This window comes from Clostridium chrysemydis, assembly GCF_015234215.1.
In the GTDB taxonomy this organism is placed as follows: Bacteria; Bacillota; Clostridia; order Clostridiales; family Clostridiaceae; genus Clostridium; species Clostridium chrysemydis.
The window spans coordinates 173,015-230,685 of record NZ_JADEKP010000002.1; the positions used below are offsets into that span (position 1 = coordinate 173,015).

The 57,671-nt window shown below is 29.6% G+C and carries 54 protein-coding genes, 1 pseudogene and 1 riboswitch (2 of these 56 running past the window's edge); of the genes and pseudogenes, 41 read left to right on the forward strand and 14 right to left on the reverse strand.

The window, feature by feature from the left end; all coding sequences use genetic code 11:
• From INR60_RS08745 to INR60_RS08760, 4 genes and pseudogenes are all read left to right on the forward strand, one after another.
• A protein-coding gene (locus tag INR60_RS08745; protein WP_194191138.1) for a prephenate dehydrogenase crosses the window boundary here: on the forward strand, nucleotides 1-387 show its 3' portion. It extends 456 nt beyond the left edge of the window; 387 of the gene's 843 nt are visible here — the last part of the coding sequence; its start codon lies beyond the left edge, outside the window; the stop codon is at nucleotides 385-387.
• A 137-nt stretch (nucleotides 388-524) separates the two neighbouring features.
• Nucleotides 525-3,266 carry a sigma-54-dependent transcriptional regulator gene (locus INR60_RS08750; RefSeq protein ID WP_194191139.1) on the forward strand — a complete coding sequence of 914 codons (2,742 nt, stop codon included), beginning with the start codon at nucleotides 525-527 and terminating at the stop codon, nucleotides 3,264-3,266.
• Nucleotides 3,267-3,507: 241 nt separating this feature from the next.
• A pseudogene (locus INR60_RS08755) lies at nucleotides 3,508-3,813 on the forward strand (PTS lactose/cellobiose transporter subunit IIA).
• A gap of 365 nt (nucleotides 3,814-4,178) precedes the next feature.
• Nucleotides 4,179-5,456 (forward strand): PTS sugar transporter subunit IIC, encoded by a 1,278-nt coding sequence (locus INR60_RS08760; protein ID WP_194191140.1) that lies wholly within the window; start codon nucleotides 4,179-4,181, stop codon nucleotides 5,454-5,456.
• 64 nt (nucleotides 5,457-5,520) lie between these two features.
• On the opposite strand, the gene INR60_RS08765 is transcribed toward INR60_RS08760, so the two are convergent.
• Nucleotides 5,521-6,072 (reverse strand): class IV adenylate cyclase, encoded by a 552-nt coding sequence (locus INR60_RS08765; RefSeq protein WP_194191141.1) that lies wholly within the window; start codon nucleotides 6,070-6,072, stop codon nucleotides 5,521-5,523.
• Between the two features lie 206 nt (nucleotides 6,073-6,278).
• Here INR60_RS08765 and INR60_RS08770 point away from each other — a divergent pair, with 206 nt between their 5' ends.
• The 5 genes from INR60_RS08770 (at nucleotide 6,279) to INR60_RS08790 (ending at nucleotide 11,744) form a co-directional block, all read left to right on the forward strand.
• A complete protein-coding gene (locus tag INR60_RS08770) occupies nucleotides 6,279-7,880 on the forward strand; it encodes a Na/Pi cotransporter family protein (RefSeq protein WP_194191142.1) in 1,602 nt (533 codons plus the stop codon).
• A 212-nt stretch (nucleotides 7,881-8,092) separates the two neighbouring features.
• Nucleotides 8,093-8,674, forward strand: a complete 582-nt coding sequence (locus INR60_RS08775) for a peroxiredoxin family protein (RefSeq protein ID WP_194191143.1) — start codon at nucleotides 8,093-8,095, stop codon at nucleotides 8,672-8,674.
• A 73-nt stretch (nucleotides 8,675-8,747) separates the two neighbouring features.
• Nucleotides 8,748-9,782, forward strand: coding sequence for a nucleoid-associated protein (locus tag INR60_RS08780; protein WP_194191144.1), 1,035 nt, complete (start codon nucleotides 8,748-8,750; stop codon nucleotides 9,780-9,782).
• A 478-nt stretch (nucleotides 9,783-10,260) separates the two neighbouring features.
• Nucleotides 10,261-11,133: a polysaccharide deacetylase family protein gene (locus INR60_RS08785; RefSeq protein ID WP_194191145.1), complete on the forward strand. Its 873-nt coding sequence runs from the start codon at nucleotides 10,261-10,263 to the stop codon at nucleotides 11,131-11,133.
• A gap of 5 nt (nucleotides 11,134-11,138) precedes the next feature.
• The gene (locus INR60_RS08790; RefSeq protein WP_194191146.1) at nucleotides 11,139-11,744 is read left to right on the forward strand and encodes a class I SAM-dependent methyltransferase; all 606 of its coding nucleotides are present in this window, start codon (nucleotides 11,139-11,141) and stop codon (nucleotides 11,742-11,744) included.
• A gap of 48 nt (nucleotides 11,745-11,792) precedes the next feature.
• Here INR60_RS08790 and argF read toward each other — a convergent pair whose 3' ends face one another.
• The 7 genes from argF to INR60_RS08825 form a co-directional block, all read right to left on the reverse strand.
• The gene (gene argF / locus INR60_RS08795) at nucleotides 11,793-12,713 is read right to left on the reverse strand and encodes an ornithine carbamoyltransferase (protein ID WP_194191147.1); all 921 of its coding nucleotides are present in this window, start codon (nucleotides 12,711-12,713) and stop codon (nucleotides 11,793-11,795) included.
• A gap of 116 nt (nucleotides 12,714-12,829) precedes the next feature.
• Entirely contained in the window at nucleotides 12,830-13,987 is a 1,158-nt protein-coding gene (locus INR60_RS08800) for an acetylornithine/succinylornithine family transaminase (RefSeq protein ID WP_194191148.1), read from the reverse strand.
• 15 nt (nucleotides 13,988-14,002) lie between these two features.
• Nucleotides 14,003-14,851 carry an acetylglutamate kinase gene (gene argB / locus INR60_RS08805; protein ID WP_194191149.1) on the reverse strand — a complete coding sequence of 283 codons (849 nt, stop codon included), beginning with the start codon at nucleotides 14,849-14,851 and terminating at the stop codon, nucleotides 14,003-14,005.
• Nucleotides 14,852-14,854: 3 nt separating this feature from the next.
• Nucleotides 14,855-16,069 carry a bifunctional glutamate N-acetyltransferase/amino-acid acetyltransferase ArgJ gene (argJ, locus tag INR60_RS08810; protein WP_194191150.1) on the reverse strand — a complete coding sequence of 405 codons (1,215 nt, stop codon included), beginning with the start codon at nucleotides 16,067-16,069 and terminating at the stop codon, nucleotides 14,855-14,857.
• Between the two features lie 24 nt (nucleotides 16,070-16,093).
• Nucleotides 16,094-17,131 (reverse strand): N-acetyl-gamma-glutamyl-phosphate reductase, encoded by a 1,038-nt coding sequence (gene argC / locus INR60_RS08815; RefSeq protein WP_194191151.1) that lies wholly within the window; start codon nucleotides 17,129-17,131, stop codon nucleotides 16,094-16,096.
• Between the two features lie 18 nt (nucleotides 17,132-17,149).
• Nucleotides 17,150-18,538 (reverse strand): argininosuccinate lyase, encoded by a 1,389-nt coding sequence (gene argH / locus INR60_RS08820; RefSeq protein WP_194191152.1) that lies wholly within the window; start codon nucleotides 18,536-18,538, stop codon nucleotides 17,150-17,152.
• A gap of 13 nt (nucleotides 18,539-18,551) precedes the next feature.
• Nucleotides 18,552-19,766 carry an argininosuccinate synthase gene (locus INR60_RS08825; protein ID WP_194191153.1) on the reverse strand — a complete coding sequence of 405 codons (1,215 nt, stop codon included), beginning with the start codon at nucleotides 19,764-19,766 and terminating at the stop codon, nucleotides 18,552-18,554.
• A 232-nt stretch (nucleotides 19,767-19,998) separates the two neighbouring features.
• Between INR60_RS08825 and INR60_RS08830 the strand changes: the two genes are divergently transcribed.
• Nucleotides 19,999-20,316: a DUF1540 domain-containing protein gene (locus tag INR60_RS08830; RefSeq protein WP_194191154.1), complete on the forward strand. Its 318-nt coding sequence runs from the start codon at nucleotides 19,999-20,001 to the stop codon at nucleotides 20,314-20,316.
• Nucleotides 20,317-20,352: 36 nt separating this feature from the next.
• Here INR60_RS08830 and INR60_RS08835 read toward each other — a convergent pair whose 3' ends face one another.
• Both INR60_RS08835 and INR60_RS08840 read right to left on the reverse strand, forming a co-directional pair.
• Entirely contained in the window at nucleotides 20,353-20,733 is a 381-nt protein-coding gene (locus INR60_RS08835; protein WP_194191155.1) for a DUF4363 family protein, read from the reverse strand.
• A complete protein-coding gene (locus tag INR60_RS08840) occupies nucleotides 20,730-21,542 on the reverse strand; it encodes a YetF domain-containing protein (protein WP_194191156.1) in 813 nt (270 codons plus the stop codon). Before INR60_RS08840 ends, INR60_RS08835 begins: the two co-directional genes overlap by 4 nt.
• Before the next feature lie 109 nt (nucleotides 21,543-21,651).
• On the opposite strand from INR60_RS08840, the gene INR60_RS08845 reads away from it, so the two are divergent.
• Entirely contained in the window at nucleotides 21,652-23,310 is a 1,659-nt protein-coding gene (locus INR60_RS08845) for a nucleoside kinase (RefSeq protein WP_194191157.1), read from the forward strand.
• A gap of 24 nt (nucleotides 23,311-23,334) precedes the next feature.
• On the forward strand, nucleotides 23,335-23,844 hold the full coding sequence (locus tag INR60_RS08850) for a GNAT family N-acetyltransferase (protein WP_194191158.1): 510 nt from the start codon (nucleotides 23,335-23,337) through the stop codon (nucleotides 23,842-23,844).
• A gap of 75 nt (nucleotides 23,845-23,919) precedes the next feature.
• Here INR60_RS08850 and INR60_RS08855 read toward each other — a convergent pair whose 3' ends face one another.
• Complete coding sequence (locus INR60_RS08855; protein ID WP_194191159.1) at nucleotides 23,920-24,408, reverse strand: DUF986 family protein; 489 nt, start codon at nucleotides 24,406-24,408, stop codon at nucleotides 23,920-23,922.
• 23 nt (nucleotides 24,409-24,431) lie between these two features.
• On the reverse strand, nucleotides 24,432-24,929 hold the full coding sequence (locus INR60_RS08860; RefSeq protein WP_194191160.1) for a hypothetical protein: 498 nt from the start codon (nucleotides 24,927-24,929) through the stop codon (nucleotides 24,432-24,434).
• Nucleotides 24,930-25,098: 169 nt separating this feature from the next.
• On the opposite strand from INR60_RS08860, the gene INR60_RS08865 reads away from it, so the two are divergent.
• The 7 genes from INR60_RS08865 (at nucleotide 25,099) to thiE (ending at nucleotide 30,193) form a co-directional block, all read left to right on the forward strand.
• On the forward strand, nucleotides 25,099-25,434 hold the full coding sequence (locus INR60_RS08865; protein WP_194191161.1) for a hypothetical protein: 336 nt from the start codon (nucleotides 25,099-25,101) through the stop codon (nucleotides 25,432-25,434).
• A gap of 150 nt (nucleotides 25,435-25,584) precedes the next feature.
• Nucleotides 25,585-26,265, forward strand: a complete 681-nt coding sequence (gene sdaAB, locus INR60_RS08870) for an L-serine ammonia-lyase, iron-sulfur-dependent subunit beta (protein ID WP_194191162.1) — start codon at nucleotides 25,585-25,587, stop codon at nucleotides 26,263-26,265.
• 2 nt (nucleotides 26,266-26,267) lie between these two features.
• Nucleotides 26,268-27,146 carry an L-serine ammonia-lyase, iron-sulfur-dependent, subunit alpha gene (sdaAA, locus tag INR60_RS08875; protein ID WP_194191163.1) on the forward strand — a complete coding sequence of 293 codons (879 nt, stop codon included), beginning with the start codon at nucleotides 26,268-26,270 and terminating at the stop codon, nucleotides 27,144-27,146.
• 58 nt (nucleotides 27,147-27,204) lie between these two features.
• Nucleotides 27,205-27,307: riboswitch (TPP riboswitch) on the forward strand.
• Between the two features lie 117 nt (nucleotides 27,308-27,424).
• Nucleotides 27,425-27,922, forward strand: coding sequence for an energy coupling factor transporter S component ThiW (gene thiW / locus INR60_RS08880; protein WP_194191388.1), 498 nt, complete (start codon nucleotides 27,425-27,427; stop codon nucleotides 27,920-27,922).
• 23 nt (nucleotides 27,923-27,945) lie between these two features.
• Entirely contained in the window at nucleotides 27,946-28,749 is an 804-nt protein-coding gene (thiD, locus tag INR60_RS08885) for a bifunctional hydroxymethylpyrimidine kinase/phosphomethylpyrimidine kinase (RefSeq protein ID WP_194191164.1), read from the forward strand.
• 15 nt (nucleotides 28,750-28,764) lie between these two features.
• On the forward strand, nucleotides 28,765-29,589 hold the full coding sequence (gene thiM, locus INR60_RS08890) for a hydroxyethylthiazole kinase (RefSeq protein ID WP_194191165.1): 825 nt from the start codon (nucleotides 28,765-28,767) through the stop codon (nucleotides 29,587-29,589).
• Entirely contained in the window at nucleotides 29,576-30,193 is a 618-nt protein-coding gene (gene thiE / locus INR60_RS08895) for a thiamine phosphate synthase (RefSeq protein WP_194191166.1), read from the forward strand. The genes thiM and thiE overlap by 14 nt, the downstream gene beginning before the upstream one ends.
• 418 nt (nucleotides 30,194-30,611) lie before the next feature.
• On the opposite strand, the gene INR60_RS08900 is transcribed toward thiE, so the two are convergent.
• Nucleotides 30,612-31,484, reverse strand: a complete 873-nt coding sequence (locus INR60_RS08900) for a DMT family transporter (RefSeq protein ID WP_194191167.1) — start codon at nucleotides 31,482-31,484, stop codon at nucleotides 30,612-30,614.
• 175 nt (nucleotides 31,485-31,659) lie between these two features.
• Here INR60_RS08900 and INR60_RS08905 point away from each other — a divergent pair, with 175 nt between their 5' ends.
• The 22 genes from INR60_RS08905 (at nucleotide 31,660) to secG (ending at nucleotide 56,935) form a co-directional block, all read left to right on the forward strand.
• Nucleotides 31,660-32,571 (forward strand): D-alanine--D-alanine ligase, encoded by a 912-nt coding sequence (locus INR60_RS08905; protein ID WP_194191168.1) that lies wholly within the window; start codon nucleotides 31,660-31,662, stop codon nucleotides 32,569-32,571.
• A gap of 195 nt (nucleotides 32,572-32,766) precedes the next feature.
• The gene (locus INR60_RS08910) at nucleotides 32,767-33,468 is read left to right on the forward strand and encodes a response regulator (RefSeq protein ID WP_194191169.1); all 702 of its coding nucleotides are present in this window, start codon (nucleotides 32,767-32,769) and stop codon (nucleotides 33,466-33,468) included.
• Complete coding sequence (locus INR60_RS08915) at nucleotides 33,458-35,086, forward strand: sensor histidine kinase (protein ID WP_194191170.1); 1,629 nt, start codon at nucleotides 33,458-33,460, stop codon at nucleotides 35,084-35,086. The genes INR60_RS08910 and INR60_RS08915 overlap by 11 nt, the downstream gene beginning before the upstream one ends.
• 60 nt (nucleotides 35,087-35,146) lie before the next feature.
• Nucleotides 35,147-36,091: a glycoside hydrolase family 25 protein gene (locus INR60_RS08920; RefSeq protein ID WP_194191171.1), complete on the forward strand. Its 945-nt coding sequence runs from the start codon at nucleotides 35,147-35,149 to the stop codon at nucleotides 36,089-36,091.
• Nucleotides 36,092-36,317: 226 nt separating this feature from the next.
• Nucleotides 36,318-37,799: a VanW family protein gene (locus tag INR60_RS17625; protein WP_194191172.1), complete on the forward strand. Its 1,482-nt coding sequence runs from the start codon at nucleotides 36,318-36,320 to the stop codon at nucleotides 37,797-37,799.
• Between the two features lie 162 nt (nucleotides 37,800-37,961).
• The gene (locus INR60_RS08930) at nucleotides 37,962-38,804 is read left to right on the forward strand and encodes a Cof-type HAD-IIB family hydrolase (protein WP_194191173.1); all 843 of its coding nucleotides are present in this window, start codon (nucleotides 37,962-37,964) and stop codon (nucleotides 38,802-38,804) included.
• Nucleotides 38,805-38,930: 126 nt separating this feature from the next.
• Entirely contained in the window at nucleotides 38,931-39,392 is a 462-nt protein-coding gene (locus tag INR60_RS08935) for a tRNA (cytidine(34)-2'-O)-methyltransferase (protein WP_194191174.1), read from the forward strand.
• 19 nt (nucleotides 39,393-39,411) lie between these two features.
• Nucleotides 39,412-40,251, forward strand: coding sequence for a fatty acid kinase binding subunit FakB (gene fakB, locus INR60_RS08940; protein ID WP_194191175.1), 840 nt, complete (start codon nucleotides 39,412-39,414; stop codon nucleotides 40,249-40,251).
• An 82-nt stretch (nucleotides 40,252-40,333) separates the two neighbouring features.
• A complete protein-coding gene (locus INR60_RS08945) occupies nucleotides 40,334-41,398 on the forward strand; it encodes a BMP family lipoprotein (protein ID WP_194191176.1) in 1,065 nt (354 codons plus the stop codon).
• 74 nt (nucleotides 41,399-41,472) lie between these two features.
• Nucleotides 41,473-42,849, forward strand: coding sequence for an RNA polymerase factor sigma-54 (rpoN, locus tag INR60_RS08950; RefSeq protein WP_194191177.1), 1,377 nt, complete (start codon nucleotides 41,473-41,475; stop codon nucleotides 42,847-42,849).
• A gap of 274 nt (nucleotides 42,850-43,123) precedes the next feature.
• A complete protein-coding gene (locus tag INR60_RS08955) occupies nucleotides 43,124-44,161 on the forward strand; it encodes a sugar-binding transcriptional regulator (protein WP_194191178.1) in 1,038 nt (345 codons plus the stop codon).
• Nucleotides 44,162-44,216: 55 nt separating this feature from the next.
• Nucleotides 44,217-45,218, forward strand: coding sequence for a type I glyceraldehyde-3-phosphate dehydrogenase (gap, locus tag INR60_RS08960; RefSeq protein WP_194191179.1), 1,002 nt, complete (start codon nucleotides 44,217-44,219; stop codon nucleotides 45,216-45,218).
• Nucleotides 45,219-45,329: 111 nt separating this feature from the next.
• Entirely contained in the window at nucleotides 45,330-46,520 is a 1,191-nt protein-coding gene (locus tag INR60_RS08965) for a phosphoglycerate kinase (RefSeq protein WP_194191180.1), read from the forward strand.
• 100 nt (nucleotides 46,521-46,620) lie between these two features.
• Complete coding sequence (gene tpiA, locus INR60_RS08970; RefSeq protein WP_194191181.1) at nucleotides 46,621-47,367, forward strand: triose-phosphate isomerase; 747 nt, start codon at nucleotides 46,621-46,623, stop codon at nucleotides 47,365-47,367.
• A 189-nt stretch (nucleotides 47,368-47,556) separates the two neighbouring features.
• Nucleotides 47,557-49,089 carry a 2,3-bisphosphoglycerate-independent phosphoglycerate mutase gene (gene gpmI, locus INR60_RS08975; RefSeq protein WP_194191182.1) on the forward strand — a complete coding sequence of 511 codons (1,533 nt, stop codon included), beginning with the start codon at nucleotides 47,557-47,559 and terminating at the stop codon, nucleotides 49,087-49,089.
• 145 nt (nucleotides 49,090-49,234) lie between these two features.
• A complete protein-coding gene (locus tag INR60_RS08980) occupies nucleotides 49,235-49,903 on the forward strand; it encodes an ABC transporter ATP-binding protein (RefSeq protein ID WP_194191183.1) in 669 nt (222 codons plus the stop codon).
• A 3-nt stretch (nucleotides 49,904-49,906) separates the two neighbouring features.
• On the forward strand, nucleotides 49,907-52,354 hold the full coding sequence (locus INR60_RS17355) for an FtsX-like permease family protein (protein ID WP_194191184.1): 2,448 nt from the start codon (nucleotides 49,907-49,909) through the stop codon (nucleotides 52,352-52,354).
• Nucleotides 52,355-52,440: 86 nt separating this feature from the next.
• On the forward strand, nucleotides 52,441-53,106 hold the full coding sequence (locus INR60_RS08990) for a response regulator transcription factor (RefSeq protein ID WP_194191185.1): 666 nt from the start codon (nucleotides 52,441-52,443) through the stop codon (nucleotides 53,104-53,106).
• A 7-nt stretch (nucleotides 53,107-53,113) separates the two neighbouring features.
• The gene (locus tag INR60_RS08995; protein ID WP_194191186.1) at nucleotides 53,114-54,364 is read left to right on the forward strand and encodes a sensor histidine kinase; all 1,251 of its coding nucleotides are present in this window, start codon (nucleotides 53,114-53,116) and stop codon (nucleotides 54,362-54,364) included.
• Nucleotides 54,365-54,415: 51 nt separating this feature from the next.
• Nucleotides 54,416-55,015 (forward strand): protein kinase, encoded by a 600-nt coding sequence (locus INR60_RS09000; protein WP_194191187.1) that lies wholly within the window; start codon nucleotides 54,416-54,418, stop codon nucleotides 55,013-55,015.
• A 240-nt stretch (nucleotides 55,016-55,255) separates the two neighbouring features.
• Nucleotides 55,256-56,551: a phosphopyruvate hydratase gene (gene eno, locus INR60_RS09005; RefSeq protein WP_194191188.1), complete on the forward strand. Its 1,296-nt coding sequence runs from the start codon at nucleotides 55,256-55,258 to the stop codon at nucleotides 56,549-56,551.
• Between the two features lie 153 nt (nucleotides 56,552-56,704).
• A complete protein-coding gene (secG, locus tag INR60_RS09010; RefSeq protein WP_194191189.1) occupies nucleotides 56,705-56,935 on the forward strand; it encodes a preprotein translocase subunit SecG in 231 nt (76 codons plus the stop codon).
• A gap of 400 nt (nucleotides 56,936-57,335) precedes the next feature.
• Here secG and INR60_RS09015 read toward each other — a convergent pair whose 3' ends face one another.
• Nucleotides 57,336-57,671 carry the 3' portion of an IS1/IS1595 family N-terminal zinc-binding domain-containing protein gene (locus INR60_RS09015; protein ID WP_194191190.1) on the reverse strand. The gene runs 480 nt beyond the window's last position, so only the last 336 of its 816 coding nucleotides appear in the window; its start codon lies beyond the right edge, outside the window — the gene reads right to left on this strand; its stop codon occupies nucleotides 57,336-57,338.

Below are 57,671 nucleotides of genomic sequence, written 5' to 3' on the forward strand. Positions count from 1 at the left end.
ATAACTTTAATCCAAAATATTGCATATGAATTAGGATTTAAAAGAGTAAAAAGAATAAGTAGTAAAAAACATGACGAAGTTATTGCATTTACAAGTCAACTTCCTCACGCAATTGCAGTAGCACTTATTAATAGTGATATTGAAGGAAGAGATACAGGTGCATTTATCGGTGATAGTTACAGAGATTTAACTAGAATTGCTAATATTAACGAAGAGCTTTGGAGCGAACTTTTTATTGGAAACAAAAGCAACTTACTAGAGTGTATGGATAAATTCGATGAAGAGTTTAAAAAAGTTAGATTAGCTATAGAAAAATCAAATGAAGAATCATTAAAAGATATGTTTAAAAAATCTACTTATAGGAGAGAAAATTTAGATAATTTATAGTCTTATTTTATAATGTGGATCTTTAAAGAGGGTGTGGAAAGGATTTTCTATGCTCTTTTATTAACAAATTTTTTAGTGGGGTTTTTGAAAACCTTTAATAGGTTTAGTGTAAATTATGCACACATGGAGGGATACGGATGAGAAGAATTAACGAAGTTTTAGAAGTTCTTATAGAATTAGAAAAAAAAGGTGAAAAAGGAATATCAGCTAAAGTTTTAAGCGAGAAGATGAGTTTAGATAGAGCTACTGTAAGTAGGTATTTAAATAACTTATACAAAGAAGGCGCTGTTTCAAAGATAGAAGGAAGGCCAGTCTTGTATGTAGTTAAAGGAGAAGAAAGCTCTAAAAAAGATATAGTGGAAGGCTCTAAAGATAAAGAAAAATTAAATAATAGCTTAGATAGGCTTGTAGGTGCAGATGCTTCACTTGGAGTGCCTATCCAGCAAGCAAAGGCAGCTGTTTTATATCCACCAACAGGACTTCATACTTTAATCTTAGGAGAAACTGGGGTAGGTAAATCTATGTTTGCAGAAGCTATGTATGATTTTGCAAAAGAATCTAAGGTTTTAGATGCAAATTCTCCTTTCGTAAGGTTTAACTGCGCCGATTATGCAGATAACCCTCAGCTTGTAATTGCACAGATTTTTGGAGTTAAAAGAGGAGCTTACACAGGTGCTGATAAAGATAGGGATGGTCTTTTAAAGCAAGCTGATTCAGGTATATTATTTTTAGATGAAATCCACAGACTATCGCCGCAAGGGCAAGAAATGCTTTTTACATTTATAGATAAGGGGCAGTTTAGGCCACTTGGTGATACAGAAAATTTAATTAAGGTAGATGTTCAGATAATTGCTGCAACAACAGAAGATCCAAAATCATATCTTCTAAAAACTTTTACTAGAAGAATACCTATGACTATAACGCTTCCTCCGTTAAGGGAAAGAAGCCTTGGCGAAAGGTATAAACTTTTAGAAGAGTTTATAAAAGCAGAATCTAAAAGATTAGGTGAGAGCATTTACTTTAATAGAAATGCTCTTATTTCATTTTTATTATATGAATGCTCAAACAATATAGGACAATTAAAAAGTGATATACAATTAGCTTGTGCAAAGGCGTTTTTAAATTATAAATCAAACAATAAAAGTATTATAATAGTAGAACAATCTGACCTTCAAGGTGCTGTTAAAAGAGGGATAATGAAATTAAAAGAACATAGAAACGAAATAGATAAGTTATTCCAAAACCTTGATGAGGTAATAAAATTCTCTTATAAAGATAAGGGAGAAAAAGAAATAGAAAAAGATAATGAAAGCGTGTATTCAGGAAACGAGCAGGATTTATTTTATTCGGTAATTGAAAACAAATTAGAAAAACTTAAAAATAAAGGCTTAAAAGAAGATGAAATAAAAGAAATTTTAAATGTTGATATAGAAGATTATTTTAGAAAATATATGAGTAGCCTAGATGGAAGCTTTAGAAAAGAAGAAATAAGTAAAATAGTCAGCAGCAAAGTTGTAGATATAGCAGAAAAAGCTGTAAACTATGCAGCTAAAAAGCTTCATAGAGAATATGACGATAAAATTTATTTTGGATTAGCACTTCACCTTCAAGGAAGTATAGAAAGGCTTTTAAACGGAGATAAAATATATCACCCTAAGCTTAATTCTATTAGAAGTGAATATAAAGATGAGTTTATGGTAGCTATGGAAGTATCTAAAATGATAGAAGATGCTTACGGGGTAGAGGTTCCTTTAGATGAAATAGGATATATAACTATGTTTTTAAAAGATACTTCAAAAGAACTTGAAAAAGAAAGAGAAAATAGAGTTGGAGTTTTAGTTATAATGCACGGTGAGTCAACAGCTAGCAGTATGGTTAAAGTTTCAAACAAACTTATAGGTGAAGAATACGTTGAAGCTTTAGATATGCCTTTATCTATGAAAGCTGAAGATATGCTTAAAAGAGTTAGAGAAAAAGTTAAAGAATTAGATAAAGGAAAAGGAGTAATAATTCTAGCTGATATGGGGTCTTTAGTTAATTTTGGCGATATAATTAAAGAAGATACTGGTATAAATATTAAAACAGTAGATATGGTTACAACTTTAACTGTTATAGAAGCTGGAAGAAAAGCTCTTATAGGAAGAGATATAGATTCAATTTATAGGGCTTGTAAAAACTTAAATACATTTGGTTTAAAGATAGAAAGAGAAACTAAAGAGAAAAAAGGCTTAGCTATAATTACAACTTGCTTTACAGGAGAAGGTTCTGCTGAAAAGATAAAGAAAGTAATTGAAGAAAATATTATAGCTGGAGATAAGGTAAAAGTAATACCAGTTGATATAATAGATAGTGAAAAGTTTCATAAAAATATAGAAGAACTTAAAAAGGAATACAACATTATTGCAATAGTTGGTACTGTTAATATGAATGTTTATGATATACCATTTATAACTTTCCCAGAACTTTTAGGTGGAAATGGGTTAGAAGTTATCAATTCTACTATAGTTGAAGAGGTTAACTATAATAAGGTAACTGAATCTTTAAAAAGTCAAATAAAAGAATTAGATTCTTATAAACTAAGTGAAGATATAAAAAATGCTATTAAAAATATAGAAGATAATTTAGATATAAAAATTGAAAAGAACGCAAAGCTTGGAGTCTTTATGCATTTATGTTTCTTAGTAGATAAATTACACAAAAAAGGGAAAGAAACTCCTTTTGTAGGGTTAAATGAATATAGAAACGAGCATAATAAAGATTTTATTTTAATAAAAAATAGTTTGAAGATTTTAGATGATACTTATAAAATAAACATTGGAGATAACGAAATTGCATACATCGTAAAGATGGTTTTAAATAATAGTGATTCAAAAGAATAAAATAAAAACTTCGCATAGATTAAAATGCGAAGTTTTTTATTTTAAAATTATTTAATTTATCTCTCTCTCTGAAAATAAATTAACATAGTGTGTACACGTTTTACACACAGGAATTCAGTAGTTTCTATAAAAAATCCCCTAAAATAGAGGGTTTTTCTATGTAGTGTGTAGGATGAAAGTTGGCATGAGAATTGCTTTAATATAATTGCATACAAATTTAAAATGAAAGAGGTTGTTAAAAATGGAAGAAATCATAATGAATTTAATAATGCATAGTGGAGAAGCAAGAAGTTACGCAATGGAAGCAATGGCAGATGCAAAAAGTGGAGATATAGAAGGAGCTAGAGAAAAAATAACTAAAGCTTCAGAACAATTAACAGAGGCGCATCATTCACAAACTGCTTTAATTCAAGGAGAAGCTGGTGGAAACAAAGCTTAGTTCTCATTATTATTAATGCATGCTCAAGATCACCTAATGACTACAATGACTTTAAAAGATATCGCATCAGAAATAATTGATATCCACGAAAAATTACAAGCAAAATAATCTAAAATGTATTATAGTGTTCGATTTATATATAAAGAGCTGTTATGAAGTTTCATAGCGGCTCTTATTATTTTTAAAAGAATAATAAATTCAATAGAGTTTATTAGTGCGTATATTATTAAATTAAATAATATTGTATATAATGGATAAATTTAGACACACAGTTACAAACTGTGCAATTTGAGAATCTTTTTTATGAACAAGTGTGCATTAAATTAAAAAAGTCTTGAAACCTAGTAGTATCAATGGTTTTAGCTTAATTAAAAAAGTTATAAAAACTTGGCATGGGACTTGCTATAAATATAAGTGCAATATTAAAACCTTTTCAAAAGAAACTAGTAACGTATAAAAAGGAGGAAAACACAATGGACAAATTTATGAAGTGGATGGAAGATCATTTCGTTCCAATCGCATCAAAAATTGGAGCACAAAGACATTTAGTGGCAGTAAGGGATGGTTTCGTAACTATCATGCCATTAGTAATTGCAGGATCATTTGCAGTACTTATTAATAACTTAGGTTTTGAACCTTATCAAAACTTTATGAATTCAATACTACCAGCTAACTGGAAAGATTTCGGAGGTAGTATTTGGAATGTAACATTCGGACTTATGTCACTACTTATTGTATGTACAATATCATATAACTTAGCTAAGAGCTATGACAAAGATGGTATGGCAGCATCAGTAGTATCACTTGCATCATTTATGGTATTAAACCCACAATTAATCTTCGACAAAGTAGCTACTTACAGAGTTGATGAATTTGGTGCAAAAGGTATATTCGTCGCAATTATCGTTGCTTTAGTTGCAACTGAGATTTTTGTTAAACTAGTTGGAAATCCAAAACTAGTTGTTAAAATGCCAGATGGGGTTCCACCAGCTGTAGCAAAATCTTTCGCAGCTTTATTACCTTCAATAATTGTATTAGTAATAGCAACAGCAATAAGATTTATCTTTGTTGGTATTGGTATAGATAACGTATTTGATTCAGTTTATGAAGCAATTCAAAGACCATTACAAGGAGCACTAGGAAGTTTTGGTGGATTAATTATATTAATATTAATGCAACAAATCATTTGGTTCTTTGGATTACATGGTTCTAACATATTAGCACCAGTAATAAATGCAGTATTATTACCTTTATTATTAGAAAACTCAAAAGCTTTAGAAGCAGGAGCTGTTCCAACTCACATAGTTAACAGCCAATTCTTAGATTCATATATAAATATGGGTGGATCAGGAACTACAATCGCTCTACTTATAGCTATATTTATAGCAGGTAGAAGATCAAAACAACAAATGACTATAGCAAAACTTGCTATAGCACCAGGATGCTTTAATATTAATGAACCAGTTATATATGGTATGCCATTAGTATTAAACCCAATATTCCTAATTCCATTTATATTAGCACCACTAGCTTCTGGATGTATAGCTTACTTCTTAACAGCTGTAGGCTTCGTACCACCAGTAAGTATAGCAGTTGGTTGGACAACTCCACCAATATTAGGTGCAATGCTTTCTACTAACTCAATAATGGGTGCAGTAGTTGCAGCGATTTGTTTAGTAGTAGCAATATTAATTTACTTACCATTCGTAAAAATTGCTACTAATCAAGAATTACAACAAGAAGGCCTATAATAATATTTTTTTCTAACTACTCAAATAGAGGCTTCGCACTAGTTTAGTGCGAAGCCTCATTAATTTATTTATTATTATTTTCTTTATATTGAGCTATAAGTTCGTAAATAGTTTTTGATGTAGTATCTTTTAAAGTATATCCTAAAAGCTTAAGTGTTTCTTCTAGGTTTTCTACAGAAGAAGTTTCAATCTCTATATAAGGGAAAGGACAAAAAGCCTTGTCGTTTATATCTATTTCTATTAAAGAATGATTTAATCTATAGCTTTCTCTATATTTTTTAATAGATTCAGTAAGGTTTAAACCTAAAGATTTATAGATACCTTCTGCCATAGCTTTATCTAATGCTATAGTTTCGTATTCTTCCATTTCTTTAAAAGTTCCTTGAGATAGCATCTTTTTAGTAGTTAGATAAATTACCTCTTTATTATTTAATTTATCAAATACAGTTCTAATTCTAGCATAGCCTTTTACTTTTCTAAGTCTCATATCAGAAAAATCATAAAGGTCATTTATTTGATCTTCTGATTTAACTAGTTTAGCACCTAAATTTTTAAGCTTATTTCTTATATCGTCTACATCGATATCTATTACTCTAGTTTCTAATTCTTTACACATATTACATTCCTCCTAAAAGTTTTATATAGTATAATTTTATAGCTATAAATAGTAAAAATAAAGAAAATATAAAGATTAAGTTAAGGGATTGTTCAAATATTATGAACAAACTGTAAATAAAACGATAAATGTATTAACAATGTTAAATATAATGTATAGAATGTTAAATGTAATAACTAAAGAATATATTTTTGGAGGATACATAATTGAACATATTTATAACTATATCAGGTCTAATTGGTGGATTAGGGTTATTCTTATACGGTATGAAGCTAATGGGAGACGGCTTAGAAAATGCAGCTGGAGACAAGCTTAAGTCAATAGTTGAAAAAGTTACAAGCAATAGGTTCATAGGAGTTGCAATAGGTGCCTTTGTTACAGCAATAATACAAAGTTCATCAGCAACTACAGTAATGGTAGTAAGTTTTGTTAATGCTGGAATTATGAATTTAATTCAAGCAACAGGTGTAATCATGGGTGCAAATATTGGTACTACAATAACAGCACAAATGGTATCTTTAGATTTAGAATCTGTAGCACCTTTCGTTATTGGAATTGGGGTTTTCATACTTTTAATTGCAAAAAGTAAGAAAAATAGAGATATAGCAAATATACTTCTAGGATTTGGTTTACTATTCTTAGGAATGGGATTAATGTCAGATGCTATGAAGCCACTTGCAGAGTCAGATTTATTTAGAGAATTCGTATTCTTAGTTGGAAATAATCCAGTGCTTGGATTGCTTGCTGGAGTAGTTATGACAGCGGTTATCCAAAGTTCATCAGCAACTACAGGAATACTTATAGCACTTGCATCAACAGGTGAAATTGGATTAAATGTAGCACTTCCTATAATTCTTGGAAGTAATATCGGTACTTGTATAACAGCAATACTTGCATCAATAGGTGCAAATAAGATAGCTAAAAAAGCAGCGGGTATCCATTTATCATTTAATATAATTGGAACTTTAATATTCTTACCATTTGTAGGATTATTAGTAGATGTAGTAACAAAGATGAGTCCAGATAGTATAGTTAGACAAATAGCAAATGCGCACACTATATTTAATATAGTAGTAACATTATTACTTCTGCCATTTGCAAATCTTTTAGTATACTTAGTAAATAAGATAATTCCAGGAGACGATAAGATAAAGCAAACTGGGGCTATCTATATAGATGACAAATTATTAGAAACGCCAGTAATTGCCTCAGCTCAAGTTCAAAAAGAGACAGTTAGAATGGCAAACTTAGCAAAAGATAACTTTGAGCTTTCTATGAAAGCATTTAATGAAGGTAATGAAGAAGATATAGCTAAAGTTTATGAAAATGAAAAACTTATAAATACTTTAGAGAGAGATATTGCAGATTACTTAGTAAAGTTATCTCAAACTGAACTTTCAGATGAGATTTCAACAGAAGTGACTTCAACTTTTAACGTAATAAACGACGTTGAAAGAATAGGAGACCACGCTAAAAATATAGCTGAACTTGCTATGGAAAAAATAACAGAAAAAGTTCAGTATGATGATGAAGAAAAGCATGATTTAAATGTAATGTATACAAGCACATTTGAAGCTTTAGAAATGGCTATAACAACTTATGATAAACGTGATACTAGAGATATTATAGCTGTAGGAAAACTTGAAGGTGCTATAGATGAGATGGAAAAAGAACTTAGAACATCTCATATTAAGAGCTTAAATAACAGAAAGACATCAGCTTATGGAACTGTAATATTCCTAGATGTTATAAGTAACTTAGAAAGAATCGGAGACCATGCTGTTAATATAGCAGGTACAGTTCAATAAAATAAGTTTACTTAAGGGAATTTATATAATTATAACTAAAAAGGATGCTACATATTATTTATGTAGCATTTTTTTATTTTTTATCTTAAAATTTTAATAAGAAAATCTTAATTTTACTCAAAAGTATGGCATAAATTGTTAATATAATATATAATTAATCCTTGTTATAATAGATATATACAGGGAGTTTATATAGATTAGAGGAGATAATTATGAAAGTATTAGAGGGATATAGTGCGGAGTACTTTAGAAGTAAAGATTCTAAAGGAATAGAGATTTCTTTAGATCAATATAGAGGGAAATATTTACTTTTATCTTTTTATAGATATGCAAGTTGTCCGTTTAGCCAAAATAGAATTAATGAAATTATTAAAAGAGAAGATGAACTTAATTCAAATGATATAGAACTTATAGGAGTTTTCCAATCACCTATAGTTAGCATAAATGAATTTTTAGGAGATAAAAATATAGGTTTTCCAATCATCGCAGACCCAGGTAAGAAAATATTTGAAAAATATAAGATTAAAGAATCAATTTTAGGTTTTGTAAAGGTATATTTTAAGCCTAAAAACTTTGTAACACTTATTAAAGAATGGTTTACTATAGATAAGATGGAAGGAAATAAAACTACAGTTCCAGGAGAGTTTTTAATAGATAGAAACGGAAAAATAATAAAAGCTTTTTATGGAAAAGATATAGAAGATAATTTAGATTTAGATTATGTTTTAAAAACTGTAAAAAGTATAGAAAATCCAAGTGAAGATGAAGAAGAAAATATTAAACAGGAGAGTTAACTCCTGTTTATTTTTATGGAAGCGATATGTTAAAATAGATTTTAAGAGCGTTTTTGGAGGTAAGTTTTAAATTATGGAATATATTAGTGATATTAATATAAACGAAGCAATAATACATATTCTTGATAACAACGGGGTAGAGCCTGTACTTAATGAATATCCTTTAGAATTAAATGAAGATATTTATAAGTTTTTACATAAGCATATAGATAAATGTTTTAAAGATGAGGAATTAAGATATGCTAAGTTTAAACCTGAGAGAAGTATAGTTAAAGAAGTAGTTCAAGACTATTTAAACGGAATAGAAAATAATTTAGTAGAACTATCAAAAGAACTTGCAAGGCAGATGTTTGCAATTATGAATGGGAATACTAACATTCCATCTTGCGATCTAGTAATAGCATCTATAACTACAGACCAAGGTCCTATGATTGCTGTTTTAAAGATGGATTACGTAAAAAATTTCACACATCAAATAGAGTTTGTAGATAATAAGATTGGAATAGGGATAGTTCCACAATCAGCTGGGCTTCCAGGTAGCGGTCAAAAGATTCAAAAGGCTGCATTTATAAAACCTATAAGAGAAGAAGAAAATTATAATTTAATGGTTTTAGATAAGCAAAGAAAAAGTAAAAAAGATGAAGAATACGGAGCAAACTATTTTATAAATAACTTTTTAGGTTGCAGTATAGTCCAAAACGAAAGAGACATAACAAAAACCTTTGTAAATGCAACTGAAGCTTGGACTAGAGAAATATATAATGAAAAGCCTTTAAAAGCAATGGAGATACGTGATGCAGTTAAAAAAGGTTTAATGGAAGAAGAAGTTATAAATATAGAAAAATTTTCAGAAGATGTATTTAAAGAGGAATCTATAAAAGAAAATTTCAAAAAATTTATAAAAGAACAAGGGGTAGAAGAAGTTGAAGTAGATAAAACTTGGGCTGAAAAGAAGCTTAAGAGAGTAAGACTTAAAATAGACAATGGAATAGATCTTTATTTAAGTAATGAAGATTATCACGATAAATCTAAATTCGAAGTTACAAGAAATGGTGATGGAACTGTTAATATGACTATAAAATTTGTAACTAATTATATAGAAAAGTAAAGGTGGATATAGTCCGCCTTTTTCTTTTGTTACAAAAATGAAATGTATATGTAATAGAGATAAATATGAGAAAGGATATATTTAAAATATAATTAACTCATAAGATAAATAAATTTTAGGAGTTGGTTTTTATATGAAAAAAGTAATAGATTTAATAAAAGTAATTTTCTTAATAGCTTTTGTAGGAGGCAATGAATTAACAGAAGAAGATAGAAAGGAAATGCAAATAAGCATTTAATTTAATATTATGATTTTAAATATTTGATTTAGGCTAAGTTTCAATTAAAGAAATTTAGCCTAATTTTTTATGAGTTAAAATGAAGAAAATATTACTTTTTTCATTTTAATCTTTATTCACGTTAAGTTTATGTTAAAAAAAGTCGATAAAAAGATATATATTAATAATTATTTAATCAAAATCAACAAATGTTAAAATTTAAAAAGATAACAGAAACATAAACTAGGGGGATAAATAATAATGGATAGCAAAAAGAAAATAGTTATAGCGTATCATTCTATAGATGGTGATAATGAGAAGGCTGTAAGAGGATCTTTTCCAATAACTATGGAAAGATTTAAAAAACAAGTGGAACTTATAAAAAGTAAAGGGTGGAGATTTGATTTTTTATCAAACATTAATAAGCCTATAGAAGAAAATACAGTATACATAACAGGGGATGATGGTACTGTTGACTGGGTTAGAAATGTACTTCCTTTCTGTGAAGAAAATAAAATTCCAACTCAAACTGCAATTATAACAGGACCGTGGCTAAACAATCCAATATATCCAATAGCACATAGAGTGCAAATTGCACTAACTATAAAAGATAGAGAATATAATCTATTAAAACTTACAAAAGAAGAAAAAGAATACATAGATAAAGTTTATAAATATGAAACTGATAGTACTAGAAGATATGTAAAGGGATGTTGTAATTTACTTTATGATAATGATGGGGCAGAGGAAGTACTTGGAACTCCAGGGTATGAAGAAGCTTTAGAACTTTCTAGAAGATTTGCTGAAATAGAAGAGTATAAAGGATATGAGTATGCAGAATATGGAGTGCATACTGTATCACATAGAGCTTTTGATGGAGATGTAGATAAATACATAGATGAAGAGATAATACCTTGCTTAAATATGTTATTAAAAAATAAATTAAAAGCAGTTAAATACTTTACACTTCCTATGAGACCTATGTTTAATAGTACAGTTTTACAACTTGTAGAACCTTTAAAGTCATTAGGCTTTGATGGAATAGTAGATGGAAATGGGCATTATGACGGAAAGTCTTTTATAATTCCTAGAATAGATGCAAAACAGGTAGAAGAATATTTTGAGGGGAGATAAAAATTATGGCTAAATTTAATAATCCTAAAAAGTGGACTGGAATGAAATATCCAGATAGTGAGTTAGTTGGTCTAATAATGAAATACGCAAGAAAAGATATGAAAAAAGGTGATATCGGGATTGATATAGGGTGCGGTCCAGGAAGACATGTAAAACTACTAGAAGAAACAGGTTTTGATGCTTTTGGAATTGATATAGATCCACTTATGATAGAAACTTGTAAAAATAATGGAGTAAAAGCTATTATAGGTGATCTTAATAGTTATACTTATGAAGGTGAAGTTAAAGTAGTTACTTCTTGGGGATTAAATATGGTTACTCCAAATGTAGCTATAAATATAGCAAAAAATATAAATCCAGAATATTTAATAATGGACTGGAGAAGTAAGGATGATAATAGCTGCTATAGCTTTAGCGAAAATACTATCATAAATAAAAATACTGTTTTAATAAAGAAAGAGAACCACGTTTTAGATGGATTAGAATATATATTCCACAACGAGGATGAACTAGAGATAGAAGGGTATGACTTAATATACTGTCAAAAGCTAGTTAAAGATAACGGGAAAGAAAAGCACGGTTGGTATCAAACTGTTCACAAAAGAAAATAAATTTAGAAAAGATATAGCCTTATTAAATATAAATAAGGCTATATCTTTTTATTTCATAAGCTTTAAAAGTATTGCTTTTTGTACGTGAAGTCTATTTTCTGCTTCATCAAAAATAGAAGAACTATGCTTTTCTAAAATTTCCTCGGAAATCTCTTCGCCTCTGTGAGCTGGCAAGCAGTGCAAAACAATAGCATCACTTTTAGCATATTTCATCAAAGTGGAATCTACGCAAAAACCTTTAAAAGATTCTAAACGTTCTTTTGCTTCTGATTCTTTTCCCATACTTGCATAAACATCAGTTATTACAACGTCTGCATTCTTTATTGCATCTTTTGGATTATCGTATAAGTTAAATCTGCAATTATTTATTTTTGAAATTTCTTTAGCTAAAGAAATGTAAGAATCTAATGGTTTATAATCTTTAGGCGATGCTATATTAAAGTTCATACAAACTTTTAAAGCACCAACCATAAGAGAATGGGCCATATTATTACCGTCACCTATATAGCAAACATTTAGATTTTCAAAAGAATTTTTATATTCTCTTATAGTCATTAAATCAGCTAAGACTTGGCAAGGGTGTTCATCATCTGTAAGAGCGTTAATTACAGGTATAGATGAATATTTAGCTAAGGCTTCTATATCTTTTTGAGAAAAAGTTCTAATCATTATCCCGTCTATATATCTAGATAAAACCCTCCCTGTATCTTTTATAGGTTCACCTCGACCTATTTGAAGGTCATTACTACTTAAAAAGAGAGGATTACCGCCTAAGTCTAACATACCGACTTCAAAAGACACCCTAGTTCTAGTTGAAGCTTTTTCAAAAATCATACCTAAAGTTTTGCCTTTAAGGTGTTTGTGGTCAATATCATGTTTTTTTTCGTATTTTAATTGGTCCGCTAAGTTTAATATTTCTAAAATTTCATCCTTTGATAGGTCATTCATTTTAAGTAAATCTTTTTTCATAAATACCTCCAAAAATAAAAAAATAGGGAGAAAGTAACTACAACCCAGACTTCTCCCTGTAAATAAGTATTTAGCATTTTAGAAATGACTTAACCCACATATATAGATTAAATCAATTATTCCATCCTGTCTATAACTTTTAGTAATATTTTACAACCCTTTATTAATTCTTTTTCAGTAAGAATTAATGGGGGGAGTAGTCTTATTATATTAGGGCCAGCAGTTAAAACTATTAACCCTTCTTTTAATGCCTCTTTTTGAATTTCTGAGCTATTAAATTTAGTTTCGATTCCTATCATAAGCCCTCTGCCTCTTACGGAAATAATATTATTATTTTCCTTTAAAATAGTAAATGCTAATTTTCCAAGGTTTGATATAGAGTTTAATAAAGAATCATCTTCAAATCTTTCTAAAACGGCAAGAGCAGAAGAGGCACAAACTGGATTACCACCAAAGGTAGAACCGTGGTCTCCAGGGTTAAATACATCTTCTAAAGTAGAGTCACAAAGAACTGCACCTATAGGCATACCGCCTCCAAGCCCTTTAGCTAAAGTTATTATATTTGGAATTACATCAAAATGATTAAAACCAAATAACTTCCCAGTTCGCCCTATTCCGCATTGAACTTCATCAAAGATAAGCAAAACATCTTTAGATTTGCAAATTTCATAAAGGGTTTTTACATAATCTAAGTCTAAAGGGATAACTCCTCCTTCCCCTTGAATAGATTCTAATATAACTGCACAAACATCAGGTGTTAATGATGATTTGAAATCTTCTATATCGTTTGCTCTAGTATATTTAAATCCTTCAGGAAAAGGAAAAAAGTAATCGTGAAATTTTTCTTGCCCAGTAAGTTTAAGAGTTGCTAAAGTTCTTCCGTGAAATGATTTTTCTAAAGACAATATAGTAGTTCTGTTTTTATCATTATATTTAGAAAAGCTATATTTTCTAGAAAGTTTTATTGCACATTCATTAGCCTCAGCACCAGAGTTTGAAAAAAATACTTTAGACATATTCGAAAGATTAGTTAATTTATTACTAAGATTAATTATTGTATCATTTAAAAAAATATTAGAAGTGTGATTTAATTTTATAATTTGGTTTATTATATTATTAGTTATTGATACGTTTGAGTATCCTAATGAGTTAACTCCGATTCCACTTCCAAAATCTAAATATTCTTTATCAAAAGTATCATATAAATAAACCCCAGAGCCTCTTTTCATAATTACAGGAAGAAAGGCATAGGTGTTTAAAAGAGAGTGTTCCATATATTATTACCTCCTTTAATAAATCATAGTTCCAATTCCTTCATCTGAAAAAAGTTCTAAAAGTATAGAGTGAGGAATCCTACCGTCTATTATATGAGCTCTTTTAACACCCATTCTTATAGCTTCAACGCAGCAATCAACTTTAGGAATCATTCCTCCATTTATAACTTTATCTGCATAAAGTTTAGGAACATGATGAAGTCTTATCTTTGAAAGAAGAGAATCTTCATCAGGTGGATTAACTAAAACACCTTTAACGTCAGTTAATAAGATGAGTTTTTCTGCACCTAGGGCAGAGGCGATTTTTGACGCGCAAGTGTCAGCATTTACGTTATATATTTTAAAATCATCTTCTGATAATGCAACGCTTCCTATAACAGGAATCAAATTTGAGTTTATAGCCATATTTATAATATCTGTATTTACAGAATTGATTTCACCTACATACCCTAAAGATTTATCTAAAGGCTTAGCTTTTAAAAGAGAACCATCCATTCCGCATAAGCCCAAAGCCTTGCCTGAGTGTTTTTCAAAAAGAGTTACTAGATCTTTATTAACTTTGCCTCCTAAAACCATTTGAACTATTTCTATAGTATTTGAATCTGTTAACCTTAAGCCGTCTATAAATTTAGAGTCTATATTTAATTTATCTAAGTAAGAAGAGATAAAAGGGCCTCCTCCGTGAACTACAACAGGGTTAAATCCAACACATTTTAAAAGGATTATATCTTTTATAACAGATTCTCTTAAAGAATCTGAAATCATTGCATTGCCTCCGTATTTAATTACGATAGTTTTTCCAAAGTACTGTTGAATGTAGGGAAGAGCACGGGTTAAAACTTCAGCTCTATGTTTATTATTCATAAGTTAACTCCTATAATCCCCATTTATTTTTACGTAATCATAAGTTAAATCACAGCCATAGCAAGTAGCAGAAGTATTGTAGGCACCTAGATTAACTATTATTAATATTTCATCGTCTACTAAAATGTTACGTGCATTGTCTTCATTAAAATCAACAGCTTCTCCTTTAGAACATAGGAGTATTTCACCTTTAGAGCTTTTAAAATAAATATCTAATTTTTCTGTATCAAAAGGAATATTTGCATACCCTAAAGCACAAGCAACTCTTCCCCAGTTAGCATCGCTTCCAAAGAATGCAGTTTTAACTAAACTAGACTTAATAACAGATTTAGAAAGTTTTACACAGTCTTTTACAGTTTTAGCACCAGTAACAGTGCATGAAATTAATTTTGTAGCACCTTCACCATCTTTAGCTATAAGTTTAGCTTGATTTAAAGTAACTATTTTTAACATATCTAAAAAATTATAGTAATCTTCATCTTTTTTAGTTATTTTAGGATTTTTAGAAAGTCCGTTTGCCATAATTATTACCATATCATTAGTACTCGTATCACCATCTACAGTAACTCTATTATAAGTTTCATTTACGGCTTCTTTTAAAGCCTCGTCTAAAAGTTTCTTTTCTATATTTATGTCAGTAGTAATAAAGGATAGCATAGTTCCCATATTAGGCTCTATCATTCCGGAACCTTTAGAAATGCAGCCTATAGTAACTATATTTTCATCTATAGAAAAACTTACCCCAAACTCTTTTTTTATAGTATCTGTAGTCATAATAGCAGATGCAGCATCAGAGCTTCCAAGCTTAGAAAGGCTAGAAACTAAATCTTTAGCTTTAAGTTCAATCTTTTCTATATCTAAAGGAACACCTATAACTCCAGTTGATGCAACTAAAATATCAGAGGATTTTAAATTAAGTTCTTTTGATATAAGAGAAGTCATTTTGTAAGCATCAGTAATGCCACGTTTGCCGTTACAGGTATTAGCATTTCCACTATTTATAATTATTCCTTTAGAGAGACCATCTCTTAAATGATCTTTAGTAACTAAAAGAGGTGCTCCCTTAACTAGGTTTTTAGTATATACAGCAGATGTTACTGCAAGTACTTCTGAGTAAATTAGTGCAAGATCTTTTCTATTTTTCTTTAAGCCACAGTGCACTCCAGAGGCTAAAAAGCCTTTAGGTGCTGTGATTGAATATTCTTTAATTATTTCCAAAACAGATAACCCCCTTTTATAGTCTTAGAAGCTTGGACTAATAAAATTTAAACCTGTATCTTCAGGTAGTCCTAAGATTATATTCATATTTTGTATCGCTTGACCGGCTGAACCTTTTATCATATTGTCAATAGCTGATAAAATTATTAAAGTGTTATTTGAATCGTTCTTATGAAGAGAGATATTACAGTAGTTTGAATAAGCTACATCTTTAATATCAGCTGTTTCGTTTAAAGGAAGAATATTTATAAAAGGCTCATTTTTAAATTTATCTTTATAAAGTTTGTGGATTTCATTAAGAGGTATATCTTTATTTAAAGTGCAGTAAATAGTTGAAAGTATCCCTCTATTTATAGGAAGTAGATGAGGTGTAAAAGTAATATTTACATCTCTTTTTGATATTTTTTCTAAGGTTTCTAAAATTTCAGGTATGTGCCTATGAGTTCCTAAGTTATAAGCGCAAAAGTTTTCGTTTGCAAAAGTGAAATGTGATTTTTTTGAAAGGTTTTTTCCAGCGCCTGAAAGTCCTGATTTTGAATCTATTATAATATTATTTGTTTTTATAAGATCACTTTCTAGAACCGGCATTAATCCGAGTTCTATAGATGTAGGATAACACCCAGGACATGCTATAAGCCTAGAATTTTTAATATTTTCTCTATTTAATTCAGGTAATCCATAAACAGATAGTTTATGAATTTCTTTTATTTTAAAGTTTCTATTATAAAAAGCTTTATAGTCAGCTTCTTTAGACAGTCTAAAATCAGCCCCTAAATCTATGCATATTTTATTTTTGAAAAGACACTTTGAAGCTATCTCCTCACTTAAACCATGAGGAAGTGCAAGGAATATAATATCTGAAGATTCTATAACTGAATTTGAATCTTCTAAAACTAAATCTGTTTTATTAATAAAGCTTTTATAAACAGAATCATATTTTTCTCCTTCAAAAGAAACTGAACTTATAGAAGATACAGTAACTTTTTTATGAAAGGAGAGTAGGAGCCTTAAAATTTCAGCTCCAACATAGCCAGTTGCCCCTATTATACCGACTTTTTTCATCTAACCCCACCTTTTTATTTATTGCTTATTTTTTATATTATTTATGAATTCATCTAACATTTTTATTTGAAAATTAACAGAAGAAGTAGAAGGCCCGCCGATAACGCTTCTTTCTTCAACGCAAGTTAAAAGGTCTACAGCTTTATAGATATCTTCTTTAAATTCTTTTGAAAAAGATTTAAATTCTTCTAAAGTTAAATCTTCAATCCCCTTATTTTTATCTATGCAATATAAAACCATCTCACCTACGATTTCGTGAGCAGATCTAAAAGTTAAACCTGATTTTACTAAGTAATCAGCAACGTCAGTAGCATTAGTAAAACCACTTTTACAAGAAAGTTTCATAGATTCTTTATTTACTTTCATGGTGTTAATCATTCCAGTGAAAGTTTTAATAGAAAGACTAACAGTATCTAAAGCATCAAAAAGACATTCTTTGTCTTCTTGCATATCTTTGTTATATGCAAGAGGAATTCCCTTCATAACTGTAAGAAGAGTCATTAAATCCCCATATACTCTTCCAGTTTTAGAACGAACAAGCTCTGCAACATCTGGATTCTTTTTTTGTGGCATTATAGAACTTCCAGTGCTATATTCATCTGATAGTTCTATAAAATTAAATTCGTTTGTGCACCAAATAATTATTTCTTCAGAAAATCTTGATAAATGCATCATTATAATTGAAAGGCAAGATAGAGTTTCTATTGCGTAATCTCTATCAGACACAGAGTCTAGACTGTTTAATGTTATATTTTTAAAGCCTAATTCTTTAGCTACAAATTCTCTATCTATAGGATAAGTAGAAGTAGCTAAGGCACCACTACCTAAAGGCATTTCATCTAGTCTTTCTAAATCGTCTAAAAGTCTTTTTATATCTCTTTTAAACATTTCAGAGTAAGCTAATAGATGATGTGAAAAGGTAATAGGTTGTGCTTTTTGCATGTGAGTATATCCTGGCATAATAGTTTTAGTGTTTTCTTTTGCTTTAAGAGATAATACCTCTTCTAAATCTAAAAGATCACTTATAATATCATTTATATAAGACTTTAGATATAATTTTAAATCAAGTGTAACTTGATCGTTTCTGCTTCTAGCTGTGTGAAGCATTTTGCCAGAATCACCTATATAGTAAGTTAGAATCCCTTCAGTAAAGCTATGAATGTCTTCAGAAGTTAAATCTATTTCTATAGCGCCACTATTTAATCTTTTTAATAGTTCAACTAAGCCGTCTTCTATTTTTTTAGCTGATTCTTTTGGAATTATACCTTGTTTTCCAAGCATTTTAGAGTGTGCAATGCTTCCTTTTATATCTTCTTTATACATTCTACAATCAACGTTTATAGATGAGTTAAAATCATTTACTAATTGATTTGTTCCTTCTTTAAATCTTCCGCCCCAAAGTTTCATAAATATAATCTCCTTAATTTTTAGATTGTTTCATCTTAGCTTGTACAGTTATAGGAAGTCCAAATAAATTTATAAAGCCTTGTGAGTCAGCTTGATTGTAGACTTCATCCTCGTTAAAAGTTGCATATTCCTCGCTATATAAAGAGTAAGGTGATGTGATTCCAGCACTTACTATATTCCCTTTATAAAGTTTAAGTTTTACGTCTCCTGTAACAAATTCTTGGGTTTTATCAACAAAAGAAGAAAGCGCTTCTCTTAAAGGAGTGTACCATTGCCCGTTATATACTATATCTGCAAATTTTAAAGATACCATTTCTTTGTAGTGAGAAGTTTCTTTATCTAAACAGATAGATTCTAATTCTTTATGTGCGTAATATAAGATAGTTCCGCCAGGTGTTTCGTAGACTCCTCTAGATTTCATTCCAACTAATCTGTTTTCAACCATATCAGAAATTCCTATTGCATTTTCTCCGCCTATTTCATTTAATTTTTCGATTAAAGTAACCCCGTCTAACTTTTTACCGTTTAAAGACTTTGGAACTCCTTTTTCAAAAGAAATAGTTAAGTAAGTTGGAGAATCAGGTGCCTCTTCTAGAGTTTTAGTCATCTCTAATATTTTTTTGTAGTTAGGTTCGTTTGAAGGGTCTTCTAAATCGAGACCTTCGTGGCTTAAATGCCAAAGATTTTTATCTTTACTGTAATTAGTTTCTGGACTTATATTTAATGGTATATTTCTAAGTTTTGCGTATTCAATCTCTTCTTCACGAGATTTAATATCCCAGATTCTCCAAGGTGCAATAATTGGCATATCAGGTGCGTAAGCTTTTATTGCAAGTTCAAATCTAACTTGATCGTTCCCCTTACCAGTACAGCCGTGACAAATAGCATCAGCCCCTTCTTCTTTAGCTATTTCAACCATTCTCTTACCGATAATAGGTCTTGCAAATGAAGTCCCCAAAAGGTATTTTCCTTCATAAACAGCATTAGCTTTTATAGTAGGGAAAATATAATCCTCTACAAATTCATTAGTTAAATCTTCAATATAGATTTTTGATGCCCCAGTTTGAATAGCCTTTTCTTCTAGCCCTGAAAGTTCATCTTTTTGACCAACATTTCCAACAACTGCAATAACTTCTTCGCAGCCGTAAGTTTCTTTAAGCCAAGGAATTATTATAGATGTATCAAGACCTCCAGAATAAGCTAAAACAACTTTTTTATATTTTTTCATAAAAATAGCCCCCTTTAAATTAACAAATTTTAGTTAATTTAGAATTAATAATATTCATTATACACTTTTAGAATAATTATGCAAGTATTTTGAATAAAAAAAGAAAATATGCAAAAAGTGTATTAAAATATGCATAATAATATGTAAAATATTCAAATAGGCTTGAAAAAATTTTTGAATATATCTTTTTAAAATGCAAATAATATTATTGTAAAGAAGGGAGGAACTCAAAATGACAACTTTAAGATGTACTGTTTCTGATTGTGCGCATAACAAACAGAGTCATTGTTGTAACCAAACAATAGGTGTTGGTGGAGGAGTTAATGCATCTGCTGCAGATGAGACTATGTGTAAAGACTTTATAGCAAATGCAGGATCTTTAACTAGCTCTAATGAGGTACCAAACCCAAACTTACTAATTACTTGCAATGCTTCGTCTTGTGTCCATAACGCAAATCGCAGTTGTACGGCAAACAGCGTTGATATTTCTTCAAACGTTACTGCATGTACTTCATGTGACACAAATTGTAGCACTTTTGCAGAAAAGTAATTAAAAAAGGAAGACTTTTTAGTCTTCCTTTTTGTTTTAGAGTATGTTTTTAAAATTAGGTTTTTGAAGTTCTTTTAACATACTTGAAGAATATTTAACTACGTGAATGGAGGCTAAAGCTTCGCACTTTTCTTTACATTTAAGTCTAAGGGAAGTAGAAACTACTTGGTTTGTTATAGTATCTAAATCCATATGATTTACGTATATTGAAGATACAAAATTTTCTTTTTGAAGAGAATTTAAAAGACTTAAGCATTCTTCGTAAGCATCTTTATAATTATCTGAGTCTATGTATTTTTCAATTCTATCGCAGGATTCTATAACTGTATCACATAAAGTTTCTAGTTGTTTGTTTGCAAAGACAACTACTGAAAAAACAGAAGTAAAAAGGATAATTGAAATTATTATATTTCTCATGATTTCATCTCCTTTTCAAATTCATCGTAAAGTTGGAATTTAAAATTTCCGCGAGTATCGTAAAGTGCTATTAGAACTTTTTTAATATCGTAAATTTCAAATTCTTTTAATTTATCTTTAACCCAAATTTCATCTTTATTTATTTTTGTAAGCGAATTTTTGTTTATCTTACCATCTGAAATTAAGACTTTTGGTAAAAATAAATGATTAGATTCATTTCCAGAAATAGTTTTTGAAGCATTTGAGTCTTGAGTATTTAAAGGGCTACTGTTATCTTTTGAAGAATGTGAGTTTGGTTTAATTGAGTTATCGATTGTGTTGTTGTATTTATTAAGAGAAGCTGGTCCTTCAAGCTCTGAGTTTTGAGTATCTCTAGGCAAAATTGAAATATGACCGTTAGTCTCAAGTATAGCGTATTGTATATCTTCTAAATCAAAGTAACCAGAAAGTCTGATTTCTTCAAGAAGTTCATCTATATTTATCTGTTGATTTTTTAGAGCGTTATAGTTTATTTTACTCTTATAAATCAAAATAGAAGGCTCGCCGTCTATAACTCTTCTTGCAACTTGGCTTTTAAGTTGAATTTGAGATAATATCATCTTCATTAAAAGAAGTGTAAGAATAGGAATTACTCCAAGAAGTAAAGGAAGCCTTGTATCTTGCATTGGAAGCGATGCTAAGTCAGATATCATTATAGTTATTACAAACTCATAGGGTTGAAGCTCTCCAACTTGCCTTTTCCCCATAAGTCTCATAACACAAATTACTAAAATATATAAAATAACAGTTCTTATAAAAATAATAAACATATAAAACACCTCAATATTAATATCTCTATAATTAAAGTTTTATATTCAAAAAAATAGGTTCTAGTATATAATAAAATAAAGGTATAGAACTTATAGGGAGGCACTAATTATGAATAAATACAACATAACTTTAGAAAACGGAGAAATAGTACAAATAGATAAAGGTGCAAGCTTTCAAGATATAGTAAATACGTATTATAAGGATGAAGCTTGTGATGTAGCTTTATGTAAACTAAATAATGAGTATTATGAATTAGTAGCAGAAGTTAAAGAAAGTGGAGACTTAGAAATAGTAAAATTAGATAGCGAAATTGGGATAAATGTCTATACTAGAACACTTCAATTTATATTTATTAAAGCTGCTTTAGATATTTTTCCAGAAGCTAAAATAACTATAGAACATTCAATTAGTAAAGGCTTATTTGGTGAGATACACAAAGAAAAGGTTTTATCAAAAGAAGATATAGTTTTAATAAAAAATAGAATGAAAGAATTAATAGATGGAGATTTTAAAATAAATAAAATCAAAGTAACTAAAGAAGATGCAATAGAAGTCTTTAAAAGTTATGAAATGGAAGATAAGGTTAAACTTTTAGAATATGTTGATTTTAATTACGTTAAGCTTTATGAACTTGAAGGAAGATTTGATTATTTCTACGGCCAAATGGCATCAAGAACTGGGATTATAAAAGCATGGGATCTTATGTATTACGAGCCTGGATTTATTTTAAGGAGTCCTAGAAAAGAAGATATAAATCATCTTCCAAAATACGTAGAGCAAAAAAGGTTATCTGGGATATTTTTAGAAACTGAAAAATGGCTTAACATCTTAGGTGTTGGAGAAGTTGGAAGCTTAAACGATAAAATAGAACATGGAGAACTTAGAGATGTCGTTATGGTTTCAGAGGCTCTTCACGAAAAGAAAATAGCTTATATAGCAGATAGAATTACAGAAAGAAAAGGAATAAAGATGGTTTTGATTGCAGGGCCTTCTTCTTCTGGTAAAACTACTTTTGCAAATAGGTTAAGTATTCAACTTAGAGTAAATGGGTTTGTTCCTATGCCTCTATCTCTAGATGATTATTTTGTAAATAGAGAAGATAGTCCAAGGGATGAAAATGGAGATTTTGACTTTGAATCTATACATTCTTTAGACCTTAATACTTTAAATAATCATTTAGAAAGATTACTTGAAGGAGAAGCTGTAGAAATCCCAACTTACAACTTCAAAAGAGGGAAAAGAGAGTGGCTTGGAAATACTATAAGACTTCCTCAAAACGGAATACTTATAGTAGAAGGTATACACGGCTTAAATCCGATGCTTACAAATGCTATAGATGATAAAAATAAATATAAAGTATATATTTCAGCATTAACTCAATTAAATTTAGATAATCACAACAGAATTCCAACAACAGACGTAAGAAAACTTAGAAGAATAGTTAGAGATTATTTATCTAGAGGGTACGGCGGGGAAGATACTTTAAAAATGTGGCCATCAATTAAAAGAGGAGAAAAGAAAAATATTTTCGGCTACCAAGAAGAGGCTGATGATATGTTTAACTCAACTTTAGTTTATGAACTAGGAGTCCTTAAGCCATACGCTTTAAAAGAACTTCAAAAGATAGAAAAAGATAGTCCAGTTTATAACGAGGCTACTAGACTTATTGAGTTTTTAAACTTCTTTAAAGAAATTCCTATGGATAAAGTTCCAGAAAACTCTATTTTAAGAGAATTTATTGGTGGAAGTTGTTTTTATAAATACTAAATATAATAAAAAGGGGGGATGTTTTTGGAATTTATAATAAGACCGATTAGATATGAGGATGCAAGTGATGTTAATGAGCTTAGAAGGATGGAGGGAGTACGTGATAACCTCTATGCAATTCCAAGTGAAAGAGTTACACGAGCTGAAAATATGATTAAGAACTTAGGGAAAAATGACCATCTTTTTGTAGCTGAAGTAAAAGAAAATGAAAGGCTAAAAGTAGTTGGGATGGTAGGAATGAGTACTGATGACTCACCTAGGTCTAGGCACGTTGGCTCTTTAGGAATTATGGTTCGAGATGAGTATACTGGAAAAGGGATAGGAACTGCTCTTTTAAAAGAAATTATTAACCTTGCAGATAACTATCTTATGATAAAGAGATTAGAACTTGAAGTTTTCGAAGAAAATAAAGGAGCTAAAAAACTTTATGAAAGAATGGGCTTTGTAGTAGAGGGGAAAAAGCTTTTTGCAGCAGTTAGAAAAGGAAAGTATGCAAATCAATATATTATGGCTAGATATAATGAAAATATTTAAATAAAAAAGGGATGTTACAAATTATTTATTGTAACATCCCTTTATGTTATTAAATTTAATACTATAATTTTAAATTTATGTGTAAATATTAACTCCGTGAAAAACCATAAGCTTGTAAAATTTAGTTGCGCTTTCTAAATTTAAGTTTACGTTCATAAGAGAAACTGAACCTACAACCTCGATTGAGTATTTGTTTTTTACTTGAACTAATTCAATTCTTTTAATATTTTCATATTTAATATAAGTCCCTAAATAAAATATTCCATGTGAAAATATTAATATTTCTGATGAAACATAGGATTGATAAATTAAAAAGATTACTATTAATAAAACATAGAGATTTCCTAAATGAAATATACAAGTTTTTGTTATAATATCTTTTATTATAGTTGGAAGTAAAATTATTAAAATTATAGTTATGTTAAAAAATAATGGAGTTCCAAAAAAACGAATAATTACAGGTTTTTCTTTTCGTCTAAGAGTAAACTCCATATATGCGCTTTTACCGACTAAGACCCCTATAAGTATTAAGATAAAAGCTCCCCCTAAAGTAAAAAGTATCATTTATCCTCCTTTACTAAAAGCTATTAATCAAATTTAACCAATTGGATTTTATGATTCTTTATTACCTCTCTTAATTTGTCATCATCTTTCTTACCAATTTTAAATGACATACCGCCAGTTGTTGTTAAAAGCATAACTGTTTTACCTATTTTACAATCATCAATTCTAGCTTTTTTTATGTCTTTGTATTTAATGTATTGACCCATCACTAGGATACCATTTTTGTATAGTAAAATTCTAGTGTTTACGTAAATTTGGTATAAAATAAATATTAAAAAGAATAAAAGATAGATATTATCAAATGTGAAAAGTTTTTGTCCTTTTGTACTTACATAGATTAAAGGAATAAATAGTACTAATAATAAGAATATGTTAATAAGTCCTATTCCAGAAAACATAGTTATCTTTTCTGCAGTTCCATCCTTGCTCGCTTCTTTTGTTACAAAAATTGATTTACCTACTACAAAAATCATAGTTAATATAAGGAAAATTTTAAATATTGTGAAAAATAATGGGTTCATAATAAGCCCTCCTAAAAATTAATTTCTAATCTATAATATAACTCAAAATAAAATAAATTATATTAACGAAATGTTAATATAATTTAAAGTAAAAAAATGCAATATCTTGTTTTATTTATATTATTATAGTTAAATAAATAATATAAATAAAATTTTGAGGTGTTTATTGATGGAGACAAAAGATTATATTAAAAATATTACTAAGGCTTCAGCCTATTTTATATTTAGAAATGGTCCAGCTAAAAAGCTTTATGATGAAGGGAAATTAACTGACGAAGAAGTAAGAGAAATGCAAGAATACTTACAAGATCACTTAGCTTATCTTTATGATGTATTATTAGATCAAAATAATCTTCAAAAGTTTGAACTTATAACAACTACTATGAATAACTTTTATGTAAATGACGATTCAGACATAAAAATGAATGATGGTGGCTTTGAACTTATGTATGAGGGTTTATTTGGTTCACCTAAAAAGACTAGTTCTATAGAGATTAAAAAATAAATTATTAAATCTAAAATATCCTTTTTAAAAATTATCTAAATTTTAATTAAGGATATTTTTTTTATTATCTTGATAAAAGCAAGGTTAATAGATTAAACTATAGATAGATAAAAATAGACAAAATTTGATACAAATAGATGAGGTGAGACTATGAATAATGTTGGAGTTTTCGATATATTAGGACCTATAATGATAGGACCTTCAAGTTCTCATACAGCTGGTGCTGCAAGACTTGGAAAAGTTGCAAGGGCTGTAGCTGGTGATGAAGTTTCAGAAGTTGTATTTGGTCTTCATGGTTCTTTTGCAAAAACTTATAAAGGACACGGAACTGATAGAGCTTTAGTTGCTGGGATTTTAGGGATGGAACCTAGCGATAAAAGATTAAGAATAGCTATGGATATAGCAAGAGAAAGAGGATTAAAGTTTTCTTTTAGAGAGGAAGATTTAGGAGATGTTCACCCAAACACAGTTAGGTTTATAATGAAAACTGTATCGGGGGAAACTAGAGAAGTTATGGGTTCTTCTATAGGTGGCGGAAGTATTAAAATGACTGAAGTTAACGGAAATAAAGTAGAATTTACTGGAGAGTACCCAACATTAATAATATCTCAAGAAGATGTTCCAGGAGTAGTTTCAAAAGTAACTAGATTACTTTATGATGAAGGAATAAACATTGCATATATGAGCGTTTTTAGAAGACAAAAAGGACAGGGCGCTAATATGGTTTTCGAACTTGATAATAAATTAGATCAAAAAACATTAAATAAGATAAAAGTATTAGAACATATAAGTAGAGTAATAATGATAAACCCTGTTAAGGACGGTGAATAATAATGGTAGCTAGAAGTGGAGAAGAGCTTTTAAAAATATGTGAAGATAAAGGTATTTCTTTAAGTGAGTATGCTCTTTTAAGTGAAATGCAAAATGCAGGTGAAAATAGAGAAGTTATCTTTGAAAAGATGAGAAGAAACCTTAAAGTTATGATAGATGCAGTTGAGGAAGGAACTGAAACTGAAGTTTATTCTGTAAGTGGGCTTATAGGTGGAGATGGATATAAAATCAACGAATATTTAAAGCGTGGAGAAACTTTAACTGGAAGGACTACAGTTATGGCTATGGCTATGGCTCTTGCATCATCTGAAGTTAACGCTTCTATGGGAAGAATAGTTGCATGTCCTACAGCAGGGTCTTGTGGTATACTTCCAGCTGTTGTTCTTGCAGCAGGTGCTAAACTTAATAAAACTGAAGATGAACTTGTAGATGCTTTATTTGCAGCAGCTGCAGTTGGAACTATTATAGGAATGAATGCAACTCTTTCAGGAGCTGAAGGAGGTTGCCAAGCTGAGTGTGGATCAGCTGCTGCTATGGGAGCTGCGGCCGTAGTTCATATGATGGGTGGTACTGTTAAGATGAGCTTAGACGCTGGTGCGATAGTTTTAAAAAATATTTTAGGACTAGTTTGCGACCCTGTAGCTGGACTTGTTGAAATTCCTTGCGCTAAAAGAAATGCAGCAGGTGCTGTAAGTGCACTTTGCACAGCAGATTTAGTAATGGCAGGAGTAGAGTCAAAAATTCCTTTTGATGATACTGTTACAGCTATGTATAGAGTAGGAAAACAACTTCCACCATCACTTAGAGAAACAGGACTTGGCGGAGTTGCAGTTACTGAAGCTGGACTTGAACTTAAAAGAAAAGTTTTTGGTGATGACTAGTATTTAAGTAGACTTAAAACCAAAATTGGTATATCATAAAATAGTAAAAGTAAATAGAAATTAATTCTAGGGGAGCTTTTAAAAGCTGAGATTGGATTTTTCCTAAACCCTCAATACCTGATTTGGATAGTGCCAGCGTAGGGAAGAACTATTTTAGTAAATAAAGTTATTTAGATATTTTAAAGTAGTTAACCTTTTGAAGGCTAACTACTTTTTTTGTTACAAAAATTTATATCTTTAGAATTAATTTTTAAAATATCGAAAAAGGGGATGTTTTTATAGAAAAGAGTAAGAGTTATAAATTAGCACTAAGCGGGATTTTAATAGCTTTAGCTGTAATTTTAGGAAGCTTTTCGATTCCTATTTTAGGAGCTAGAGTATCTCCTATGCAGCACTTTGTAAATGTTGTATCAGCTGTGCTTCTAGGACCTTTTTACGCTTTAGGAAATGCATTTTTAGCTTCTTTAATTAGGAATATTTTAGGAACAGGAAGCCTTTTAGCATTTCCAGGAAGTATGATAGGAGCATTTTTAAGCGGGCTTTTATATGAAAAATATAAAAGTAAGATTGCAGCTTGTTTTGGAGAGTTTATTGGAACTGGGATTATAGGCGCATTAGTAGCATATCCTGTAGCGGCTCTTCTTATGGGAAAGGAAGCTGGATTATTAATTTATATAATTCCGTTTTCAAGCAGCTCTTTAGTAGGCGCATTTATAGCGTATTTACTACTAAGGGCAAAAAGTATAGAAAATATTTTTAAAAAAGTAGAAACATAATTTGAGAGGATAAGGTGATTTAGATGTACAGAGCACTAACAATAGCAGGGTCAGATAGTTCGGGAGGAGCTGGAATTCAAGCAGATATTAAATCATTTCAAGCAAATGGAGTTTTTGGGATGAGCGTAATAACAGCAATTACAGCACAAAATACACAAGGAGTTTTTTCAATTCAAGATATAACTCCTGATATGATTGAAGATCAAATAAAAGTTATATTTGATGATATAAGAGTTGATGCAGTAAAAATCGGAATGGTATCAAAAATAGAATCAATAAAAGCTATAGGAAAATCTTTAAGAAATATAGAAAATCTTCCTAAAGTTATAGTAGATCCAGTTATGGTTTCAAAAAGTGGATTTAAACTATTATCAGAAGATGCTAAAGATACTTTAATAGAAGAATTATTTCCTCTAGCGACTCTTGTAACGCCAAACCTTCCAGAAGCTGAAGAAATATTAGGAAGAGAAATAAAAACTCTAGAAGATATGAAAGAAGCTGCATTAGATTTAAAAAAACTTGGACCTAAATACGTTTTAGTTAAGGGTGGTCATTTAGAAGATGATGCTACTGATCTTTTATATGATGGAGAAAAGTTTACTTATTATAAACAAGAAAGATTAAATACTAAAAATACTCACGGAACAGGATGCACGTTATCATCAGCTATAGCTGCAAATTTAGCTAAGGGAATGAGTATTGAGGAAGCTGTAAGAGAAGGTAAAAGATACATTACAGTTGCAATAGAACATGGGATTGAACTTGGAAAAGGGGTAGGTCCTACCAATCACTTCTATGAGTTATATAAAAAATCTGGTTTATTATAAAGGAGAATAAGTGGTATGGAATTAAGAGATATTTTAAAAAGAGCAGAAAAGTTTAAGGTTTTAAGCCCATTAGTAGATTCAATTACTAATACAGTGACTATGAATGATGTAGCACAAACTATATTATCATACGGTGGAAAGCCTATGATGATAGATGACTTAAATGAAATAGAAGAGGGCGTTAGTATATCTAACTGTCTTCATATAAATATAGGAACTTTAGGGTGTGAAAAGGCAGATAGCATCTTAAAAGGAGCAAAAAAGGCTAAGGAAAATAATATTCCTATAGTTTTAGACCCTGTAGGTTGTCACGTTACTAAAGTTAGAAGAGATTTAGTAAAAAAATTATTAGATATAGGGGTAACTTTAATTAAGGGGAACTTAACTGAAGTTAAAAATCTTTTAGGTCTTAAGAGTGAATTTATAGGGATAGATTCTATGGATGATTCAGGCTACACAGAGGAACTAAGAAAAGACTTAAGAGATTACTCAAAAGAAAAGAAAACAATAATAGTAATAACAGGTAAAGAAGATTATATAACTGATGGATTTAGAGAAATAAGAATAAATAATGGAGTATCAAAGCTTTCATTAATAACTGGGACTGGCTGTATGCTTGGAGGTATGCTTTCAGTAGAGTGTGGTAAAGATTTAGGAGAAAATCTTATATTTGGGTGCACTAAGGCTCTTTTAACTATGGGGATTTCAGGAGAATTTGGAGAAGAGAGAAGTAAGGATTTTGGTCTTATGAAGTTTAAATACGAAACTCTAGATAAATTATCTATTTTAACTGAGGAAGAAATTATAAAAAGAGGGAAGGTAAAATATGAAGAATTTTAAAGATAAGAAAATATATTTAGTAACTGACCACAGATTAGAATTTGAATCTCTACTTAAAAAGGTTAGAGAAGCTTTAGAATCTGGAGTTTCTTTAGTCCAATATAGAGATAAGGATGTTTCTACTAAAGTTATGGTAGAGAGAAGTAAAAAAATAAAAGATTTATGCGATGAGTTTAACTCTATTTTTTTAGTGAATGATAGGATAGATGTTGCTTTAGCTGTAGATGCTGATGGGGTTCATGTAGGACAAGACGATATGACTTGTAAAGAGGCTAGAAAAATCTTAGGCTCAGAAAAAATAATAGGTGTTTCAACTAAAACATTAGAAGAAAGCATTAAGGCTTTTGAAGATGGTGCTGATTATTTAGGGTGCGGTGCAATTTATAGCACATCTACAAAAGATACTAGCGTTATAAGTATAGAAATTTTAAAGGAAATAAGAGATAAAGTAAAGTTACCTGTTTATGGGATAGGCGGAATAAAGCTTGATAATATAACAGCTGACTTAAAAGCAAATGTCGACGGAGTAGCAGTTATAACAGCTATTTTAGATTCTAAAAATATAAAAGAAACAGTCAATAAATTTAGTGAGAAGTTTATGTAATAAAAAATGGCGGGACAAGCCCTTACAGGGGTGGGTATATTTTTTGAAAAAATTAGCTTACGAAATGTTATATTAGTTTGTTGTTTTCTATAATTTAAGATATGGAATTTTAGAAAATGAAAAATTTATTTTGAAATTAGACTAGCTTATGTAATAAAGATACTCAAAATATACTTATGAAATGTTATATTACTTTGTTGTTTTAAGAATAATAAATGAATTAAGACAAGCATTTTATAAGTATTTAGTTAAGATAATAAATAAGTAGCTAATAAATGTTATATAAAATTGTTGCTCACAAAATTAAGGAGTTTTGATAAAATTATTCTAAGATAAGGTAATGTTATACTTTTCTAATTTAAGATAATAAAAGCCAAGGGATGCATCAATCACTCCCCTTGGCTTTTATTAAATTTATTTATGTTTTTTCTAATATTTTTTTTGCGAGTCTATTGTTGTAAATAAACATTATAAGTGATGCACCTATAATTAAGGCATATCCAATAAAGCTTAAGTAATCTGGTATTTGTCCAAATAATAGGAAACCTATTATAGCTGAGAATATTATTTGAGTGTAATCGTAAATTGATATTTCTCTAGCTGGCGCATATTTATATGCTGATGTAAGTGCAAACTGTGCGATAGATGCAAATACTCCTGCCATAAATAAGTAAAAAGCTTGTATTGGGTTTGGCATAACAAAATCTGCAATTACAAATGGCAGTGTTGAAACTATTGAAAATGCAGAAAAGAAAAATACTATTGTAGGTCCTTTTTCTTTATTCCCTAAAAACCTTACAAAGGTATAAGCGCCTCCAGCAAATATTGCAGATGATGCACCTATTAGTGCCGGAATAACTGACAAATTAAATGAAGGTTTTATTATAAATAAGCTTCCTACAAAAGCTATAATAAGTATTATCATTTGCTTTGGAGTTATTTTTTCTTTTAAGAATATATAAGAAAAAATAATTACAAAGAAAGGTGAGAGCTTGTTTAACATATTAGCATCAGCTAAGATTAAATGCTCTATAGCATAGTAATTTGCAACTATTCCTAAAGTACCAAGTAAAGATCTTCCAATTAAATATTTTCTATTTTCTTTTTTACCAAAGAAACTATCTCCACTTTTTACTATAATATAAAAGGCTACAACAAAGCTTACTGAATTTCTAAAAAGACTCTTTTCTATAGAGGGAATATCCCCAGAGAGCTTAACAAAAGTACTCATTAAAGCAAAACCAAGAGCTGAAATAATTATTAATATTATTGCTTTTTTCTTGTCGTTCATAAAGTTTCTCCTTATTAGTTTTTTTATAATAATTACACTATACTACTATAAATATAATTGCAAGGAGGAAAGATTGTGATTATAGATATTAAAATATTCTGATATTTTGTATTTTGATAAATAGAAGTGATATAATATAAAAGTTAAAGCTTATAAAATGTTTGGAGGGAATTAAATGAAAGTTGGAGTTATAATGGGAGGAATCTCATCTGAGAGAGAAATCTCATTAAAAAGTGGTAATTCAATTTTAGAAAATATAGATAGAAATAAATATGATGTTTGTGGCATCGTTATAGATAAAAAAGAAGATATAATACATAAGGTATTAGAAGAAAAAATAGATTTTGCACTTTTAGCACTTCATGGACAATTTGGTGAAGATGGTACTGTTCAATCAGTTCTTCAAGCCTTAGATATACCTTATTCAGGTTGTGGACCTTTAAGTAGTGCAGCTTGTATGGATAAGGATATGACTAAGAGTCTTTTAAAGGTAGCTGGAATTAGAACAGCGAAGTGGATAAACTTAAGAAGCTTAGAAGAGTTAAATTACGAAGAAATAGAAAAATTAGGATATCCTATAGTTATAAAACCAACTCACGGAGGTTCAAGTGTTGCTACATTTATAATAAAATCAAAAGAAGAGGTAGAAAACGCAGTTAAAGAAGCCTTTAAATGGGACACAGAAGTTATGATTGAAAAGTTTATTAAAGGTGAAGAGATAACTTGTCCTGTTTTACAAAATGAAATGTACCCTGTTGTTGCTATAAAGCCAAATGCAGAATTTTTTGACTTTGAAGCTAAATATAAAGATGGTGGTTCAGATGAATATGTTATAGAACTTGAAGAAAAACTTCATGAAGAAGTTTTAGATATGACACTTAAAACTTTCAGAGCTTTAAAGTGTGCTGTTTATGCAAGAATTGATTTTATAATAACTGAAGATAAGGTTCCATATCTTTTAGAAGTTAATACCTTACCTGGAATGACTAAAAATAGTTTATTCCCTAAAAGTGCAGCTGGAAAAAATCTTTCTTATGCTGAGTTAGTGGATAAAATAATAGAAGAATCTTTAAAAGAAAAGAGATAATTTAAACTTAAAAAGAATTTAGTATAGATTTAATATATAGGATGAGATACTAGTATTAGTATCGCATCCTATATTTTTTTTGATATCTAGTTTAAAATAAAATGTAGAAGTTTGTTTAAGAAAATATTAAGAAAATCTCTAGGGTTTTATTAAGATATAAACCTTAGAATAAGAGGTATATTGGAGGTATAAGTAATGGAAAAAGAGAGAATTCTTATTGTAGATGATGAAAAAGAAATTAGAGATTTAGTTGAGATATATTTAAAGGGCGAAGGATATGAAACTTTTAAAGCTGAAAACGGTATAGAAGCTTTGAATCTTTTAGAGGAAAAAGATATAGATTTAGTAATTTTAGATGTCATGATGCCAAAGATGGACGGTATAAAGACTTGTTTAAAAATAAGAGAAAATTCTGAAATGCCAATAATAATGTTATCTGCTAAATCAGAAGATATAGATAAGATTTTAGGACTTAATATGGGAGCTGATGATTATTTAAGTAAACCATTTAATACATTAGAACTTATAGCTAGAGTAAAATCACAACTTAGAAGATACAAAAAATTCAATAAATTTTCTAAAGAAGAAGACACAAGTTTAGAAGTTAATATTGAAGATTTAAATATAAAATTAGATACTCACGAAGTATTCTTAGGAGAAGAATTTATAAAATTTACTCCAACTGAATTTGATATTTTAGTTTTACTTGCTAAAAATCGTGGAAAAGTATTTTCTATTGTAAATATTTATGAAAGTGTATGGAAACAAGAATATTTAGAATCAGATAATACTGTTATGGTACACATAAGGAAAATAAGAGAAAAGATAGAAGAAAATCCTAGAAATCCTAGATTTATCAAAACTGTATGGGGGGTAGGATATAAAATTGATAAATAGAAAAAAAGACAAAGGGGAAAAACCTAAAAAAGAAAAGCTTAGGGTAAGATTAAAAAATAAATTTAGTAATAGCTTTATTGGAAGAAATTTAAAGGAGCTAACAATTAGAATTAAGTTTTTAATCCAAAGGTTAGATAGGAAGATAAAGCAAAGTGTTCAATTTGAATTAGTTATTGCTATAATAGTTTGTTTTTTAATAGCCGGTGCTATTTATATGGTTACAAATAATCTATTTAGAAATATTGTATATACATCAGTTATTAAATATGATTATGATTCTTTAAGTAATAATGCTGAAAGCATGGCAAGATATATTGAGGAAAATAGAACTGTTGATGTTAATGGAGAAAAGAGAACTATAGATATTAATGATAATAAATATTTCCAAGATGTGTTTAATATGTATAAGCACGAAGGAGATTTAGTATTTATAACTGATCTAGAGGGGAATGTCCTAAGAAAAACTCCTAACGTATCTAATGAAAAAGTAGATATATTTAGTGTTTTAAAGGGAATATCAGAAAATAAATACGAAGAAGAATTTTCTGTAGAACATAACGGTAGATACGATATTTCAACAAATCAAAGTAAACCAAAAGAGTTTACAGCACTTTATCCTATTTCACTTGGAAAAGAACAATATTACTTAGTTTATAAAGCGATTCCAACAGGACGGATTGAAAATCTAGAAAAGACTGTTGAAAACTCATTTTTAGCTATGGTGCTTGCGTTTTTAGCATTCATTATTCTATTTTTAATAGTAACAAAAAATAAAATGAAGTATATTCACGAGATTTCAGAAGGACTTAAAGTAATTGCAGAAGGTGAATTAGATTATGTTATTGCTGAAAGAGGAGAAGATGAAATATCTAGAATATCAAAAAACATAAATATAATGGCAAGAGAAGTAAATAAGCAGATTGAAGCTCAAAAGTTAGCAGAAAAAACAAAGTCAGACCTTATAACTAATGTTTCTCACGATTTAAGAACTCCGCTTACATCAGTTATGGGATATATAGGTTTAGTTAAAGATGGAAGATATGATTCAGAAGAAAAAATGAAAGAATATTTAGATATAGCATTTAATAAATCAGAGCAACTTAAAGCTCTAATAGAAGATTTATTTGAGTACACTAAAATAAATAATAGTGATATGACTTTAGAAAAGAGCGAAGTAAACTTAGTTGATTTTATTTCTCAAATTTCAGAAGAAATGAAACCTTTCTTTGAAGAAAATGATATAGAGCAAATACTTACATTATCAGATGAAAAGATAATATTAAGTTTAGATGTATCAAAGATGGTTCGTGCTATTGAGAACCTTTTAACTAACGCTGTTAAATACTCTTATAAACCAGGTGCAGTTATAATAGGAGTTTATAAGAAAGATAACTTTGTAACTATATCAGTTAAAAATAGAGGAGATAATATTCCAGAAGAAAAACTTCAAAAATTATTTGATAGATTCTATAGGTTAGACGAATCTAGAAATACAAATAGTGGAGGAACAGGGCTTGGGCTTGCTATAACTAAAAATATTATCGAAAGACATAACGGTAAGATTTGGGCAGAGTGTTACGGAAACGATATAAGTTTCTATGTAAGATTTAGAATGTAGTAACTTTTTACCTAAATAATAATATTCTATTAAGGAGAAATATTATTATTTGGAGGATATATGCAAGATAAAGGTCCAAAAGACACATTTGGGATTGATTTAAATGAATATAGTCAAAATGTTGACTTTAAAGTCTTAGCAAGCACTATAGACTTTCTATACTTAAGGTCTTCTGGTTCAGGAAGTGGAAAGTTTAGAGAAGATAAAAAATTCGTTGAATTTGCAAAACAAAGTAGAGGATATAAAATTCCAGTTGGTGCATATCACTTTGGGGTACCATCATATAATTTAGTAAGTGCGGATGAACAATGTGATGATTTTATAGGAATACTTCAAAAAGGATTCGGAAATAAAAATTACGGAGATTTGTTTCCTGTCCTAGATGTTGAAACTCCTATAGAAAATAAACTATCTAACGATGCAATGTTAAACTGGATAGATAGATTTAGAAATAGGTTTGAAAAAAAGACTAGAAGAAGACTAATGCTTTATACAGGTACATTTTTCATAGATCTTTACGGAGATTTTAAAAATAGTAAGGGAGAGCAACCTTTAAAAAATATGCCGCTTTGGATTGCTATGTATACAAATATTCCAAATAACCCTCCATATCCACCAAACGTTGGCGGATGGACTAGGTGGAGGATTTGGCAGTATTCAGAAAATGAAAATGTAAAAGGTGTTGGAAACCCAGTTGATGCAAATTTTGGGGTGAAATTAGATCTTTTAACTCAACCTAGAGAAGTACAGGGCTTAAAAGCTTATGCTGATAATAAATTTATCCACGTAACTTGGGAAAAAAACACAGACATAGACCTTTTAGGGTACAATATATTTGTTGATGGATATTGGATTGGAACTGTAGACAAAGTAGACACCTCTTACAAAATTCCACTAAGTAAGATATACAAACCTAAAGGTAGGATGCTTGAAATAGGAATAGATGCTTTTGATTACGATGGTGAATCTTCAAAAATTAGATCAAAAGTAAAGATAGAAGGATAAAAATGAGTTAGGTTATAAAGTGAGGAAAGTTATCGAAAAAATAACAGGATTTACTCTTCTTTATAGCTTAACTCTAATTATATTTAAAATTTTATTAATAATCATAAATATATCTCAAAATAAATCATTATTACGATAAATTACTTAAAATATGCTATTTTGTAATATATAATTTATTTGGTAGATTTATGAATGGACAACTCTAAATGAATGGGGGAAATGTTAAGTGAGCGAGCCTAAAGGAAGTAGTAAGAAAAAGAACATTATAATCGGAACATCAGTTGCAGCGGTATTAGCTTTTGCGGGGGTATTTGGTTACATATCTTTTGCAAGGGAAAATGTAGAGAAGTATGAAAATAAAATTTATCCAGGAGTATTTGTAGGAAATGTTGATTTATCTAATAAGACGTTAGATGAAGCAAAGGTATTATTAAAAGATAATTATACAGAGAAAATTGATAATAAAGAAATAACTATAAAGGTAGAAGGAACAGATAAAGAGTTTAAAGCTAAATATAAGGACATAGATCCAAAATATGATTTAGATTTAACAGCAGAAGATGCTTTAAAATATGGAAAAGATGAAAATCTTTTAGAAAAAAATTCTTTAATTAGTAAGGGGAAAAAGACTGATATTCCTATAAAGTTTTTTTATGATAACAAAAAGTTAGTAAACTTAGAGGAAAAAATAATAGATAAGCTTAGTAATAAACCTCAAGATGCTAAGATAACTATAAGCACTGGTGGTGCTAAGAATATTACAGAAGGAAAATCAGGTAATGTTATAGATAAAAAAGAATTAGACACTAAACTAAAAGAAGCGGTAAATGGTGATTTATCAAAAGAAACAGTTTTAACTGTAAATACAAAAGTTCAAGAACCTAAAGTTTTGAAAAAAGATTTAGAGAAAATAAATGGTGTTATGGGTGAGTATTCAAGTGCATATACTACTTCAGATTATTCAAGGTCAACAAATATAGCAGTTGCAACTGACTTTGTTAATGGGACGCTACTTATGCCAGGAGAAGTATTTAGTTACAGCGAGGCTACTCAAAGAGATAAAAGCAGATATAAAGAAGGTAATGTTTATATAAACAATAAAATAGAAAAAGACATAGGTGGAGGGATTTGCCAAGTTTCAAGTGCTTTATATAGAGCAGTTATGAGAGCAAATTTAAGACCAGCTGAAAGACATAACCACTCACTTACAGTAGGTTACGCAAAGCCAGGATTAGATGCTACAGTAGCTTGGGGATATTTAGATTTTAAAATAAAAAATACTTATGATTTCCCAATATATATACAAGGATACACAAGTAACAAGGTAGCTACTTTTAAAGTATATGGTGATAAAAATGCATTAGGTGGAAAAACTTATGAGATGGCTAATGAGATTATAAGAACTATTCCGCCAACAGAGAAAATAGTTAATGATCCAACGCTAGAAGAAGGAAAGAGAGTAGTTGAATCAGCAGGACAAGCTGGTTATGTAGCTAAAGGGTATCAGTTAACTTACAAAGATGGAAAAGTTATAAAAAAAGAATTGGTTTCTACAGATACTTACGCTATGGTTCAAAAAGAAGTAAGAGTTGGAACTAAAAAGCCAGAAGTTAAACCAGAAGTTAAGCCAGAAGTTAAGCCGGAAGCCCCAAAAGAGGATCCGAAGCCAGAAGCTGGAGACCCAGCAGTTCAAACTCCGACTACTTAAAAGTTTAAAATTTTATCATTAAAGTTATATTTAATTTAAATTAAAGTTTTAGGTGGAAGAAAAAGTTAATTAAATGTATAATGTTTTATAGATAATATAGCAAGTTAAATATTTAACTTGCTATATTTTAAAGTAAAGGTAATTTTGGAGGGAACATAAGCTATGACAAAAAATAAATACAAGATGGTTTGTATAGATATGGACGGAACTTTACTTGGGGAAAAACATAAGATTAGTGACTTTAATAAAAAGATATTAAAGGAAGCTTCTGATAGGGGTACTCATATAGTAGTAACAACAGGGAGATTATATAATAATGCTGCGTATTTTTCAGAATTTATAGGAGCAAAATCAGCGGTTATAGCCGGTAATGGAGCAGTTATTCGTGAAAAATATTCAGAGGATGTTATCTATAGAAGTAAGATTAATAGCGAAGCTATAAGAAAGCTATTTAAAATGGCAAAAGATTGCAAAGTAATTTTACATATGCACACAATAGACGAAATAATAACTAATTCATATCTAAGTGCTTTTATAGGTAAAATAATATTACCTTGCAAAGAATTAGATGATTTTAATATAAGGCTTAAAACTATAAAAAGTGAAGAGCATTTAGAAAATTGGCTTAAAGAAAATGAGGGTAAGGTAACTAAATGTATAGCCTTTAGAAAAACTAAAAAAGGGCTTAGAAAATTTAGAGATAGATTAAAAGAGATAGATGGAATAACTTTTTATCTTTCAGGAGACTCAAGTATAGAGATAAATGAAAAGGGAGTTTCAAAGGGAAGAGCCGTTAAAGTACTTGGAGAAAAGTATGGAATAAAAAGAGAAGAGATTATTTGTATAGGTGATAATGAAAATGATATAAGTATGATAGAGTATGCAGGTCTTGGAATTGCAATGGGAAATGGTATTGATAAATTAAAAGAAAAAGCAGATTATATCACAGATACAAATATTGAAGATGGTGTAGGAAAAGCTGTTAAAAAGTTTGTTTTAGATTAAAAATTAAAATTTAAAATTTTGACATTAACTTAAGTAGTGTAGTATTATTTCTATATTAGGTTAATGTTAAGAGTTAAGATGAAAGGAGTTTCATCTTATTTTTTCTTAAAATGGAAGGTGATTTTTTTGAGTATAAATATAGTTTTGTATCAACCACAAATACCACAAAATACAGGTAATATAGCAAGAACTTGCGTATTAACAGACGCAACGCTACACCTAATTAAACCACTTAGTTTTGATATAAGTGACAAACAGGTAAAAAGATCAGGATTAGACTATTGGGATGAATTAAAATTAGAAGTTCATGAGAGCTATGAAGAATTTATGAAAAAATATGGTGATAGAAACATATATTTAGCTACTACACATGGTGGAGAACACTATGACGAAGTTGAATATAAAGATGGAGATTTCATAATGTTTGGAAGAGAAACATGTGGGGTTCCAGAAGATGTACATAATGCGCATGAAGGTATCAGAATTCCTATGATAAAGTCAAGTACAAGAAGCTTAAATTTATCAAATACAGCAGCGATAGTAGCATATGAGGCATTAAGACAGCTAGGATTTCCAAATATGAAATAGTAGAAAGGGATACTGAAAAATGGAAAAAATAAAAATTATAACAGATAGTACAGTTGACTTACCAAAAGACTTACTAAAAGAATTAGACATAGAAGTTTTACCAGTTCTAATTAACTTTGGAGAAGAGAGTTATTTAGATGGGGTAGAAATTGAACTACCTGAAGTATTCGAAAGAATAGAAAATGGAGATGTGTTCCCAACGACGGCACAAATTACTCCAAACAGATTTGTAGAAGTTTATAAGAAATATTTAGATGAAGGATATAAAGTCCTTTCTATAATAATGTCATCAGGTATGAGTGGAACGTATCAATCAGCTTGTTTAGCAAAACAGATGCTTGAGACTGAAGATGTATATATAGTAGATTCTCAAACTATTACATCAGGACTTGGCTTATTAGTTATAAAAGCTGCAAAGCTTAGAGATTCAGGAATGCCAGTTTCTGAGATAGCAGAAGAAATCGAAGATTTAAAATCTCATATAAATTCATCATTAAGCTTTGAATCTTTGGACAACTTAGTTAGGGGTGGAAGGCTACCTAAAGCAGTTAGTGTAGTAACTGGAATACTTGGAATTAGACTTATCTTAGAAGTGAGAGATGGGGTTATGGCACTTAAAGATAAGGTTCGTGGAAATAAAAAGGCTGCTAAAAAAATAATTTCTGATATTGAGAAATTTAAGCCTAGAAAAGATTTGCCAGTAATTTTAATAAACCTAGATAGTGATGAGATATATACTGTTTTAAGAGATTATTTAGAAGAAAATAATATAGAATATTTAGAAGTTCCGATAGGATGTTCTGTTGGAATTCATTCAGGGAATAAAGCTGTTGGCTTTTTCTTTGCAAGTGAAAAATAATTATCAAAAAATCCGTGCTAAGCATGGATTTTTTTATTTTGGGAAAAATAATCTTAACTTAAACTAAAGTGAGGTGATAATTTTGGAAAAAATAAAAAATAATAGGGAAATTTCATTTTTGTTCGTAATCATAGTATGTTTATATATCATTACATCAATTACAGGCTGTACAAATAGATTTAAAAAAGAAAATATTTTAAACAATAATAATACAGTAGCTCTATTTGCACCAAGTTTTGAAGATGAATCCTTTGGAGATATAAGTAAACGAGGGGTAGAAAAGGGTGCTGAAAAGTTTTCTCTAAACGCAATTTATGAAGAGTTAGATGAATCAAGTGAAAACGAAGGAACTATACGAAAGATTTGTGCAAAAAGTGATCTAATAATATTTATTGGAGCTCCCTACCAAGATATAGTAAAAAAGATGTCTAGAGAAAAAAGAATAAAAAACTTCGTTATAGTTGACTGCGTAATAGATGAACCTAACGTAAAGTCTATAACTTACAACCACGAAGAAGGTGGATATTTGATGGGTGTTATAGCAGGAAACGAAACTAAAACTAAAAAGGTTGGTTATATTGGAGGGAAGGACGATGAAGACGGAATTAAATTTTTAACAGGTTATGCTTGTGGAGTAAAAACTGTAAACAATGGTTTAGAAAAAGATTTAGTTAACAGAGAAAATGTTAGGTTTGTAGAAGCTTACCAAAATGAAGAAAAAGCTTACAAAGAAGCAAAAGCATTATATGAAAATGGTTGTGATATAATTTTTCATTCCGCAGGGAAGTCAGGGAGTGGCGTGTTTAAAGCTGCAAAAGAATTAAATAAAAAAGCAATAGGAGTAGATAACGACCAAGGCGAGGTAATTAAAGAATATAAAGATGTAATAATATCTTCTATGATGAAGTACGTAAACAAAGCTCTATATGATGTTACAGGAGATTTTGTTGAAGGTAAATTTAAAAGTGGACTTATGAATAAATCAGAGTTTGGTATAGCTGATGGAGGTATAGATTATGCTCCTTCTACTTATAAGCATGTATCTAAAGACACTATGAAAAAATTAAAATTTTATAAAGATAAAGTGAAAAGTGGAGAAATTAAAGTTCCAAACAGACTGTTTGAGGTAATACAATTTAAAGCCTAAATTTCCTAATATATGCTATAATGATTACAGAAATTAATTTTTAAGAGTATTAGAGAATATTAGTAGGTGATAATATGAAAATGGATTATTCTATTAGCTTAACTCAAGAACAAAAACTTGTTATGACTCAAGAAATGCAAATGTCAATTAAGCTTTTACAAATGTCTGTTACTGAACTTAGAGAATATATAGATAAAGAATATGCAGAAAATCCAGTCTTAAATTTAAAAGAAGATTACAGTGAAAAATCTTCAATAAGTGAAGACAACGGAATGGATAAATATGATTACAAAGAGATGATAAAATACTTTGAATTTGATAATTATGGTGCTCAAAGCTATAGTTCATATGATAACGAAGATGTGTCACCATTTAACTTTATTTCAGAGAAGAAATCTCTTAAAGAGTTTTTACACGAAGAGCTTATGGAAATGGAAGTAGATAATCTAACTAAAGAAATAGGAGATTACATAATAGAAAATTTAGATCATAGAGGATATTTAGAGTGTAAGACTAAAGATATAGCAGAAGAACTTAATATAGAAGAAGAAAAGGTTTTAAAATCTTTAGAAGTAGTTCAAGATTTAGAACCTTACGGAATAGGGGCTAGAGACATTAAAGAGTGTCTTCTTATTCAATTAGATAAATTAGCTTTAGACGATGAAATAATGGTGGATATAGTAAATAATCACTTAGAAGATATAGCAAACAACAAATACGGTGATATAGCTAAAAAATTTTCTATTTCACCAAGGGAAGCTCAAAGGTATGGGGATGTAGTTAAAAAATTAGAGCCAAAACCTTCAAGAGGATTTTATACTGGTGAAGAAGTTAAGTTTATAATCCCAGATGCAGCTATACGTGAAATTAATGGTGAATACGTTATAATAATGAACGATAGTGTAGTCCCGAAGCTTTCTATAAGTAATACATATAAAACTATCATAAATAATGATGAAAACAAAGAAACTACAGATTACGTAAAAGAAAAGCTTAATAAAGCATTATTTTTAATAAAGAGTATAGAACAAAGAAGAAGTACTCTCTATAGAGTATTAGAAAAAATTATAGAAAAGCAAAAAGAATACTTTAAACGCGGGGAAAATTTTTTAAAGCCTATGACTTTAAAAGAAATTGCAGAAGAACTAGAACTTCACGAGTCAACAATAAGCAGAGCAATAAAAGATAAATATATCTTAATTGATAGGGGAACTGTGAAAATTAAAGATTTATTTACTACAGCTATAGGAAATGATGAAGATTTAGGAGTTTTAAAAATAAAAAATAGAATAAAAGAAATAATTGATGGAGAAAATAAGTCTAAGCCTTACTCAGATCAAAATATTTCTGATATGTTAAAAGAGGAAAATATTAAAATTTCAAGAAGAACTGTAGCAAAATACAGGGAAGAAATTAATATCCCATCTTCTAGTAAAAGAAAGCGATTATAAAATATATTCTATAAGAGATAGGGCAAAAGTAAATTTAAATTACTTTTGCCCTAAATTTTTCTAAAGAAGTAATCTCGTTCCTACAATCTATCTTAAGCTAGTCTACTCTAAGGCTAGCGTGTATGTAAAATATATGTAAAGGATATTAATTTAGAAGAATTAACAAAAAACTTTTAATTTAGGGTTTAAAAATTGGCAGATATAACTTATAATATAACTTGTGGGACGAAAAAAAATAGAGTGGGTCTTTGGATGACCAGAGGAGTGTTTTAAATTGCAAGAAATAATTCATTTGCAAAAGAAAATAGTTCCTGAAGTTGTAGATTTACTAGAAAAAAGGTACAATATACTAAGGGCCATTTATTTTAATCAACCTATAGGCAGAAGAGTTTTAGCAAATGAACTTCACTTAAGTGAAAGAATAGTTAGAACTGAGATCACTTTTTTAAAAGGACAAGGGCTTATAGAGATTAATACTCCAGGTATGACAGTTACTAAAGAAGGTGAAGAGCTTGTTTACAAGTTAAACGCTTTTGTGCACGAACTTAAAGGACTTTCTGATGTAGAAAGTGAAGTTTGCGGTCTTCTTAAAGTTAAAAAAGTAATAATAGTCCCAGGAGACGTAGATAAGAATCCTGCAATTCTTAGTGATTTAGGAAAAGCAGCTTCAAACTACTTAAAGAAAATGGTTAAGGATAATGATACCATAGCAATTACAGGAGGCACTGCCGTTAAAGAGACAGTTGAATCACTGTCAAAGGTTAACAATGTATCTCGTGTCCTAGTAGTTCCAGCAAGAGGTGGAATGGGAAGAACTGTTGAAGTTCAAGCAAATACATTAGCAGCCTTACTTGCAAGTAAACTAAATGGAACTTATAAAATGCTTCATATCCCTGAAAATATCAGTCCAGAGCTTTTAAAGTCTCTTAAAGAAGAAAGAGAAGTAAAAGAAGTTTTAGAATCTGTAGAAAATGCAGACATATTTCTTTACGGAATTGGAAATGCTATAGAAATGGCAGAGAAAAGAGGTCTTTCAGAAAAGAGTATTGAAAAGTTAAAAAGTCTGGAAGCTGTGGGAGAAGCATGTGGATGTTACTTTAATAAAGCTTCTAAAGTGGTTGCAAAAACAACTGCTATTGGAATAAATATTTTTGAAGCTAGAGGGATTAGCACACATATTGCTGTCGCTGGTGGAAAAAATAAGCTTGAGTCAATAATTGTTACTCAAAAGGGTAATACTAACGGAGTATTAGTTACTGACGAAGCTTGCGCTAGAGAAATCGTAAAGATTTTATCTAAGCAAAATAATTAATAAAATCGTTTATAAAAAAAATTTTTATAAAGGCTATTTTTAGGAGGTATTTACAATGGTAAATGTAGCAATTAATGGTTTTGGAAGAATAGGAAGATTAGCTTTAAGATTAATGATCAACAACCCTGAGTTCAACGTTGTTGCAATCAACGACTTAACAGATGCTAAAACTTTAGCACACCTATTCAAATATGATTCAGCACAAGGAAGATTCGATGGAGAAATCGAAGTTAAAGAAGGAGCTTTCGTAGTTAACGGAAAAGAAATTAAAGTTACTGCAGAAAGAGAACCTAAAAACTTACCATGGGGAGAATTAAACGTAGACATCGTTTTAGAGTGTACTGGATTCTTCGCATCAAAAGACAAAGCTTCAGCTCATATCGAAGCAGGCGCTAAGAAAGTTGTTATCTCAGCTCCAGCTGGAAACGACCTTCCAACAGTTGTTTACAACATAAACAATGAAATATTAAAAGCTAGCGATACAGTTATCTCAGGTGCTTCATGTACTACTAACTGTTTAGCACCAATGGCTAAAGTATTAAACGATCAATTCGGTTTAAAAGAAGGATTCATGACTACAATCCACGCTTACACTAACGATCAAAATACTTTAGATGCACCACACGGTAAAGGTGATTTAAGAAGAGCAAGAGCTGCTGCTGCTTCAATCATCCCTAACTCAACTGGAGCTGCTAAAGCTATCGGATTAGTTATCCCAGAATTAGCTGGTAAATTAGACGGAAACGCACAAAGAGTTCCAGTAATAACTGGATCATTAACTGAGTTAGTTTGCGTACTTAACAAAAACACTACAGTTGAAGAAATCAACGCTGCAATGAAAGCTGCTGCTAACGAATCATACGGATACACTGAAGATCCAATAGTATCATCAGACGTAATCGGAATCAGCTTCGGATCATTATTCGATGCAACTCAAACTAAAATCATGGAAGTTAACGGAGAACAATTAGTTAAAGTTGCTTCATGGTATGATAACGAAATGTCATACACTAACCAATTAATCAGAACTTTAGGATACTTCGCTAACTTAAAGTAATCTATTAATTAGATAGTAATTAAAAGTTTTATAAGTCTGGTTTTGTAGTATAAGGCTATAAGGCCAGACTATTTTAAAATTCAAATATAAATTTTATAAGAGGTGAATGAGATGAACTTCAATAAAAAGACTGTAGAAGATATTCAAGTTAAAGGTAAGAAAGTCTTAGTAAGATGTGACTTCAACGTTCCATTAAAAGATGGCGTTATAACTGATGAAAATAGATTAAATGGAGCACTTCCAACTATTAAATACTTAGTAGATAATGGTGCAAAAGTTATCCTTTGCTCACACATGGGTAAACCAAAAGGAGAAGCTAAAAAAGAATTCTCTTTAGCACCAGTTGCTAAAAGATTAAGCGAAATGCTTGGTAAAGAAGTAGTTTTTGCAGCTGACGACAACGTTGTTGGAGAAAATGCTAAAAAAGCTGTTGCTGATATGAAAGATGGAGACGTTGTTTTATTAGAAAACACAAGATTCAGAAAAGAAGAAACTAAAAACGGAGAAGAATTCTCTAAAGAATTAGCTTCACTTGCTGACGTTTTCGTTAACGATGCTTTCGGAACTGCTCACAGAGCTCACTGTTCAACAGTAGGAGTTACTGAATTCTTAGATACAGCTGTTTGCGGATACTTAATTCAAAAAGAATTAAAATTCTTAGGAAGCGCTGTTGAAGCACCAGAAAGACCTTTTGTTGCTATCTTAGGAGGAGCTAAAGTTTCAGATAAGATCAACGTTATAAACAACCTTTTAGAAAAAGTTGATACATTAATCATCGGTGGAGGAATGGCTTACACATTCTTAAAAGCTCAAGGATATGAAATCGGAACTTCATTAGTTGAAGCTGATAGATTAGACTACGCTAAAGAAATGATCGATAAAGCTGAAGCTAAAGGTGTTAAATTCTTATTACCTGTAGACCACAGAGTAGCTGCTGAGTTCAAAGATGTTGAAGCAGTAGTAACTGAAGATCAAAACATTCCAGCTGGATTCATGGGATTAGATATCGGACCTAAAACAGAAGAAATATATGCTGATGCTGTAAGAGAAGCTAAAACAGTTATCTGGAATGGACCTATGGGAGTATTCGAATTCGATAACTTCAACAAAGGTACTATTGCAGTAGCAAAAGCTATGGCAGAATCAGACGCTACTACTATTATAGGTGGTGGAGATTCAGCTGCAGCTGTTAACATCTTAGGATTCGGAGATAAAATGACTCACATCTCAACAGGTGGTGGAGCTTCATTAGAATTCTTAGAAGGTAAAGTATTACCAGGAATCGATGCTTTAAACAGCTAATTTAAAAAATAGTTTTTATAAATTAATATTGGCCATCCGGAAGAGAATATTTTGGATGGCTAATTTACTAAATAAGTAAATTATTATAGAGGTGAATTAAATGAGAAAACCAATAATCGCAGGAAACTGGAAAATGCACAAAACTCCAGCAGAAGCTGTAGAAATGATAAACGAATTAAAACCATTAGTGAAAGATGCTACTTGTGATGTAGTAGTATGCCCAACTTTCGTATGCTTAGATGCTGCTTTAAAAGCTGCAGAAGGATCAAACGTTAAAGTTGCTGCTCAAAACATGCACTTTGAAGAAAAAGGAGCTTTCACTGGAGAGGTTTCACCAGTAATGCTTAAAGCTATGGGAATCGAGTACGTTGTAATCGGACATAGTGAAAGAAGAGAATACTTCAACGAAACAGACGAAACTTGTAACTTAAAAGTTAAAGCTGCTTTCGCACACGATATAACTCCTATCCTTTGCTGTGGAGAAACTTTAGAGCAAAGAGAATCAGGAAACTACGTTTCAGTTTTAGCTGGACAAATCAAAGCTGACTTAGCTGGATTAACTAAAGAGCAAGCTGAAAAAGTTGTTATCGCTTACGAGCCAATCTGGGCTATCGGAACTGGTAAAACTGCTACTTCAGAACAAGCTAACGAAACTATAGCTGCTGTAAGAAACGTTGTAGCTGAAATGTTCGGTAAAGAAGTTGCTGATAAAGTAAGAATCCAATACGGTGGATCAGTTAAACCAGGAACAATAAAAGAGCAAATGGCTCAATCAGACATTGACGGAGCTTTAGTTGGTGGAGCTAGTTTAGTAGCTTCAGACTTTGCTGCTATCGTTAACTATTAATCCTAAATCTTAGATTTATTAGTAGATTTAACTAAAAAAGCAATAGTCATGATTGAATAGTAATTCTTTCATAACTATTGCTTTTTATTGTTATGGAAATTTTATTGTAGTATAATAAAAACGGTACAAAAAGAGAAATTTAATATTAAGATGTACTTGATTGTTTTTAAATAAATGGAGGTAGAGATTATGACTAAAAAACCTGTAATGTTAATGATAATGGACGGTTTCGGTTTAGAAGCAGCTTCAGAAGGAAACGCAGTATCATTAGCTAAAAAACCTAACATAGATAGATTAATGAAGGAATATCCAAACACAACTTTAGAAGCTTCAGGAATGGCTGTTGGTCTTCCAGAAGGACAAATGGGTAACTCAGAGGTTGGACACTTAAACATAGGTGCAGGAAGAATTGTATACCAAGAGTTAACTAGAATAACTAAAGCTATGGCTGACGGAGAAGTTTTCGAAAACGAAGCTTTAAAAAATGCTATGGAACACGCTAAAAAGAACAACACAGCACTTCACTTAATGGGACTTTTATCTGACGGGGGAGTTCACTCTCACATAGAACATTTAAGAGGATTATTACAATTCGCTAAAAATGAAGGAATACAAAAAGTATATGTTCACGCATTTATGGATGGTAGAGACGTAGCACCATCATCAGGTAAAGAGTTTATAGCTAAAACTGAAGATATGATGAAAGAAGTAGGAGTAGGTCAAATCGCAACAATCAGCGGAAGATACTACGCTATGGATAGAGATAACAGATGGGAAAGAGTTGAACTTGCTTACAACGCTATCGTTAAAGGTGAAGGTGAAACTGCAAATAGCCCTCTTGAAGCTATCGATAAATCATACCACGATAACAAAACTGATGAGTTCGTATTACCATGCGTAATAATGGAAGATGGACACCCAGTTGCAAAAGTTAAAGATGGAGATTCAGTAATATTCTTCAACTTTAGACCAGATAGAGCTAGAGAACTTACAGCTGCATTAGCTGAAAAATCATTCGAAGGTTTCAAAACTGAAAAAATGAACTTAACTTTCGTTACAATGACTCAATACGATAAAACTTTTGAGTGTGTAAAAGTTGCATTTAAACCACAAACTTTAACTAATACTTTAGGAGAGTTCGTTTCAGCTAAAGGATTAAACCAATTAAGAATAGCAGAAACTGAAAAATACGCTCACGTAACATTCTTCTTTAACGGAGGAGTTGAAACTCCAAACGCTAACGAAGATAGAGCATTAATAGCTTCACCAAAAGTAGCTACTTATGACTTAAAACCAGAAATGAGCGCTTACGAAGTAACTGATGAGTTATTAGCTAGAATAGATAGCGATAAATATGACATGATAATCTTAAACTACGCAAACCCAGATATGGTAGGACATACAGGAGTTATCCCAGCAGCTGTTAAAGCAATCGAAACAGTTGATGAGTGTGTAGGAAAAGTAGTAGATAAAATATTAGAAAAAGATGGATCATTATTTATAACAGCTGACCACGGAAACGCTGAAAAAATGATAGACTTCTCAACAGGAAATCCATTTACAGCTCACACAACTATGCCAGTACCATTTGTTTGGGTTTCAAACCACACAGCAGGTAAAACATTAGAGCACGGTAAACTTTCAGATATAGCACCAACAATGCTAGGAGAAATGGGATTAGAACAACCAGTTGAAATGACAGGACATTCTTTAATCAAATAATTTAAACAATATAAACCACCTCAAGATTTCTTGAGGTGGTTTTTTGCGTTTATTACTAAATTGTAGTAAATGAAGTAATTCTAAGGTAATATTTAAAATGTAATATTAAAGTATAAAGTTAAATAAAAGCTTTAGGAGGGTAAATATGAAGATAATAAAAGTTAGAGATTTAAATAAGGTTTATGGAAAGAAGGATAATTTAACTTATGCTTTAAAAGATGCAAATTTAGAAATAAATAAAGGTGAATTTATAGCTATAATAGGGGCATCAGGTTCTGGGAAAAGCACTTTGCTTCAACTTATAGGAGGTGTTGATTTTCCTACATCAGGAGAAGTTATTATAGATAATGAAAACATATATAATTTAAAAGAGAATCCACTAGCTATTTTTAGAAGAAGAAATATAGGATTTGTTTTTCAGGATTTTAATCTGATACCAATGTTAACTGTTGAAGAAAATATAGAAATGCCAGTTCTTTTAGATTGTAGAAAAGTAGATAAAGATTATAAAAAAAATTTAATTAAAACGCTAGGTTTAGAAGGTAAAGAAGATTCATTACCTTCAGAATTATCAGGAGGGCAAAAGCAAAGGGCAGCTATAGCTAGAGCTTTAATAAATAAACCTTTAATAGTTTTAGCAGATGAACCTACAGGTAATTTAGATAGTGAAAATTCTAAAGAAGTTTTAGAACTTTTGAAAGTTTCAGTTAAAAAGTATAACCAAACAATAATCGTAGTTACTCACGACATAAATATTGCAGAGGAAGCAGACAGGATTATAAGGATAAAAGATGGGATAGTTACGGAGGGGTAAACTGTGAAAAATTATACTGAAATTAGTAACAGAAACTTTAAGATAAATAAAAGGAGAAATATATTAACTATAATCGGGATAACTTTAGCTACTATAATAATCTTTGCTATAGGGACTTTTATTTTAAGTACTAGAGATAGTCTTATAAGTAAAGAAAGAGAAAATAGTAACTTTGAAATTTTATATAATGATATAAGTTCAAAAAGCCTTTTTAAAATAATAAATAACGCTAGAGTTTTAGATAATTATTCTATATCCACTAAAGCTATTTCAAAAAGTGAAGATGGAAAAATTGATTTTTTAATAAAGGAGTATTCGAATAATGCTTTTAATAATATCTTTAGTAATGAAATAGTAAAAGGAAATCTTCCTAAAAACAGCAGTGAAATAATTATAGAAAACAATATAGCGAAAGAACAAGGATATAAAATTAATGAAGAAATAAAATTAAGAGGCGGAAAAGAATTTAAGATAGTTGGTTTTTATAAGCCTTTTGTTACAACTAATAATAATATATCAAATATTTATTCATTAGATAATGATAAGTTAGATAAAGATAAAAAGTATGATTTATATATAAATTTAAAAGATAATAAAGATGCTAAAATTAAAGCTAAAAAAATAGGGGAAGAAGCAGGTTTAAGTACAAAAGAGATAAATAATATAGGGTTTAATGAAAAACTTATAACTCTTTCTTCAAAAGATGGTTTACCTAAATCTATGACGAGAATTGCAATTATAGTTATAGGTCTTATCATGTTATCAACTATAACAGTTATTTATAATTCATTTAATCTATCTATTATAGAGAGGATAAGGGAGTTTGGAGTACTTAAAGCTATAGGTATAACAGGGAAACAAATGAAACTAATATTATTTAAAGAAGGATTTCTAATGTGTTTAATCGCTATCCCTCTTGGAATAATTATAGGGTATTTATCTTTAGTATTTTTAGTGAATATTTTAGTCGGGAGTTTAGGAATAATAAATTTTAAAATAAGTATAGGATTTTATAAAGAAATTGTATTTTTAACGGTTATTATAGTTTTACTTACTGTATTTATATCTATTTTAGGTCCAGCTAGAAATGTATCTAAAATAAGTGCAGTTAATGCTATAAAAAATTCAAATGAATATAGAAAAGAAAAACTTAAAAGAAGAAATGCTAAATTAATAACTAAAATATTTAAAATTGAGGGAAATATAGCGTATAAGAATATAAAAAGAACCCCTAAGAGGTTTATAGTAACAGTTTTAGCTTTAACTATATCAATTATAATATTTAATGTGTTTACTAGTCTTATTTTAGAGATAAAATCAGAAGTTAAGATGATGTATGGAGTAAGTGAATTTAAAGCAGAAGTAACAGCTAAAGAAAAAGATAAAAACGGTTTATCAAAGGATGTAATAAATTATATTTATAATACTGAAGGAATAGAAAATAGATTAAGTTTTGTGTCTGACTATATTAATTTATCTTTAGAAAAAGATAAATTAACTACAAGGGCTAAAGAAACATTTAAAATTAAAGATTTAAATAACGGTTTTGTAGAGCCAAAACAAGGGGTGGACGTAAGTTCTGGAAATGAAGAGATGTTTAGTTTTATATCTAAAAATAGCAAAGAAAAATATGATCTTAAAGAAATGGTAAAAAATAATGAAATAATACTTTTAGATACTACAACTTATATAAAAGATAAAAAAAGAGTATTTGAAAGACTTACTAATTATAAAATAGGAGACACTATAACATTTAAAGATAAAGATGGGAATAGTAAAAAGTTTAAGATTAAAGACATATTAAATAAAAATGATATAAATGAAGGAAGCCAATTCTTTAATATAGGGATTATTATGCCAAAAGAATTATATAATAAAGAATTTAATGACTTAGATATTAATGGGGTATTATTTTCTTATAATGAAAATTTAACTGATAAAGAAATTTCAAATATTGAAGATAGATTTATGAAAAATAAAGATATTAAATATATGAATATTAAAGAAGAAGTTTTGAATACTTTAAGAATTTATGACATTATGTCCTTATTTGTATATTCATTTATTATAATAATTACTTTAATCTCTGTTATAAATATATTTAATACTATAGGAACAAATGTGATTTTAAGAAAGAGAGAATTTTCTACTTTAAGAGGAATAGGTTTAACAAATAAGCAGCTAAGAAAAATAGTATTATTAGAAGGTGCTTTTTATGGTATATTTGCCTCAATAATTGGAGGAATTATATCTTTAGTGTTATTGAAATTTACGGATAGTTTATTTGTAGTTTCGGTAGGTATAGTAGAAACTAAAAGTGATTTTTATAAAGTGATTCCATTTTTAATTTCGATTTTTGGTTCTATTTTAATTACCCTTTTAGCAAGTGTGCCACCACTTAATAAATTAAAAAAGATATCTATAGTAGAAGGTCTTAGAGAAGAAGATTAAATTATAAGGTTACCTAAAATTTTATAGGTAGCCTTAATTTTATAATTAATAGAAAGTATTGTAAAATATACTATGAGGTGAATAAAATGGCTAAAATACTACTTGTTGAAGATGATGTTACTCTAGGAATGGGGATAGAGTATACTTTAAAAAATGAAGGATTTGAAGTTATAAATAAAAAGAGTTTAAAAGAGGCTAGAGAAAGCCTTTTAGATAATATAAATTTAATACTTTTAGATATTACACTTCCAGATGGAAATGGTTTTGATTTTTGCATAGAAATAAGAAGAGATTTAGATACGCCTATAATATTTTTAACAGCCTGCGATGAGGAAGCTAATATAGTTTTAGGGTTAGATTTAGGTGGAGATGACTATTTGACAAAGCCTATAAGAATTAGAGAATTAATTGCGAGAATAAATGCGGTTTTAAGAAGAAGAGAAAAGAAAAAACTTGATAATAGGATAATAAGATTTGGAGATATTAGTATCAATCCTTTAAGGTGTGAAGTTAAGAAGTTAGGTGAAAAGATAAATTTAACTTCTGGAGAATACAAGCTATTATTATATTTTGGAGAAAATATAGGACAAGTTTTATCAAGAAAGCAATTATTAGAAAATCTTTGGGATATTGAAGGAGATTTTATAGAAGAAAAAACATTAACTGTTTATATAAAAAGACTTAGGGAAAAGCTTGGAGAAAAAAATTATATCCAAACGATTAGGGGGCTTGGTTACAAGCTTAATAAGTAGGTGAATTATGTTTTATAAGATGTTTAGAAATAAAGAGATTAAGACTTTGACTTTTAAAATAAGTATAGTTTTGATTTTGGGGATAATTATAGGGGTTATTGCTATAGAAAGTAGTATAAAAGGATTAAATGAATCTTTAATAAATCAAAATGCTAGCATAATTTCAAGTATAAATAGTGGTAAATCTACTGGAGAGATAGTTAAAAACTTTTATGAAACTCCAGACTCAAAAGATATTAATAGAGGGAAAGAAATATTAAATTCTTACGGATATAATAAAGAGCTAGAACTTAGTAGTAATGATATTTTAAAAGAATTTAGATTTAATATGTTATTAAAAGTTATAGTGATAATAACATTAATTATAATAGGTGCTTACTTTATTTCCTTTAATCTTTTTAAAGAGATTTATAATTATTTTTCAAAATTAGCAAAAGAAACAGAAAAAGTAATAGAGGGAAAATCTAAAATTATAAAAAATATCTACAAAGAAGGAGAAATATATATCCTAACTGATAGGTTTAACAAAATGACAGAAAGAGTAGATTTGACGTTAAAGAGATTGGAGGATGAGAAACTTTATTTAAAAGATTATCTAGCAGATATATCACATCAACTAAAAACTCCCTTAGCATCACTTTTTATGTTTAATGATTTACTAAGTGAAAATGAGGGTATGCCGTTAGAGCAAAAAAGATTATTTTTAGATAAATGTGAAGAACAGCTAGAAAGGATGGACTGGCTTATACAAAATCTTTTAAAAGCTGGAAGACTTGAAGCAAATGTTATAGAGTTTAATAAGAAAAATGAATCTTTAAACAATATATTATATAGAATCAAAAATTCATTTAGGGATTTAGCTAAAGGAAAAGATATAAGTATAAATCTCTATTTAAAAGAAGAGGTTTATTTAGTTTGTGATGATAAATGGCTTGAAGAGGCATTAAGTAATATAGTTAAAAACTGTATAGAATATACGAGGCCTAATGGATATATAAGTTTAGATATAATAGAGACTAAACTTCAAACTAAGATCATTATAGAAGATAACGGAATAGGGATTGAAAAAGAAAATTTAAATAAGATTTTTGATAGGTTTTATAAAGGTGATAATAAGGAAGTTAACCCTAAGAGTATAGGGATTGGTCTATACTTAACTAAAAACATATTAAAAAATATGGGAGGAGAAATTAAGGTTTTTAGTGAAGTCTTAAAAGGAAGTAAGTTTATAATAACATTTATAAAAGAATCACATTAAGAAAATTTACTAATAATATATATTGAGAGAAATAATATATAGGAAGTAAAAATGAGAAAAAATTATGCTTACTCAGCAGACTTTGATTTAAAGACAGAAAAGCTTTTAAAGGATGCTAAATACTTAGGTCAAGGAAACAACGGAATAGTTTACGAGTTACCTCATAACAGAATTATAAAGATTTTTCTAAAAGAAAAAATATGCAAAGCTGAAGGTATGACTTTAAAGAGAACTAGAAAGTCAAAATATTTTCCAAAGATATATTTTTTAGGAGAGCTTTATATAATTAGAGAAAAGGTAGAAGGAGTTAGGCTAGATAAATACATAAAGCGAAACGGATTAGATAAAGAAATATCTAAAAAGCTTTATGATTTACTTAAAGAGTTTAAGAAATTAGGCTTTGTAAAACTTGATACTCGCTGCAGAGATATATACGTAACAAAGGATAGAAAATTAATGATGATAGACCCTAAGGGATGCTATACAAGACGAGTTGATTTTCCAAGGCACCTTATGAAAAAACTAAATAGTCTTAAATTACTAGAAGTATTTTTAACACATATAGAAGAAATAGATGAAGAAAAAAGTAAATATTGGAGAAGTCAATTAGACAAGTACTTTAAAAAGAAAAATATAGAGTATGAAGTATGACTTTATTTCATTAAAAATAGCCGCTTTATTAATAATGTGGCTATTTTTGCGTCTTTAAATTAAAAGGGTAAATAAAATGAAGAAGATATAATGATTTTGAAATAGGTGTAGACTTTGTAACTTTTTAGTGATTTTTTATTTCAAGTGATTGAAATTATCAATTAGAAGAGATATAATACACATAAAGAGAAGAATATTAGTTAAAACTATAAATAGTTTTAATTTCAGGAGGTATAAATAATGAAACAATTTGCAGAAATCGTAGATATTAGAGCAAGAGAGATTTTAGATTCAAGATCATTCCCAACAGTAGAGGTTGAGGTTACTTTAGATGATGGTACAGAAGGCGTTGCAGCAGTTCCATCAGGAGCATCAACAGGAATTTATGAAGCTGTTGAGTTAAGAGATGGTGACAAAGAAAGATTTAACGGAAAAGGAGTGTTAAAAGCTGTTGAAAATGTTAATGACATAATAGCAGATGAGTTAATCGGCTTAAATGCTTTAGATCAAACATACATCGATAAACTTTTAATAGAATTAGACGGAACTGAAAATAAAGGAAAACTTGGAGCAAACGCTATTTTAGGTGTTTCACTTGCAGTTGCAAAAGCAGCAGCTAAATATTTAGGCTTACCTTTATATCAATATGTTGGTGGAGTAAACGCAAAAGTTTTACCAGTACCAATGATGAACATCATAAACGGTGGAGAACATGCTGATAACTCAGTAGATTTACAAGAATTTATGATTATGCCAGTAGGTGCTAAAGACTTCAAAGAAGCTTTAAAAATGTGTTCAGAAACATATCACGCTTTAAAGAAAATCCTTAACGATAAAGGATATTCAACAGGTGTTGGTGATGAAGGTGGATTCGCTCCAGATTTAAAATCAAACGAAGAAGCTATAGAAGTTATAATTGAAGCTATAAATGCTGCAGGTTATAAACCAGGAAAAGATATGTTTATAGCACTTGACCCTGCTTCATCAGAATTCTTCGAAAATGGAAAATATGTTTTAAAACATGAAGGAAAAACATTAACTCCAGAAGAAATGGTTGATTTCTATGAAAACCTAGTAAACAAATATCCTATCATATCTATAGAAGATGGTATGGCAGAAGAAGACTGGGATGGATGGAAAATCATGACTGATAGATTAGGTAAGAGAATTCAATTAGTTGGTGATGATTTATATGTTACAAACACTAAGAGATTAAAAATGGGTATCGAAAGAGGAGTAACTAACTCAATCTTAATCAAATTAAACCAAATCGGTACTCTTACTGAAACTTTAAATGCTATAGAAATGGCAAACAGAGCTGGATACACTGCAGTAATTTCACATAGATCTGGTGAAACAGAAGATACAACAATTGCAGATTTAGTTGTTGCAGTTAATGCAGGTCAAATCAAAACTGGTGCACCAGGAAGATCAGAAAGGGTTGCTAAATACAATCAACTTCTAAGAATTAGTGAAGAGTTAGATGATGTTGCTGAATACAGAGGTATGGATGCATTCTTTAACTTAAAAAAATAGGAATTAATTAGGGTAATGCGACGGCGCATTACCTTTTTTTTATATGTAAAATGAAAAATTTGGGAAATTGTATAGCGCTAAAAAGTATGTTATGATATACTTATTAAGTTGAATTATGAAAAATTGCGATAAGAAATAATAGGAGGTGTTCCCATGCAAAATATATTATTCTTAATAGAAGGAATATTAGGCATAATTGTTATAGTAAGCATTTTAATGCAACCAAGTAAATCAGATGCGCTTAGCGGACTTATTCAAGGAAGTAGCAACGAAACTTTCTTCTCAAAGAATAAAGCGAGAACAAAAGAAGTTATACTTGAAAGAGTAACAGTTGTATCTATGCTTCTTTTTGCAATAAATACGTTAGTTTTACATTTTATTTAAGAAGTGTGGGAAACCAAGTTAAGTTTAAGCATCCGTAAGGGTGCTTTTTTATATTAAAAAATTATTTTCAAAAGAAATTTTTTATGGGAGTAGTAATCAGATATTATTTTATAGTAATCCTAAAATACTAACGAAATGTTATAGTATTCTGTTGTTAGACATAGGTGTTAAGGTTTTAAGAGTACAGCTATTGAAATGTTACACTATAGTGTTTTTAGTTTAATTTGATTCATAATAATATATCCATACAAGCTAAATTTAGATGCATTAAAGTCATATAAATAAAAAACAGCTGAAGCTATCGAAATGTTATACTATAGTGTGGTTAAACCTAGAATTTGTATTTAGTGGATTAGATGATGCTTTAAAAAGTAAAGTCATATTTAATCTTTATAGTAAATTATAAAAAATTAATTAGTTTTGGTATTCTCTTATCAAAGATACATGAAAATAGATGCAAATATAAGTTAAGATATTTAGTAGCAACGCCCCTAAAATGGTTTATCCAATGGTGCAAATAAGCTATATAATCTCTAGAAGATTCGAAGCATTCTTTAAATTTATCTTTAATTTCTATGATATTATTGTTCTTATTCAGTTTTTTAGCAATATTAATAGAAAATCTATCATTTCCAAATAAATAATCATAAGATTTGAATTTAAAGTTTTCTTTGAAATTAATTAAAGCTTTAGTTTGAGAAAACTTACCTATAATAGTTATTTTAGATAAAGATAT

Bases quoted from the DNA above. Each gene is read 5' to 3' on its own strand.
- INR60_RS08750 (WP_194191139.1), top strand. From the start codon at position 525: ATGAGAAGAATTAACGAAGTTTTAGAAGTTCTTATAGAATTAGAAAAA.
- INR60_RS08760 (WP_194191140.1), top strand. From the start codon at position 4,179: ATGGACAAATTTATGAAGTGGATGGAAGATCATTTCGTTCCAATCGCA.
- INR60_RS08765 (WP_194191141.1), bottom strand. From the start codon at position 6,072: ATGTGTAAAGAATTAGAAACTAGAGTAATAGATATCGATGTAGACGAT.
- INR60_RS08775 (WP_194191143.1), top strand. From the start codon at position 8,093: ATGAAAGTATTAGAGGGATATAGTGCGGAGTACTTTAGAAGTAAAGAT.
- INR60_RS08780 (WP_194191144.1), top strand. From the start codon at position 8,748: ATGGAATATATTAGTGATATTAATATAAACGAAGCAATAATACATATT.
- INR60_RS08785 (WP_194191145.1), top strand. From the start codon at position 10,261: ATGGATAGCAAAAAGAAAATAGTTATAGCGTATCATTCTATAGATGGT.
- INR60_RS08790 (WP_194191146.1), top strand. From the start codon at position 11,139: ATGGCTAAATTTAATAATCCTAAAAAGTGGACTGGAATGAAATATCCA.
- argF (WP_194191147.1), bottom strand. From the start codon at position 12,713: ATGAAAAAAGATTTACTTAAAATGAATGACCTATCAAAGGATGAAATT.
- INR60_RS08800 (WP_194191148.1), bottom strand. From the start codon at position 13,987: ATGGAACACTCTCTTTTAAACACCTATGCCTTTCTTCCTGTAATTATG.
- argB (WP_194191149.1), bottom strand. From the start codon at position 14,851: ATGAATAATAAACATAGAGCTGAAGTTTTAACCCGTGCTCTTCCCTAC.
- argC (WP_194191151.1), bottom strand. From the start codon at position 17,131: ATGAAAAAAGTCGGTATAATAGGGGCAACTGGCTATGTTGGAGCTGAA.
- argH (WP_194191152.1), bottom strand. From the start codon at position 18,538: ATGAAACTTTGGGGCGGAAGATTTAAAGAAGGAACAAATCAATTAGTA.
- INR60_RS08825 (WP_194191153.1), bottom strand. From the start codon at position 19,766: ATGAAAAAATATAAAAAAGTTGTTTTAGCTTATTCTGGAGGTCTTGAT.
- INR60_RS08830 (WP_194191154.1), top strand. From the start codon at position 19,999: ATGACAACTTTAAGATGTACTGTTTCTGATTGTGCGCATAACAAACAG.
- INR60_RS08835 (WP_194191155.1), bottom strand. From the start codon at position 20,733: ATGAGAAATATAATAATTTCAATTATCCTTTTTACTTCTGTTTTTTCA.
- INR60_RS08840 (WP_194191156.1), bottom strand. From the start codon at position 21,542: ATGTTTATTATTTTTATAAGAACTGTTATTTTATATATTTTAGTAATT.
- INR60_RS08845 (WP_194191157.1), top strand. From the start codon at position 21,652: ATGAATAAATACAACATAACTTTAGAAAACGGAGAAATAGTACAAATA.
- INR60_RS08855 (WP_194191159.1), bottom strand. From the start codon at position 24,408: ATGATACTTTTTACTTTAGGGGGAGCTTTTATCTTAATACTTATAGGG.
- INR60_RS08860 (WP_194191160.1), bottom strand. From the start codon at position 24,929: ATGAACCCATTATTTTTCACAATATTTAAAATTTTCCTTATATTAACT.
- INR60_RS08865 (WP_194191161.1), top strand. From the start codon at position 25,099: ATGGAGACAAAAGATTATATTAAAAATATTACTAAGGCTTCAGCCTAT.
- sdaAB (WP_194191162.1), top strand. From the start codon at position 25,585: ATGAATAATGTTGGAGTTTTCGATATATTAGGACCTATAATGATAGGA.
- sdaAA (WP_194191163.1), top strand. From the start codon at position 26,268: ATGGTAGCTAGAAGTGGAGAAGAGCTTTTAAAAATATGTGAAGATAAA.
- thiD (WP_194191164.1), top strand. From the start codon at position 27,946: ATGTACAGAGCACTAACAATAGCAGGGTCAGATAGTTCGGGAGGAGCT.
- thiM (WP_194191165.1), top strand. From the start codon at position 28,765: ATGGAATTAAGAGATATTTTAAAAAGAGCAGAAAAGTTTAAGGTTTTA.
- thiE (WP_194191166.1), top strand. From the start codon at position 29,576: ATGAAGAATTTTAAAGATAAGAAAATATATTTAGTAACTGACCACAGA.
- INR60_RS08900 (WP_194191167.1), bottom strand. From the start codon at position 31,484: ATGAACGACAAGAAAAAAGCAATAATATTAATAATTATTTCAGCTCTT.
- INR60_RS08905 (WP_194191168.1), top strand. From the start codon at position 31,660: ATGAAAGTTGGAGTTATAATGGGAGGAATCTCATCTGAGAGAGAAATC.
- INR60_RS08910 (WP_194191169.1), top strand. From the start codon at position 32,767: ATGGAAAAAGAGAGAATTCTTATTGTAGATGATGAAAAAGAAATTAGA.
- INR60_RS08920 (WP_194191171.1), top strand. From the start codon at position 35,147: ATGCAAGATAAAGGTCCAAAAGACACATTTGGGATTGATTTAAATGAA.
- INR60_RS08930 (WP_194191173.1), top strand. From the start codon at position 37,962: ATGACAAAAAATAAATACAAGATGGTTTGTATAGATATGGACGGAACT.
- fakB (WP_194191175.1), top strand. From the start codon at position 39,412: ATGGAAAAAATAAAAATTATAACAGATAGTACAGTTGACTTACCAAAA.
- rpoN (WP_194191177.1), top strand. From the start codon at position 41,473: ATGAAAATGGATTATTCTATTAGCTTAACTCAAGAACAAAAACTTGTT.
- gap (WP_194191179.1), top strand. From the start codon at position 44,217: ATGGTAAATGTAGCAATTAATGGTTTTGGAAGAATAGGAAGATTAGCT.
- INR60_RS08965 (WP_194191180.1), top strand. From the start codon at position 45,330: ATGAACTTCAATAAAAAGACTGTAGAAGATATTCAAGTTAAAGGTAAG.
- tpiA (WP_194191181.1), top strand. From the start codon at position 46,621: ATGAGAAAACCAATAATCGCAGGAAACTGGAAAATGCACAAAACTCCA.
- gpmI (WP_194191182.1), top strand. From the start codon at position 47,557: ATGACTAAAAAACCTGTAATGTTAATGATAATGGACGGTTTCGGTTTA.
- INR60_RS08980 (WP_194191183.1), top strand. From the start codon at position 49,235: ATGAAGATAATAAAAGTTAGAGATTTAAATAAGGTTTATGGAAAGAAG.
- INR60_RS08990 (WP_194191185.1), top strand. From the start codon at position 52,441: ATGGCTAAAATACTACTTGTTGAAGATGATGTTACTCTAGGAATGGGG.
- INR60_RS08995 (WP_194191186.1), top strand. From the start codon at position 53,114: ATGTTTTATAAGATGTTTAGAAATAAAGAGATTAAGACTTTGACTTTT.
- INR60_RS09000 (WP_194191187.1), top strand. From the start codon at position 54,416: ATGAGAAAAAATTATGCTTACTCAGCAGACTTTGATTTAAAGACAGAA.
- eno (WP_194191188.1), top strand. From the start codon at position 55,256: ATGAAACAATTTGCAGAAATCGTAGATATTAGAGCAAGAGAGATTTTA.
- secG (WP_194191189.1), top strand. From the start codon at position 56,705: ATGCAAAATATATTATTCTTAATAGAAGGAATATTAGGCATAATTGTT.